Origin of the sequence: Streptomyces herbicida (genome assembly GCF_032656585.1) — a bacterium.
In the GTDB taxonomy this organism is placed as follows: Bacteria; Actinomycetota; Actinomycetes; order Streptomycetales; family Streptomycetaceae; genus Streptomyces; species Streptomyces herbicida.
On the sequence record NZ_JAUYWJ010000009.1, the window covers coordinates 114,933 to 169,429 of the forward strand.

Consider the following 54,497-nt stretch of genomic DNA (forward strand, 5'->3'; position numbering starts at 1 on the left):
GCAGCAGGAGCAGCGCGGCCGTGGAGGCGCCCTGGGCGAGGGTCTCCTCGGCGTCGGGCGCGAGCGTGCCGCCGTCGACCACCCAGACCGAGCCGAGCGTCTCGCCGCCCGCCCGGACGGGCATCGCCAGCCGGGGCAGGTCCGCGTCCCGCAGCGCGGGCAGCCGCACCGGCCGGTCGGCCGCGAACAGCACCCGGTACTGCTCGGTGTTCTCCGAGCTGGGCGGCACCTGGAGGCCCAGGATGCCCTGCCGGCGGTCCTCGTCGACGGGCTGATCGGGGACGGTCGAGTAGGCCAGGATCCGCTGCCGGGTGTCCTCGATGGCGGTGGCCCCGCCGGCCGCCGCGGCGATCGCGTCGGCCAGCGCGAACAGATCACCGAGGCCGCTGCCGGAAGCGGCGGGGCGGGTGCCGATCGCGGACGCCAGCAGCAGATGGACGTGGTGCCAGGCCGCGTCCTCGTCTACCGACAGCAGCGCCACGCCCCGCGCCTCCGCCTCGCCGACCGGCCCGTCCGCCCCCCGCACCACCACCCCGGTCATCCCCGCCTCGGCGGCGGCCCGCACCAGCGGCCCGGCCGCCGCCGCGTGCACCCCGACCGCGAGGAGCAGCGCGCCGGGCAGCTGGGGGACCGGGGCGTGGGCGTCGTACAGCACCGCCTCGGTGACCGGCACGGTCAGTCCGGCGGGGGCGGTGTGCAGTCGTACGGAGGGACCGCCGATGACGTCCAGGAGGTCGCCGAGCGTGCAGGCGTCCATGGGGTCCTCACCTTCCGGTGTCGGTCCACGGTATGGACCGACGGTATGGGCCGCGGCATGGCCGACGTATTGGCCGATCTCCAAACGAACGTACGCGTGTGTTGTCCACTCGCACAACACGCGCCCGCCCTCCGCCTCCGAGACTCGGACCATGACAGGAGTCACCATCCGTACCGTCCGCGACGTCACCGGGCTCGCGGCCGTGAGCGCCTACTTCAGCGACGTCTGGCAGACACCCCGCTCCGCGCCCCCCTATCCGGCCGAGGTGCTGCACAGCCTCGTCCACGCGGGCGGCGCCGTGCACGCCGCCTACGACGGGGAGCGGCTGGCGGGGGCGTCCGTGGCCGTGTTCGGCCCGGGCCAGGAGACCTACTCGCTGGTGGCGGCCGCCGACCGGGGCCTCGGACACGCGGTGAAGCAGGCCCAGCGCGCCTGGGCGCTGGGCCTCGGTGCCCGCACCATGCGCTGGACCTTCGACCCGCTGGTCGGCCGCAACGCCCGCTTCAACCTGGCCAAGCTGGGCGCGGTCGGCACCGCGTACCTCGTCGACTTCTACGGCCCGATGGCGGACGGCGTGAACGACGGCGACGAGAGCGACCGGCTGACGGTGACCTGGGACCTGACCGCGCCGAACCCGTCGTACGACACGGCGGACGACCGCGCAGGGGCGCCGGCGACTCACATCGCCCCCGACGGCGACACCCTCGCCCGCCGCGACCTCGCCGACCGGCAGGTGCACTGCCGGGTCCCGGACGACATCGTGAAGCTGCGCGCCGCCGACCCCGTGCTGGCGCTGCGCTGGCGGTACGCCGTGCGCGAGGTCTTCACCGAGGCCTTCGCCGAGGGATTCACGGCCACCGGAATGTCCCGTGACGGCTGGTACACGCTCACCCGGACGGAGGAAGCGGCATGAAGCTCGAGCGCGTAGAGATCGTCCACGTCGCGATCCCGCTCGTCACCCCCTTCCGCACCTCCTTCGGGACCATGACGACGAAGGACACCTTCCTCCTGCACGTCGTCACCGACGAGGCCGAGGGCTGGTCGGAGTTCGCCGCCGACCCCGAGCCGCTGTACTGCTCCGAGTTCACCGCCGGCGCCGAGATCGTGCTGCGCGACTTCCTGCTGCCGCGCGTCGCCGCCCTCCCGCATCCCACCACGGCAGCGCTGGCCCCCGCGATGGCGAAGATCAAGGGACACGAGCTGGCGAAGGCCGCCCTGGAGACGGCGGTCCTGGACGCGGAGCTGCGCGCGCACGGCATGCCGCTGGCGACCTACCTGGGTGCGGTGCGGGACCGGGTTCCCGCCGGTGTCTCGGTCGGCATCAAGAACTCCGTCCCCGAGCTGCTGGACGACGTCGAGCGCTATCTCGCCGAGGGGTACGTCCGTATCAAGCTGAAGATCGAGCCCGGCTGGGACGTCGAGCCGCTGCGGGCGGTGCGTGAGCGCTTCGGCGCGGCGCTGCCCCTCCAGGTCGACGCCAACACGGCGTACACCCTCGCCGACGCCGAGCATCTGCGGCGCCTCGACGACTTCGGGCTGCTGCTCATCGAGGAGCCGCTGGAGGAGAACAACCTCTACGCCCACGCGCGCCTCCAGCAGCGCATCACCACCCCCGTCTGCCTGGACGAGTCCCTGCACAACGCCGCCGACACCGCCTCCGCGATCTCCCTGGACGCGTGCCGGGTCGTGAACGTCAAGCCCGCCCGGGTGGGCGGCTACCTGGAGGCCCGCCGCATCCACGACGTGGCCCATGCGCACGGCGTGCCGGTGTGGTGCGGCGGCATGCTGGAGACGGGCGTCGGCCGTGCCCCGAACCTGGCCCTGGCAGCCCTGCCCGGCTTCACCCTCCCCGGTGACACCTCGGCGTCCTCCCGCTACTTCGCCGAGGACATCACCGAGCCCTTCGTGCTCCGGGACGGCCATCTGCCCGTCCCGACCACGCCGGGCATCGGCATCGAGCCGCTCCCGGAGGCCCTGCGCCGCTTCACCCGGGAGCGCCGGGACCTGTACCGGGCCGGCCAGGGCTGACCCGCCGCCCCGTGCCGGTGGCCGGAAGTGCTCGCCACGTTAGATTGACCTCGTGCTCTCTCGCCTCACGCGCCTCCAGGCCGTCGCCGTCTGCGCCCTGCCCGTCGGGGCCCTGCTCGCCGCGGCGGCGTTCGCGCCGCTGCCGTTCTCGGTGGCGCAGCCCGGGATGACGGCGAACGTGCTGGGCAAGAACCGGGGCACCGAGGTGATCACGATCTCCGGGGCGCCGACCCGGGACACGAACGGGCAGCTGCGGATGACGACCATCGAGGCGACCGGCCCGGACACGGAGGTCTCGCTCGGTGACGTGGTCGACAGCTGGTTCCGCACGGACCGGGCGGTGATGCCGCGCGACGCGGTCTACCCGACCGGCAACAGCGTCAAGGAGATCGAGCAGCACAACGCCGAGCAGATGCGGCAGTCCCAGGACTCGGCGACCCAGGCGGCGCTCAAGTACCTGAAGCTGAGCGACAAGGACGTCAAGGTCTCGCTGAAGCTGGCCGACGTCGGCGGGCCCAGCGCGGGACTGCTGTTCTCGCTCGGGATCATCGACAAGCTGGACGGGAACGGCAGCGGCGGCGACCTCACGGGCGGCCACACCGTCGCCGGCACCGGGACCATCGACACGAACGGCACCGTCGGCGCGGTCGGGGGCGTGGCCCTGAAGACACAGGCCGCACGGCGGGACGGGGCGACCGTCTTCCTGGTGCCGAAGGATGAGTGCCGCGAGGCCAAGTCGGAGCTCCCGAAGGGACTGCGACTGGTTCCGGTGACCACCCTGAAGGGGGCGGTGGACTCCCTGGTGGCGCTGGAGAAGGGGAAGGGCTCGGTACCGAGCTGCTAGGCGAGGGCCGGCCGCGGGGCCGAGGCGAGCCGCAGGCCGACCTCGACCAGGGTCCAGCCGAGCCGGACGCGCAGCTCGTTCGGGCGGTGGGCCTCGGTGGCGAGGCGATGGGCGTCGGCCTGGGCGTGGAACTCGGCGATGCGGTGCCGGGCGAGCTGGTCGCTGTCGTGCATGGCGGGGCCTCTCAATCCGTCTTGATCGGGAACAGGTGCGTGTGGATGCGTACTTGCTCGGCCTCGGGGGTGTCCGCGTCCGGTACGCGGTCCCGGTAGCCGTCGATCAGGTCGTGCATCTTGTCGATCAGCTCCAGGGCGAGGCCGGGCGTCAGCCGTAGCGTCATGTCGCTCATGTCGCTGGAGCGCGACCATGCCCTGGACCATTCGTCGCGCGTACCGAGCCAGGCGGACAGTTCACGGGCGTGGGTTCCGGCCATCTCGTGCAGGAACACCTCCGTCAGTCCCCGCACTTCCGGGCTCGCGTCCTCGAACTGCGCGCTGTCGAAGACCAGGCCCTGGTCCACCGCCTTCCACCAGCGCTCCCGCCCCTTGCCGTGCTCCGGGGCGTCCTCGACGAAGCCGTGCGCGGCGAGTTGCCGCAGGTGGTAGCTCGTCGCGCCGCTGGACTCGCCCAGCCGCGCGGCCAGTTGGGAGGCGGTGGCCGGACCGTTGTGCCGCAGGGCGTCCAGCAGCTGCATCCGCAGGGGATGCGCGAGGCCGCGCAGCGAGCGGGCGTCCAGGAGGCGCTGTTTCCGGTCTTCGTGCTCCGTCATGCGTACAAAGGTAGCGTTGCAAAGAATCCGTTGCAAGGACTTCTTTGCAAGCATCTCTTTGTAACTCCCCCGGTACGCCTCCTACTTCACGAACCCCTGCGCCTTCATCCAGTTCAGAGCCACCTGATGCGGATCCTCCCCGTCGACGTCCACCTTCGCGTTCAGCGTCTGTGCCACGGCGTTGTCGAGCTTCGCCGTGACGGGGTCGAGTACGGTGGCGATCGCCGGCCACTTCTCGAGGGTGCGGGAGTTGATCTCGGGGGCCGCGTTGTAGTTGGGGAAGAACTTCCGGTCGTCCGCCATCACCGCCAGGTCCATGGCCCTGATCCGGCCGTCGGTCGTGTAGACCTCCCCGTAGGTGCAACTCCCCTTCGCCGTCTCGGTGTAGATGATCCCGGTGTCCATCTGCGTGATGTCCGACGCCGGAACCTTCATCCCGTACGCCTTCTGCATCCCCCGCAGCCCGTCCGCCCGGTTGGCGAACTCGCCCTCCACGCACAGCGTCACGGCCCCGGGACGCGAGCTGGTCAGCGCGGCCACGTCCGACAGGGTCCGGGTGCCGTACCTCCTGGCACCGGCCCGGTTCACGGCGAGGGCGTAGGTGTTGTCCAGCCGCGACGGCGTAAGCCAGGTCAGCCCGTTGGCGAGGTCCGCGTCGCGCACGGCCTGCCACTGCCGGTGCGGGTCGGGGATCGGCTCGCTGTTGCCCTGGTACGTGATCCAGGCGGTGCCCGTGTAGTCGTACATGGCGTCCGCGTCCCCGCTCCTGACCGCCTCCCGCGCCCCGATCGAGCCCTGGATGCCGGTCCGGTCGAGGACGTCCGCGCCCGCCGCCTGGAAGGCGATGCCCATCATCGCGCCGAGGATGAGGCTCTCCGTGTCCGCCTTCGACGTCACCGTCAGATGGGCGCCCTTGAGCGGCTCGCCCTGCCCGATGGTGCCCGGCCGGACGTCGTCGACCATCGGGGACCCGCTGCTCAGCCCACAGCCGGACACCGCCACCAGCACCCCGGCCAGCAGCAGGCGGGTGCCGCGGCTCATGTCTCCACCGCCAGTCCGCGTGGGCGGAGGACCAGTTCGGCCAGGGAGGCCAGCCAGTCGACGAGCAGGGCGAGGGTGACCGTGAGGACGGAGCCCAGGACCAGTACCGGCATGCGGCGGGTGGTGATCCCGGCGGTGATCAGCACGCCGAGTCCGCCGCCTCCGCCGAAGGCCGCGAGGGTGGCGGTACCGACGTTGAGCACCAGCGCCGTGCGCACGCCGGCGAGGATCAGCGGGACGGCGAGGGGGAGTTCCACGCGGGCCAGCACGCCCGGCGAGGACATGCCGATGCCGCGGGCGGCTTCGAGCAGGGTCGGGTCGTTCGCCTTGAGTCCCGTGACCGTGTTCGCGAGCACCGGCAGCAGGGCGTAGGCGGTGATGCCGATCAGGGCTGCCTTCATTCCGGTGCCGAGCCAGATCACCAGCAGGGCGAGCAGTCCGATCGCCGGTGTCGCCTGGCCCGTGTTGGCCATCGCCATGACGACCGGGGTGGCCCTCCGGAACGCCGCGCGGGTCAGCAGGATGCCCAGCGGGATCGCGATCACCAGCACGAAGAAGGTCGAGATCACGGTGAGCTCGATGTGCTGCCACAGGGCCTTGGACACCTGGCCGTCGGACAGCGCGTTCCGGGAGACCTCGTCCAGGCCGGCCCGCCGGAACCACAGCAGGGTCGCCAGCAGGACCGCCGCCAGCACCGCCGGCAGGACGGTCAGCTTCTGCCAGGTGAGCCGGCGGCGCGGCCGGGGCGGCGGGGTCCGGGGTCCCTCCGGCCCGGTGGCATCCGCGGACCCGGCCCCGGCCGCCGGTTCCTCCGGCCCGGCCGGGCCCTTCAGCTCATCCGGGCGGTCCGGGGTCGTCACGCCGTGCTCCTCCCTCCGCCGTCCGCCGGCCGGTCGGCCGCCAGCAGTTCGTGCACGGAGTGCATCAGTGTCCCCACGTCGACGACACCCACGTACTCGCCGTCGGCCCCGGTCACCGCGACCCGGCCCGCGCTGTCCGTGAGCAGCGCCTCCAGCGCGTCCCGCAGCGTCGCGTCCCGGGTCACGGTGCGACGCACCGGTGCGCCCGTGCGGGGCGCAGAGCTGCCGGTCCGCACGAGGTCGCCACGCCGGAGCCAGCTGCCGGGGCGGTGCTGCCGGTCGAGGAGGAGGATCTCGTCCGTACCGCTTCCGCGCAGCCGGTCGAGGATCTCGTGCAGCGGGGTGTCCTCGGTGGCCGTGGGACAGCCGGCGATCCCCACATCTCGTACGCGGGTCAGATTGAGCCGCTTGAGCGCCGCCCCCGCGCCCACGAACCCGGCCACGAACTCGTCCGCCGGGCTGGTGAGGATCGCCTCCGGGGTGTCGAACTGGGCGATGTGCGAGCGCTCGCGCAGCACCGCGATCCGGTCGCCCAGTTTGATCGCCTCGTCGAAGTCGTGGGTGACGAAGACGATCGTCTTGTGCAGCTCGCGCTGGAGCCGGAGCAACTCGTCCTGGAGGCGGTCGCGGGTGACCGGGTCCAGCGCGCCGAACGGCTCGTCCATCAGCAGGACCGGCGGATCGGCGGCAAGCGCCCGGGCCACCCCGACGCGCTGCTGCTGGCCACCGGAGAGCCCGCGCGGATAGCGGTCGTGGAACTCGCCGGGGTCGAGACCGACCAGGGCGAGCATCTCCTCCACCCGCCGCTTGATCCGTGCCTTCGGCCAGCCGAGCATCCTCGGTACGAGCGCGATGTTCTGGGCTGCGGTCATGTGCGGGAACAGCCCGGACGACTGGATCGCGTACCCGACGTTCCGGCGCAGCCGCACCGGGTCCATGCCGGTGACGTCCTCGCCGTCGATCCGGATCCGGCCCGCGGTCGGCTCGATCAGCCGGTTGATCATCTTCAGGGTGGTCGACTTGCCGCAGCCGGACGGGCCGACGAGCACGACGGTCTCGCCCGCCCCGATCCCCATGGTCACGCCGTCCACGGAGGGGCCCGCACTGCCCGGATAGCGCTTGGTGAGGTTCTCCAGCCCGATCGCGGCGCCGTGGGTGCCGGTGTTGCCGCCGGGCTCGGCCACGGATCCCCCTGGAAGCTCAGCCACGGATCCCCCCGGAAATCGTCAGCCGTCCGACCAGCACGTACGCGGCGTCGAACAGCAACGCGAGGACGACGATCCCGAGCGTGCCCGCGAGCACCTGGTTGAGCGCGTTCCTGCTGCCCAGGGAGGCGATCCCGCGGAAGATCTCGTTGCCCAGACCGGGCCCGGAGGCATAGGCGGCGATGGCCGCGATGCCCATCAGCATCTGGGTGGAGATCCGGATGCCGGTCAGGATCGGCGGCCAGGCGAGCGGCAGCTCCACCCGCAGCAACCGGGCGCGGCGGGACATGCCGATGCCCCGCGCCGCGTCCAGCAGCACGGGATCGACTCCGCGCAGGCCCACGACCGAGTTGCGCACGATCGGCAGCAGCCCGTACAGCGTCAGCGCGATCACCGTCGGCGGCACGCCCAGCCCCACGGCCGGGATCAGCAGGCCGATCATGGCGAGCGACGGGATGGTCAGGATGGTGGCGGTGGCCGTGGTGGCGAGGTTCCCGGCCCATTCGCTGCGGTGGGTGACGACCCCGATCAGCACCCCGAGCAGGGTCGCCACGACCATGCACTGGAAGACGACACTGGCGTGCTGGTAGGCGTCCGTGAGCAGTTGCCGGTGCCGATCGCCCAGGTACTCCCAGAAGCCCACGCCCTGCTCACCCCCGGGTCGGTCGGGTCAGGTTCCGTCCCGGTCCTCCGCCGCCTGCTCCACCAGCGGGATGATCCGCAGCGGGACGGGGTTCTCCATGACGATCGCCGTGGAGGCCCGGACGATGCCATCAAAACCGACAACCCGGTCGATCACCCGCTGGAGATCGGCGTTCGAGCGGGCCACCAGCCGGCACAGCATGTCCCCGGTGCCCGTGGTGGTGTGCAGCTCCAGCACCTCCGGCACGGTCGCCAAGTGGGCCCGCACATCGGGCCCTTGACCCTGCCGGATCTGGAGCGTGGCGAACGCGGTGACCGGGTAGCCGAGCGCCGCCGGATCGACCTGCGGTCCGAATCCGCGGATGACTCCGTTCGACTGAAGCCGGTCGAGGCGCGCCTGCACGGTCCCCCGGGCGACCCCCAGCCGCCGGGACATTTCCAGGACCCCGAGCCGCGGCTCGCGGGCCAGCAGCAGGATGATGCGCCCGTCCAGATGATCGATCGCCACGTCGCCTCCCGGGTTGGTCATCCTGTACAGAAAGTCCGCCGATACGGCCGTAGTACTGAACATATTGCTCAGTCGATACGGAAACTATTGCGCACCTTGCAGAGCGGAGCCAGTCTTCCGCCATGACGCAGACCACACACCACACTCCCGACACCGCCCGGCAGGCCGACCCCTTCCCGGTCAAGGGAATGGACGCGGTCGTCTTCGCCGTGGGCAACGCCAAGCAGGCGGCGCACTACTACTCCACCGCCTTCGGCATGAAGCTGGTCGCCTACTCGGGACCGGAGACCGGCAGCCGCGAGACCGCGAGCTATGTCCTGGAGAACGGCTCCGCCCGCTTCGTGTTCACCTCGGTCGTGAAGGCGAGCAGCGACTGGGGCGCCTTCCTCACCCGGCATGTGGCCGAGCACGGCGACGGCGTCATCGACCTGGCCATCGAGGTCCCGGACGCGCGCCGCGCGTACGCCTACGCGATCGAGCACGGCGCCCGCCCGGTGGCCGAGCCGTACGAGCTGAAGGACGAGAACGGCACGGTCGTCCTCGCCGCGATCGCCACCTACGGCGAGACCCGGCACACCCTCGTCGACCGCTCCGGCTACGACGGCCCGTACCTCCCCGGCTACGTCGCGGCCGCCCCGATGGTCGAGCCGCCCGCCCGCCGCACCTTCCAGGCCATCGACCACTGCGTCGGCAACGTGGAACTCGGGCGGATGAACGAGTGGGTCGGCTTCTACAACAAGGTCATGGGCTTCACGAACATGAAGGAGTTCGTGGGCGACGACATCGCGACCGAGTACAGCGCGCTGATGTCGAAGGTCGTCGCGGACGGGACCCTGAAGGTCAAGTTCCCGATCAACGAGCCGGCCATCGCCAAAAAGAAGTCCCAGATCGACGAGTACCTGGAGTTCTACGGCGGCGCGGGCGTCCAGCACATCGCGCTCAACACGAACGACATCGTCGAGACCGTACGGACCATGCGGGCGGCCGGAGTCGAGTTCCTGAACACCCCCGACGCCTACTACGACACCCTCGGCGAGTGGGTCGGCGACACCCGTGTCCCGGTCGACACCCTGCGCGAGCTGAAGATCCTCGCCGACCGCGACGAGGACGGCTACCTCCTGCAGATCTTCACCAAGCCGGTCCAGGACCGCCCGACCGTCTTCTTCGAGATCATCGAACGTCATGGCTCGATGGGCTTCGGCAAGGGCAACTTCAAGGCCCTGTTCGAGGCGATCGAGCGCGAGCAGGAGCGGCGCGGAAACCTGTGACACGCCCGGGTCCTGCGAGTGCCTAGGCCCTGTCGTCAGATCCCCGCCTGCCCTGCGACGCCATGCACGCGCTCTCGCCGCACCGGGCTCCGACCCAAGTACATCCAGTACGAGGGCCGGGGCCCGGCACGCCGAGAGCACGCACCTGACGCCGCAGGGCCCGCCCTTCGGGCGGACGACGGGGATCTGACGACAGGACCTAGGGGGCACCCGCAGGACCCGGCGGCCAACTCACCGTCCCGGTGCCTTCGCGTCGTCGAACACGGGCTCCTCGGCCGAGGGCTCGCCCAGCTCCCGCAGCGCCGTCCTGGCCGCGGGCGCCTGCAGGGGCGAGAAGTACGGACTGATCCGCAGAGCCTCCTCCAGGTGCCGCCGGGCGGGCCCGTCCAGCTCCAGCTCCCGCTCGATCATGCCCCGGTGATACGCGTACAGGGCGCTGCGCACTCCGCCGCCGTTGACCTTGTCGGTGGCGATCTCGGCGTACTGCAGCGCCTTCTCGGCGTCCCCCGCCCGGTTCAGCGCCCACCCCAGCGCGTCCGCCACCTCGATCCCGGGCTGCCGCTCCCATTCGGCCTCCAGCCGCTGCACGGCCTCCTGCGGGTTCCCGTGGTCCGCCTCGAACTGCCCGAGCACCAGCTCGTCGTCGACCCCGCCCGCCGTGTCCTGCGCCACCCGGACCCGCAGCAGGTCGTACTGCACCCGGGCCTCCGGCCGCTGCCCCAGCGACTCGTACAACTCGCCCAGTTCCAGGGCGTACTGGGGAGTGGGCTGGTTGGCGAGCGCCTCCTGGTAGGCGTTGAGGGCCTCCTGGGTGCGGCCCAGCGCGGCGAGCGCCCGCCCCCGCCCGGCCAGGGCGGCCGCCTGACCGGGGTCGAGACGCAGGGCCGCCTCGAAGTGCCGCAGCGCGTCCTCCCGCTCCCCGCGCTCCCAGGCCAGCTGTCCCGCCTGCTCCAGATAGACCGCCTGCTCGGTGGGCGTCCGCGCGGCCGCCGAGGCGTCCGCCAGCTGCGCCGCCGCGTCCTCGCGCCAGCCCCGGTCGCGGTAGACGGCGGCCGCCTGTGCCATCACAGCCGGCCGACGGGAGGCATCGACCTTCAGCCCCATCAGCTTCTCCAGCGTCTGCCGGGCCGCCTTGTAGTCTCCGAGGCCGGTGTACGCGTCGATCAGCAGCGGATACGTCGTCCACCGCTTCGGCTCCGCCTCCAGCGCCTGCTCGCCCCAGCGCTTGGCCTCCGCGAAGTCCCGGCGCGCGTTCGCCAGCGCGGCCATCCCGCCCAGCGCCGGCGCGCTCTGCGGGCTGTTCTCGCCCGCCACCCGCAGCGAGGTCCGCAGCGCCCGCTCGGCCCTCGGGAAGTCAGCGGCGTCGGCGGTCCGCCGCCCCTGTTCCACATAGGACGTGCCCAGCACGGCCCAGGCCGGCGCGTCCTGCGGATGCGTCCGCACATGCTTCTCCTGCTGCCCGATCAGCGCGGCCAGGTCGGGCAGCGCGGCCGGCGCCCCGGCGTTGACCGCCGTCAGCGCCTGCGGCCCGGACCCCGGCACCGGCGGCTTGGCCCCGGGCGACGACGGGAGCAGCATCAGGACTCCGCCGACCGCGGCACCGGCCGCGACGCCCGCCGCGACCGAGACGATCAGTGCGCGCCGCAGCCTCCGGGAGCGGCGGGGCGGCTGCTCCGCCAGCAGGGACGTACCCGGGCGGGACTGTTCGTTCTCCATGGCGCCCACTGTGCGCTAATACGACAACCCATACGGTCAGCTCAAGGCGCGTCCCGTACGGGGTTCACACCGATGGCCGCGGGTGCGACGCTGTGATCATGAGCCGTATCCAAGCCGCACCCGACGAAGCCCAGGGAAACCTCGGCGACCGGCTCCTCGCGGGCCTGCCGGCCGAGGCGGTCCTCACCGATCCCGACATCACCGCCTCGTACGCCAATGACATGGCGAGCTTCTGCCCGGCGGGCACACCGGCCGTGGTCGTCCTGCCGCGCACGGTCGAACAGGTCCAGCACGTCATGCGGATCGCCGCCGAACTGCGCGTCCCGGTCGTCCCGCAGGGCGCCCGCTCCGGTCTGTCCGGCGGCGCGAACGCCTCCGAGGGCTGCATCGTGCTGTCCCTCACCAAGATGGACCGCATTCTGGAGATCAGTCCGGTCGACCGGATCGCCGTGGTCGAACCGGGCGTCATCAACGCCACCCTCTCCCGCGCGGTCGAGGAGCACGGTCTGTACTACCCGCCGGACCCCTCCAGCTGGGAGATGTGCACCATCGGCGGCAACATCGGGACGGGTTCCGGCGGCCTGTGCTGTGTGAAGTACGGGGTGACGGCCGAGTACGTGCTCGGTCTGGACGTCGTGCTGGCCGACGGCCGTCTGATGTCCACGGGCCGCCGCACGGCGAAGGGCGTCGCCGGCTACGACCTGACCCGTCTGTTCGTCGGCTCCGAGGGCTCGCTCGGCATCGTCGTGCGGGCCGTCCTGGCGCTGAAGCCGAAGCCGCCGCAGCAGCTGGTGCTCGCCGCCGAGTTCGCCTCCGCGGCCGCGGCGTGCGACGCCGTGTGCCGGATCATGGCGGGCGGCCATGTGCCCTCCCTGCTCGAACTCATGGACCGTACGACGGTGAAGGCAGTCAACGACCTCGCCCACATGGGCCTGCCCGAGTCGACCGAGGCCCTGCTCCTCGCCGCCTTCGACACCCCCGACCCGTCCGCCGACCTCGGCGCCGTCGGCGCGCTGTGCGAGGCCGCCGGCGCCACTCAGGTGGTCCCGGCCGAGGACGCCGCCGAGTCCGAACTCCTCCTCCAGGGACGCCGGCTGTCCCTCACCGCCCTGGAGGCGGTCAAGGGCACGACGATGATCGACGACGTGTGCGTGCCCCGTTCGCGGCTGGGCGAGATGCTCGAGGGCGTCGAGCGGATCGCCGGGAAGTTCGGGCTGACCATCGGCGTCTGTGCCCACGCCGGGGACGGCAACACGCACCCCACCGTGTGCTTCGACGCGCAGGACCCCGACGAGTCCCGGCGGGCCCGGGAGTCCTTCGACGAGATCATGGCCCTCGGCCTGGAACTCGGCGGGACCATCACCGGCGAGCACGGCGTGGGCGTCCTGAAGAAGGAGTGGCTGGCACGGGAGATCGGGCCGGTCGGGGTGGAGATGCAGCGGGCGGTGAAGCAGGTCTTCGACCCGCTGGGCATCCTCAACCCGGGCAAGCTGTTCTGAGCGCGCCCTCCCGCCGTCACCGGGCGAGCAGCTGGTCGAGCGCGTCGTCGATCCCGAGTTGCCCGCCCTCGGTCCCCGGGGGCACCACGCGCAGCGTCCGCTCCAGCCAGGCGGACACCTGGGCGGCGGGCGCCTCGAGGAGGGCGTCGCCGTCGGGCGAGCTGAGCGCGACGAGGACGACGCCGCGGCCTTCCAGCTTCGTCGGCCACACCCGTACGTCCCCCTGCCCGCACGCCCGGAACACCCCCTCCACCAGGAGCTCGCGGGCGAACGTCCAGTACACCGGGTGCTCGGAGTTGATGTGGAAGGTGATGTGGACGGCGTACGGGTCGGCGGTGCGGTAGGTGAGCCGGGCCGGGACCGGGATGCTGCGCTCCGGCGACAGGACGAGCCTGAGCTCCAGTTCGCGTTCCACCACTGTGGAGTGCATGGCGTCGGTTTCCTCTCTCGGTCGGGTGTGCGGGGCTCTGCGGCCGGCCTCGCACGACGGGAGAGGACGTAAGGGCACGATCATTACGCGGGTTCGGAGAATTTGTTTCCGACTCTGTGAAGCGGGTGCACGTCGTTGCCCGGAAAGGGGCGGGTCCGGCGGGACTGGCGGTGGTGGTTGCGCACGTCTGATAGATGTGGAGCCCCTATACGACCCCCGAGCAGATACGGGACGACGGACATGAGCGCCCCAACCCCGGCCCCCGGCGACGACAGGCCCCGCGAAGGGTATTACCCGGACCCGTCCATTCCTGGATATGTCCGGTACTGGAACGGCGCCGCCTGGGTGCCGGGCACCAGCCGGCCGGCGCCGCGGGACGGCGAACCGCTCATCGCACCGCCCGGCGGGCGCCCGGCTGCTCCCGCCGTGGAGGCGACCGGCCCGCACTTCTTCGACGAGGATCCGCAGCCGGAGCCCGGCTGGGGAGCCGACCGGGCCCAGCAGTCCGGGTTCGGCGGCGACCAGGACCGACGCGTGTCCTGGGGTGCCGATCCCAGGGTCCCCGCGGACCCCCCGTCCCAGCCGGACGGCGCCTCCGTGCGCACCGACGGGACGGCGACGATCCCTCCGGCGGACTCATCCGATGTGCCGTCCGACGGCACCTTCGTCTTCCGCAGGCCGACCGCTTCCTCCGACGCCAACCCCCCTTTCCGCGCGCCCTCCCCGCGCACGGGTCAGCAGGACGGGGCGCCGGGGGCGCAGGGCGGAGGCACGCCGGGCTTCGCCGCCCAGGGGCCGGTGGGCGTGGGCGACTCCGGTTCTTCCGGTGCCTCCGGTTCTTCGAGCGGCTCCGCTCGGCCCGGGTTCGGTGCAGGCAAGGCCGCCGCGGCCCGTGCTGCCGCGGCGCAGGCCGAGGCGTCCCAGGCTGCGGAGCCGGTCGCGCAGGCGTCCACTCCCGCTCCCTCGGTACCCCAGCAGTCGGGCGCCGCAACTCCCATGGCCACCGGCGCCGGTGGCGGGCAGTCCTCCTGGGCCCAGCAGGTGCACCGGCTCGCCGGGGCCGGGGACGACCAGCCCGTGGCGCCGTGGAAGCCGCCGGTGGACGACCCGTTCCAGGCGGCCGTCCGGCGGCAGGCGGCGGCGCGGCCCGCGGGACTGGGCAGACGGCTGGCCGCCCGGCTCATCGACAGCCTGGTCGTCGGTACCCTGACCGCCGCGGCCGCCGTGCCGTTCGGCGCCAAGGCGATCGACCACATCCAGGGGAAGATCGACGCGGCCGAGCTCTCCGGCCGCACCGTCACCGTCTGGCTGCTCGACGGCACGACGGGGACGTATCTCGGCATCGTCCTCGCCGCCCTCCTCGTCTCCGGCCTCCTCTACGAGGTGCTGCCCACCGCCAAATGGGGCCGCACCCTGGGCAAGAAGGTGTGCGGCCTGGAGGTCCGGGACATCGAGGCGCACGAGCCGCCCACCTTCGGCCTCGCCCTGCGCCGCTGGTTGGTCTGCACCGTCCCCAGCCTCCTCGTCATCGGAGTCGTCGGCCTCGCCTGGTGCCTGTTCGACCGCCCGTGGCGCCAGTGCTGGCACGACAAGGCGGCACACACCTTCGTCGCGAGCTGAGCCGGTCCCCCGTACGGCGGCCCGCCGGATGCGGAGCCGGGTGCTTCGCGGTCCACTCGGGCCATGAGCACCGAACCGCCCCCCGGCTCAGGACAGCAGCCACCGGAAGAAGACCCGTTCAGGAAGCAGCCCCCACCGGGCGAGGGGGCGGGTTCGCCGTACGACACCCCATCGGGCCAGGGGCCGGGTACGGGTTCGGGTTCGCCGTCTGACACCCCGCCAGGTCAGGGACCGCCGGGTCCGGGTTCCCCGTACGACGTCCCACCCGGCGGCCAGCCCCCGCCCTACGGCGGCGGCCCCTACGGAGGCGGCGGCGCCCCCGCCGACCCGCTGGCCGGCATGCCCCCGCTCGCGGACAGCGGCAAGCGCACGCTCGCCCGCATCATCGACATGGTCCTGGTGGGCATCGTCGTCTGGCTGGTCACCCTGATCTTCAGGGTGAACGAGCTCCAGATGAGCAGCGACAGGATCGAGGTGGGCAAGGGGTTCGCGCAGTCGGTCATCGTCGCGGTGCTCTATGTGACCTACGACACGATCCTGATCGCCAGGACGGGACAGACCCTCGGCAAGAAATGGCTGGGCATGCGGGTGGCCAACCTCGAGGACGGCTCCACGCCCTCCACCCAGACATCGCTGACCCGCGCGCTGGTCCTGTGGATCCCGTTCGCCTTCTGCTGCGCGTGCATCTGGACCGCGATCGCCGGCGGCTGGAGCTTCTTCGACAAGCCCTACAAACAGGGCCTGCACGACAAGGCGGCCAAGACGGTGGTGGTCAGCACCGGTTGAGAAGGCACCGCACAGCAGGCGGCGGGTCCGTAAGTTTCACGGACCCGCCGTCTCCGGCTGTCAGGGAGTGCTCGGCTCCCGTATCGGCTCGACCGCGGCGGCCACGGGCTCCCGCGGTGCGGGCACCCGCTCCTGGACGACCGCGGCGGGCTCCGCCGACGCGACCGTACGAGTCCTGGGCAGTGGCACCGTCATGGCGACCAGCAGCCCGAGGGCGAGAGCCGAGAACGCGATGACCGCGATCCCCAGACCCGAACTCGTCTGTGACAGCAGCAGCATGGCGAGGGTCGAGAAGATCACGGTGCATGAACCGTAGACGAGCTGTGCGGCAGTCGGACGAGGCATGGCAATCGTGTCCTCGGAAGATATTGGGGGTGAGACGGGTAACCGGCCTGGCTTTCCGCCGACTTCCGGGCGTTCCACCATTCGACTCTAATCGCGTGCATGCCCGAGTGGAACGGCCGGTAAGCGTGACCTAACCCACGGTACCGGTGCACAGGGGGCGCACGGAGTCATGCGTCCGCCAAGTGGACGGACTCGCGCGCCCGTCAAGTCGTATGCGAGGCGTTCGCAAAGCGAACTTCCGCTCCGCATAGTGCACTTGTCCTGTCCAAGTCAAGGTCTGTCTTTTCTTTTAAACCTCTAGTCAAATGTCGTCACTTGACTACACGCGTTGATCAGGCGCGCACGGACCTCCATGACCAGGACCCCCTTCCGTGTGCCCGGACGCGGGGGAGGAAGCAAGTGATCAGCAGACCCTGGACGTTCAGAGCGGCCGCGATCGGCGTTGCACTCGCGGCGGCCACCGCCACGTTCTCGACGTTCGCCGTGGCGGAGGCCGGCACGACGGCCAAGTCCGCTGCCGCGAACCGGCACGACCCGGCGCCGGTGAAGCAGCAGAAGCACAACCTCGACGGTCCGCTCAGCAAGACCCAGGAGGCCCAGCGTCAGGAGGCGCTGAACCAGGTCATATCCGGCGAGGCCAAGGTCAGGAACCGAGGCGGTTCGCAGGTCGTCCAGCTCAAGAGCAAGAAGGGCGACAGCAAGTACGTCGAGCTCGGCCGCGAGAAGACCGACAAGATCTTCACGATCCTGGTGGAGTTCGGCGACAGGACCGACCCGAAGTACGGCGGCACGGCAGGCCCGCTGCACAACCGGATAGCCGAGCCGGACCGGGCCAAGGACAACTCGACGGCCTGGCAGAAGGACTACAACAAGAAGCACTTCCAGGACCTCTACTTCGGCACCGGCAAGAACGTCGAGTCGATGAAGAAGTTCTACGAGAAGGAGTCCTCGGGTCGCTACTCGGTCGACGGCGAGGTCGCCGACTGGGTCAAGGTCCCGTACAACGAGGCCCGTTACGGCAACAACGCCTGCGGCTCCACCAACTGCCCGAGCGTGTGGAACGTCGTCAGCGACGGCCTGAACTCCTGGGTCGCCCAGCAGAAGGCGGCCGGCCGCACCGACGCCCAGATCAAGACGGACGTGGCGAAGTTCGACCAGTGGGACCGCTACGACTACGACGGCGACGGCAACTTCAACGAGCCCGACGGCTACATCGACCACTTCCAGATCGTGCACGCCGGTGAGGACGAGTCCGCGGGCGGCGGTGCCCAGGGCAAGGACGCGATCTGGGCCCACCGCTGGTACGCCTTCGGCACCGACGCCGGCGCCACCGGCCCCACGGGCAACAAGCTGGGCGGCGCGCAGATCGGCGACACCGGCACCTGGGTCGGCGACTACACCATCCAGCCGGAGAACGGCGGACTCGGCGTCTTCGCCCACGAGTACGGCCACGACCTCGGTCTGCCGGACCACTACGACACCACCGGCAACGGGGACAACTCCACCGGCTTCTGGACGCTGATGTCCTCCGGCTCCTGGCTCGGCCGGGGCAAGGACTCCATCGGTGACCTGCCGGGCGACTTCAGCGCCTGGGACAAGCTGCAGCTCGGCTGGCTGAACTACGACACGGCCAAGGCCGGCAAGCAGTCCACGCACAAGCTGGGCGTCGCCGAGTACAACACCTGGGACAAGCAGGCCCTCGTGGTCAACCTGCCGGACAAGGCGGTCACCACCACCATCGTGAACCCGGCCCAGGGCTCGACGCAGTGGTGGAGCGGCAGCGGTGACAACCTCAAGAACACGCTGTCCCGTTCCGTCGACCTCACCGGCAAGTCCTCGGCCACGCTGTCCCTGGACGGCTGGTACGACATCGAGGCCAACTACGACTACCTCTACGCCGAGGCGTCGACCGACGGCGGCGCCAACTGGACCGCGCTCGACGGCACGGTGGACGGCCAGGCCATCCCGCGCGACGCCAGCGGCGCCCCGGCGCTGACCGGCACGGTCGACGGCTACAAGAAGCTGTCGTACTCGCTGGACGCCTACGCGGGCAAGAAGATCGACGTCCGCTTCCGCTACGCGACCGACGGTGGCGTGGCCCAGAAGGGCTTCGCGGCCGACGAGATCACGCTGACCGCCGACGGCGCGACCGTGTTCTCCGACAACGCCGAGTCCGCGGACGCCGCTTGGACCGCGAACGGCTTCTCCCGCATCGGCTCGTCCTTCACCAAGGACTACGCGCAGTACTACATCGCGGAGAACCGCCAGTACGTGTCGTACGACAAGACCCTCAAGGTCGGCCCGTACAACTTCGGCTTCTCGACGACCCGTCCGGACTGGGTGGAGCACTACCCGTACCAGAACGGTCTGCTGATCTGGAAGTGGGACACCTCCCAGGCGGACAACAACACCAGCGTCCACCCGGGCGTCGGCCTGGTCCTCCCGGTCGACTCGCACCCGACGGCGCTGAAGTGGGCCGACGGCACGCCGATGCGCACCCGCATCCAGGCCTACGACTCGCCGTTCAGCATGTACCGCACCGACGGCCTCACGCTGCACAACGCGGACGTGCAGACCAAGATCAAGTCGTCGAAGGGTGTGCCGGTCTTCAACGACCACACGAACACCTACTACGACCCGTCGACCCCGACCGCGGGCGTCAAGATCACTGACACCAACACCAAGATCAAGATCGTCAAGGAGGCCAAGAACGGCTCCGTGATCTTCCTCCAGGTCGGACCCGCAGTGAAGTAGTTCGCATTTTCGCAGGTCAGAAGCGTATCGGCGGTGACCCCCTGGCGGGTCGCCGCCGATCGTGTTTAGGTGCGTCCTGTGGCCCTCTTATTGACACTGACGCACACGGGGGTGTGACCGCATGGCCGCAGGAGGTTTCTGCAAGCTGCCGAACGGCACGGTGGTGGTGGCACTGAACCTGCCCCGTCCCACCGCCGACGGCTCCGGCAGCGTGCGCGTTCTCGTCCATGCCCAGAACCGCGCCCGCGCCCTGACGCGGCTGCGCAACCTGGGCATGCGCGCGGTCTACCTGCGGGGCAACGCGGCCCCGCCGACCCCGGACGAGATCACCGCGGTCCTGCACCACCCGGACGGCCTGATATGGCGCACGGCTCCCGGCAGCGGTGTCCCGGCACTCGAGCCGGTGACCGAGCTGTGGCGCCCGATAAGGGCCCTGCTGAGACGGCAGCCGACGGCCCCCTAGGCTTCGGGGGCCTCAGACGACGGGCTTGCCCGACAGTTCCACGCCCGCTTCCCGCAGCTCCTCCAGGGCCCGCTCGGTCGTGTCCTCGGCCACTCCCGCGGTCAGGTCGAGCAGGACGTTCGTGCGGAACCCCTCACGTACGGCGTCCAGCGCGGTGGCGCGTACGCAGTGGTCCGTGGCGATGCCGACCACGTCGACCTCGTCGATCTCCCGGGCCCGCAGCCAGTCGCCCAGCGGGACGCCGTTCTCGTCCATGCCCTCGAAACCGCTGTACGCGGCCGCGTACGCCCCCTTGTCGAAGACGGCCTCGACCGCGCCGGAGGCGACCGCCGGGGCGAAGTTCGGATGGAAGCCCACCCCCTCCGTCCCCGCGACGCAGTGCGCCGGCCAGGAGCGGACGTAGTCGGGGTTGTCGGCGAAGTGGCCGCCGGGCGCGATGTGGTGGTCGCGGGTGGCCACGACATGCCGGTACCCGGCGGGGGCCTGCCCGATCAGCTCGGTGATCGCGGCGGCCACATCGGCACCCCCGGGCACCGCGAGGCTGCCCCCCTCACAGAAGTCGTTCTGCACGTCAACGACGATCAAGGCGCGGCGCATGGTCGGTGTCCTTCGACTGGGGTCCCCCGCTCCGTGGAGCGCGGGGGAGGGTGAAATTACGAGCCTAGAGACTTCGGCGGCGGTGCGGGAGGGGGCACCTGCTCTAGCTACCCGAGTCCCCGTGGACGTACTCCGTCGGAAGGACGGGTTCCCCTCGGGACAGCTGGGTCGCGGACAGCGGCAGGTTGGCTCGGGCCGCCGTGTGCCGGTCGCGGACCGCGTCGAGCGGCTCGCGGGCGACGACCTCGCCCCCCTTGACCAGCTCGGCGAGCAGCTGTTGCTCCACCAGCTCGGCGGGCATCGGCCCGGTGCCGACGACCTCGGCCTCCGCCACCCCGTCCGCGTCCAGTCGCCGTGCGGCCCACTTGCGGCCGCCGATGGAGGTCTTGCCGCCGGTGGACTTCTTCGCGACCGCCACCAGCGGCGCCCCGGGGTCGGTGGACTCGGCGCGGGCGACCAGCTTGTAGACCATCGAGCAGGTCGGATGCCCGGAACCGGTCACCAACTGCGTCCCGACGCCGTACGCGTCCACGGGCGCGGCGGCGAGCGAGGCGATGGCGTACTCGTCGAGGTCCGAGGTCACGATGATCTTCGTACGGGTGGCGCCCAGCGCGTCGAGCTGCTGCCGCACCCGGTGCGCGACGAGGAGCAGATCGCCGGAGTCGATGCGCACCGCGCCCAGCTCGGGTCCGGCCACCTCCACGGCCGTACGGACGGCTTCTGCCACGTCGTACGTGTCCACCAGGAGCGTGGTGCCCCGGCCCAGGGAGTCGACCTGGGCCCGGAAGGCGTCCCGCTCGCGGTCGTGCAGCAGGGTGAAGGCGTGCGCGGAGGTGCCGACGGTCGGAATGCCGTAGCGGAAACCGGCCGCCAGGTCCGAGGTGCTCGCGAAGCCGCCTAGGTAGGCGGCCCGTGAGGCGGCGACGGCGGCCAGCTCGTGGGTGCGGCGGGCGCCCATCTCGATCAGCGGCCGGTCCCCGGCGGCCGAGGACATACGGGAGGCGGCGGCCGCGATCGCGGAGTCGTGGTTGAGGATGGACAGGATCACGGTCTCCAGCAGCACGCACTCGGCGAAGGTGCCCTCCACCCGCATGATCGGCGAGCCCGGGAAGTACACCTCGCCCTCGCGGTAGCCCCAGATGTCGCCGCTGAACCGGTAGCCGGCCAGCCACTCCAGGGTCTCCTCGTCGACGATCTGCCGCTCGCGCAGGAAGCCGAGGACGCCCGCGTCGAAGCGGAAGTTCTCGACCGCGTCCAGGACGCGCCCGGTGCCCGCCACGACCCCGTAGCGGCGGCCCTCGGGCAGCCGCCGGGTGAAGACCTCGAACACGCTGCGCCGTTCGGCGGTACCCGCCTTCAGAGCGGCCCGCAGCATCGTCAGCTCGTACTGGTCCGTAAAGAGTGCCGTCGAAGGAACGCCCACCCGTCGCCCGCCACCGCCCTTCTGAGGAAGCGCTTCGCGCCCTTCTTCTGGCAACCCGAGGTCCGCTGTGTTCATGGCAGCCGATGCTACCCCCATTTCGTCAGTGTGACGATTTTTGCGGAGCGTGGCAGCATGGGCCATGTGACGTCACCCGCTCCCGTAGAGATCGAACGCATCGAATCGGCGGAAGAGGCCTTCGCCGTACCCGAGCCCGACGTCCCCTGGGTCACGATCGTCCACAACGACCCGGTCAACCTCATGAGCTACGTGACCTATGTCTTCCAGACGTATTTCGGGTACACGAAGGACAAGGCAACCAAGCTCATGCTCGACGTTCACCACAAGGGCCGGGCGGTCGTCTCCAGCGGCAGTCGCGAGGAGATGGAACGCGACGTGCAGGCGATGCACGGTTACGGCCTGTGGGCCACCCTCCAGCAGGACCGGAAGTAGCGAATCTCCTCCATGCCCGGAACCTTCGAACCGCTCCCCGGCGGCGGCGCGGCCGTCGCGCTCGACGACGTCGAGATCTCCATCATCCGGTCGCTGGCCATCCAGCTCCTGGAGCTCATCGGCCCCGGCCCCGGCGGGGACGCCCCCGAGGACCCGCTCGCCGAACTGTTCGCCGAGGGCCCGAGCGAGCCGCCCGCCGACCCGGTGCTGCGCAGGCTCTTCCCGGACGCCTACTGCGATCCCGAGCAGGCCCCGGACTCGCCGGAGGATGCCGAGGAGCAACGGGCCCACTCCGCGGAGTTCCGCCGCTACACCGAGAACGACCTGCGGGCCGGCAAGCGGGAGAGCGCGCTCGCGGTGATCGGCTCGCTGGACGCGCTCGCCCCGGTGGGGGAGGAGGGGGCGGTCCTCAAGCTCTCCCCGGCGGAGTCCCGGCAGTGGCTGGGCGCCCTCAATGACCTGCGTCTGGCGATCGGCTCCCGGCTGGAGATCACGGACGAGGACGACACCGATCTGCTCTACCGGCTCCCCGACGAGGACCCGCGCAAGCCGATGGTGATGGCGTATCTGTGGCTGGGCGGACTCCAGGAGACTCTGGTCGCCACCCTTATGGCCTGATTCACACCGGTTTCGCGTTCGCTCAGAGGACGCTCAAATCCGGATAACGATCCCGTTACCACTCCGGCCTGATATGCGCCCTCTGGGTGCTCTTTGTCCGGTTCTTCCTGTGTCGTGCGCCACAGCGGGTGCAGTCGATCATTGTTGCGGCCGTGATAAATCTTCACGACCGCCCGGCGAACACCACCCATGTTCGGCCGGGTGCGCCACCGAGCCGGCGACCGCCGGCCAGGCACGGGCAGGCCCGCGAAGTCGGCCCAGCTCCATCAATCCGGGGGGATCGAAACCCGATCCGAGGCCGACAAGAGGCCCGGGTCGGCATGGAGAAAGGCGCACACGACACATGACCTCCGCTCAGGTCGACACGGAGAAGAGCTCCGAAGAGGGATACGAGCGCGGACTCGGCAGCCGTCAGGTCCAGATGATCGCCATCGGCGGCGCCATCGGCGTCGGCCTGTTCCTGGGAGCCGGGGCGAACATCGCCAAGGCCGGTCCCAGCCTCATCCTGATGTACGCCCTCGCGGGCGCCATCGTCTTCTTCATCATGCGGGCGCTCGGCGAGCTCCTGCTGTACCGCCCGGTCTCGGGCTCCTTCGCGGAGTACTCCCGCGAGTTCCTCGGCCCCTTCTTCGGCTACTTCACCGGCTGGACGTACTGGCTGATGTGGGTCGTGACCGGCATGGCCGAGCTGACCGCCGCCGCGATCTACGTCAACTACTGGTTCCCGGCCGTCCCGCAGTGGGTGACCGCCCTGGTCTTCCTGGTGGTCCTCTTCGGGGTCAATCTGATCTCCGTGAAGCTCTTCGGCGAGCTGGAGTTCTGGTTCTCGATGGTCAAGGTCACCGCCCTCATCGGCATGATCGTGATCGGCCTGGGCGTGCTGACCTTCGGCTTCAGCTCCGCCGGTGACACCGCCGCGGTCTCCAACCTCTGGCAGTTCGACGGCTTCTTCCCCAAGGGCATCGGCTCGTCCCTGATGACCCTGCAGGGCGTCATGTTCGCCTACCTCGCCGTCGAGCTGGTCGGCGTCACGGCCGGCGAGTCCGAGGACCCGGAGAAGACCCTCCCCAAGGCGATCAACACCCTGCCCTGGCGAATCGCGCTGTTCTACGTGGGTGCCCTCACGGTCATCCTGTGCGTGGTCAAGTGGACCGAGTTCGCTCCCGGCGTGAGCCCCTTCGTCGCCGCCTTCGCCAAGATCGGCATCCCGGCCGGCGCCGGCATCGTCAACTTCGTGGTGCTGACCGCGGCCCTTTCGTCCTGCAACTCCGGCATGTACTCCACGGGCCGCATGCTGCGCACCCTGGCCGACAACGGCGAGGCCCCGAAGGGCTTCAGCAAGCTGTCGTCCACCAAGACGCCCGCCTTCGGCATCACCGTCTCGGTGCTCTTCATGGGCATCGGTGTGGTCCTCAACTACATCGTCCCGGAGAAGGCGTTCGGCTACGTCACCTCCGTCGCCACCGCGGCCGGCATCTGGACCTGGCTGATGATCCTGATCAGCCACGTCATCTACCGCCGCGCGGTCGTCGCGGGCCGGCTGCCCGCCTCCGCCTTCCCGGCGCCGGGCGGCGCGGTGTGCAGCTGGATCGCCATCGTGTTCCTGCTCTTCGTCACGGGCCTGATCGCGTACGACGCCGACTCCCGCGTCTGCCTGTACGTGATGGCCGGCTGGGCCGCCGCCCTCGGTGTCGGCTGGGCCGTGCTCAAGGCCCGCAACCCGCAGGTCACCGAGCGCCGCGAGCCGGAGCTCGAGAAGGTCGGCTGACCTCACCCGAGGACGTCCGGTCGCGGGGAGTACTCGTGGCACCCCCTGCGGCCGCCGCTCAGGGCGTCCGGCATATGGGCCGTCCTGTACCAGTCTTCGGTACGGGACGGCCCTCTGCTTATCCTGACCGACATGCTGACCATCACCCAGGCCCTCTACGACCGGATCGTCGCCCACGCCCGCAAGGACCACCCCGACGAGGCGTGCGGCGTCGTCGCGGGCCCGGCGGGCTCGGACCGCCCCGAGCGCTTCATTCCGATGCTGAACGCGGCCATGTCGCCCACCTTCTACGAGTTCGATTCGGGCGACCTGCTCAAGCTCTACCGAGAGCTGGACGACCGGGACGAGGAGCCGGTGGTCATCTACCACTCCCACACCGCGACCGAGGCGTACCCGTCCCGCACCGACATCTCCTACGCCAACGAGCCCGGTGCCCACTACGTCCTGGTCTCCACGGCGGACACCGACGGCCTCGGCGAGTTCCAGTTCCGCTCCTTCCGCATCCAGGACGGCGAGGTGACGGAGGAGGAGGTCAAGGTCGTGGAGGCGTACTGACGGGGCCATCCCGCAGTTCGGTCAGAATTCATCCACGATGCGAGATCACACTCCGGGATCCGGACCGGGAATCGATACGATGAGCCCATGGTTCTCCACGACGTGAGCGACAAGACGCCGGGCATGCTGCTCGTGGCGCGGCTGCACGTCGACCTGTGCAGGCTCGCCAGCGCCATCTGTTGACGCCGAACCCTGCCGTCGTACGGCCGTGAGCCGCGGCGTGTCTGCTCGCGTACGCATACGCCCCCGCACCGCCGCCCGCCCTCCCCCAAGCTCTCGGCTTCGCTCGAGCAGGGGGTGCCCCCACCCCGACTACTTCCGACAGGAGCCCGCAACCATGGCCATCGAGGTCCGCATCCCCACCATCCTCCGCCAGTACACCGACGGTCAGAAGGCGGTGGAGGGCAGCGGTGAGACCCTCGCCGAGCTGTTCACCGACCTCGAGACCCGGCACACGGGCATCCAGGCCCGCATCGTCGACGAAGGCAAGCTGCGCCGCTTCGTCAACGTCTACCTGAACGACGAGGACGTCCGCTTCCTCGACAACATCAACACCAAGCTGTCCGACGGCGACACGGTGACGATCCTCCCCGCCGTCGCCGGCGGCATGGTCTGATCGGCCGCTGATCAGCGATGCGCTATGACTCCCCGCTGGCCGCGGTGGGCAACACACCTCTGGTGCGCCTTCCGCGGCTGTCGCCGTCCCCCGAGGTCCGGATCTGGGCCAAGCTGGAGGACCGCAACCCCACGGGCTCGGTCAAGGACCGCCCCGCGCTGCACATGGTCGAGCAGGCGGAAAAGGACGGCCGGCTGACTCCCGGGTGCACCATCCTGGAGCCCACCTCCGGCAACACCGGTATCTCGCTGGCCATGGCGGCCAAGCTCAAGGGCTACCGCATGGTGTGCGTGATGCCGGAGAACACCTCGCAGGAGCGCCGGGACCTGCTCGGCATGTGGGGCGCCGAGATCATCTCCTCGCCGGCCGCGGGCGGCTCCAACACCGCCGTGCGTGTGGCCAAGGAGCTGGCAGCCGAGCACCCCGACTGGGTGATGCTCTACCAGTACGGCAACCCGGACAACGCCGGCGCCCACTACGCGACGACCGGCCCGGAGATCCTCGCCGACCTGCCGTCGATCACCCACTTCGTGGCCGGCCTCGGCACCACCGGCACCCTGATGGGCGTCGGCCGGTATCTGCGCGAGCACAGGCCCGGCGTGAAGATCGTCGCCGCCGAGCCGCGCTACGACGACCTGGTCTACGGCCTGCGCAACCTCGACGAGGGCTTCGTACCGGAGCTGTACGACGCCTCCGTCCTCACCACCCGCTTCTCGGTCGGCTCGGCCGACGCGGTCACCCGTACCCGTGAACTCCTCCAGCAGGAAGGCATCTTCGCGGGCGTCTCGACGGGCGCCGCGCTGCACGCCGCGATCGGCGTCGGCAAGAAGGCCGTCAAGGCGGGCGAAAGCGCCGACATCGTCTTCATCGTGGCCGACGGTGGCTGGAAGTACCTCTCGACGGGCGTCTACACGGCCGCCACGACGGAGGAGGCCATCGAGACGCTCCACGGTCAGCTCTGGGCATAGGGCTCATCAAGCAGCCGCCAGCCCCCTCTCATGAGGGGGCTAAACGCTGCCTATGGAGCGGCAAAGATCTCTCTGCGGTACTGCCCGGGCCCTCGCGCCGGAGCTACGGTCCTCGCGCACTCCCCTGAGTGTCATGCTCATGGCTGCGCGATCCCCGCCGCTACGCGCGTCACGGGCCTGCCCATCCAGTTCGACCCCACCGATGGAGGCAGTACCCCATGCGTGATTCACGCCCGAGCAGGCGCCGCCGGAGTCTGCGAAGACTCCTGGCCGTCGCCGTTCCAGCCCTCGCCCTCACCGTCGCCGGATTCGTCGCGGCACCGACGGCCGGGGCACAGGCCCCCACCCACACCCCTCGGGCCACCCAGAACGCGAAGGCCCTGAACGACCCGAAGCGCCAGACCTTCCACTCCACCGGCAAGGCCGGTCAGAAGGTGCCGACCAAGCACCTGTGCCCCACCGCGAAGCCGGGCCACGCTTCCTGCTTCGCCCAGCGCCGCACCGACATCAAGCAGAGTCTGGCCGCGGCTCTCGCCGCCGCACCCTCCGGCCTCAGCCCGGCCAACCTGCACAGCGCCTACAACCTGCCCTCGACCGGCGGCTCCGGCCTGACCGTCGCCGTCGTCGACGCCTACAACGACCCCAACGCCGAGTCGGACCTGGCCACTTACCGCTCGACGTACGGCCTGTCCGCCTGCACCAAGGCCAACGGCTGCTTCAAGCAGGTCAGCCAGACCGGTTCGACCACCTCGCTGCCCACGAACGACACCGGCTGGGCCGGCGAAGAGGCGCTGGACATCGACATGGTCAGCGCGGTATGCCCCAACTGCAACATCATCCTGGTCGAGGCCAACTCCGCGAACGACACGGACCTCGGCATCGCCGAGAACGAGGCCGTCTCGCTCGGCGCCAAGTTCGTCTCCAACAGCTGGGGCGGTGACGAGTCCTCCACCCAGACCAGCGAGGACACCCAGTACTTCAAGCACCCCGGTGTCGCGATCACCGTCTCCTCGGGCGACTCCGCCTACGGTGCCGAGTACCCGGCGACCTCCCAGTACGTGACCGCCGTCGGCGGCACCGCGCTGTCCACGTCGTCGAACTCGCGCGGCTGGACCGAGTCGGTCTGGAAGACCAGCTCCACCGAGGGCACCGGCTCCGGCTGCTCCGCCTACGACCCGAAGCCGAGCTGGCAGACCGACAGCGGCTGCTCCAAGCGCATGGAGGCCGACGTCTCCGCGGTCGCCGACCCGGCCACCGGCGTGGCGGTCTACGACACCTATGGCGGCTCCGGCTGGGCGGTCTACGGCGGCACCAGCGCCTCCGCCCCGATCATCGCCGGCGTCTACGCCCTAGCGGGCACCCCGGGCTCCGCCGACTACCCGGCGAAGTACCCCTACTCCCACACCGCCAACCTGTACGACGTGACCAGCGGCAACAACGGCTCCTGCTCGACCTCGTACTTCTGCACCGCGGGCACCGGCTACGACGGCCCGACCGGCTGGGGCACCCCGAACGGCACCGCCGCCTTCTCCTCCGGCAGCAGCAGCGGCAACACGGTGACCGTCACCAACCCCGGCAGCCAGTCGACCACCACTGGCAGCTCGGTCAGCCTGCAGATATCGGCGAGCGACAGCGCGGGCGCGACCCTCACCTACAGCGCGTCCGGGCTGCCCACCGGCCTGTCCGTCAACAGCTCGACGGGCCTGATCTCCGGTACGGCGTCCACCGCGGGGACGTACAACGTGACCGTCACCGCGTCCGACTCCACCGGCGCCTCCGGCTCGGCGTCCTTCACCTGGACGGTCGGCTCCTCCGGCGGCACCTGCTCGTCCGCGCAACTGCTCGGCAACCCGGGCTTCGAGTCGGGCAACACCACCTGGACCGCGACCAGCGGTGTCATCACCAACGACAGTGGTGAGGCCGCGCACGCCGGCTCCTACAAGGCCTGGCTGGACGGCTACGGCTCCTCGCACACCGACACGCTGTCCCAGTCGGTGGCCATCCCGGCGGGCTGCAAGGCGTCCTTCACCTTCTACCTGCACATCGACACGGCGGAGACCACCAGCAGCACCCAGTACGACAAGCTGACGGTGACCGCCGGTACGAAGACCCTGGCGACGTACTCGAACCTCAACGCCGCCTCCGGCTACTCCCAGAAGACCTTCGACCTGTCCTCGTTCGCGGGCTCGTCGGTCACGATCAAGTTCAGCGGGGTCGAGGACTCCTCGCTGCAGACCAGCTTCGTCGTGGACGACACCGCCGTGACGACCAGCTGATCACGTTCCGCTGAGCGGGGGACCCCGGCCGTCCGACTCGGCCGGGGTCCTTCCGGGATCCGCGGGCGCAGGTGGAACGTCACATCTGCACCAGGTCCGGTCCCGGCGGAAAGGCGGTCCCCCCCATGCGCCGTACGACGCTCCACCGCACGACGGTCGCCGCCCTCGCGGCAGCGACCCTTCTTCTCATGGGCTGCGGCTCGCAGAGCGGGGGGACGACCGCGGGCAGTGGCGGCACGGTCTCACCATCCCCGAGCACGACTGCGCCCCCGAGCGGTTCGCCGTCCCCCAGCGGTTCGCCGTCCCCGACCGCCACCGCCGTGGACTGTGCCCGCCACTTCGAGCTCACCGCCGCCGACAACGGCCGCACCATCTGTGTGCCGGCGGGCGGTCAGGTCCGGCTCACCCTGGACGGAACCAAGGAGCGGCCCTGGAAGCCGGTCACCGTGACCGGCGACGTGCTGAAGGCCGCCAACCCGGGCATCGTGATCCTGCCGGGCGACGCCGTCGCCGCCTACGACGCGGTGGCCCCCGGAACCGCGAAGCTCTCCTCGTCCCGCCCGCTTTGCGCCGAGAGCGCGAGCCCCGGTCGGGTGTCCTGCAAGGGCATCGAGGAGTGGACGGTCACCGTCCAGGTGCGCTGAGGCCGGCCTCAGCCCGCCAGGTGCCGCACCTGGTCCCACAGGACCGGGTCGACCACGCCCACCCGGCGGCGGAAGTCCCACACCGGGACCTGGCGCAGTTCGTCGGTCTCCAGGAAGCTCGGGCGGCCGTGGGCGTCGCCGACGGAACCGGGCGGGAGCGGAATGACCCCGGAGCGTTCGTCGTGGTACTTGCTGGTGATCTTCGCGACCGTCGCCCGCTTGCCGCGCACGGCGAGAACCAGACATGGCCGGTCCTTGGTGCCCGGACCGTTCTCGAACGGAACGTTCGCCCACCAGATGTCCCCGGGCCGCGGCCGCTCCGCGCGGCCCCGGGGCCCTTCCGGGCGGCCCGGCGGCCGCTTTCTGCGTCCCTCCGGACGGTGCCCCCGCCCCCAGCCGTCGACGAGCGTGGCGACCAGCGCGAGCAGCACCACTGCCACCAGCGCAAGCCACCACGACGTGTCCATACGAACGACGTTACCGGCGTGCGATCCCCATTGCGCGCCCTCTCTCAAGCCCATTGCCCCCCTGGTCCAGCCGAACCGGTGACAGCACAGGTGAGTTCGCCCACAACGGCCCCTGGCGGAGGAGCGACCGGCCCTTTTGCGCCTTACGCTCGACGAACCGCACGACCCCCGTCTGCCCCTTTCCCGACTTCCTTCCTCTCCTTCCGGTCCACCGGACTTCCGGATTTCCCGCCAACGGAGGTTTCTGCTTCATGAAGCTCACCGTCGTCGGCTGCTCGGGGTCGTTCCCGTCCGCGGAATCGGCCTGTTCGAGCTACCTCGTCGAGGCCGACGGCTTCCGGCTGCTCCTCGACATGGGCAACGGCGCCCTGGGCGAGCTGCAGCGCCACTGCGGTCTTTACGACCTCGACGCGATCTTCCTGAGCCATCTGCACGCCGATCACTGCATCGACATGCTCGCGTACTTCGTGGCCCGTTACTACCGCCACGAAGGCGGCCGTTGCGACCCGATCCCCGTCTACGGACCCGAGGGCACGGAGCACCGGCTGACCACCGCCTACGCCGACACCCCCACCGCTTCGTCGATGAGCGAGGTCTTCGACTTCCACACGGTCAAGCCGTCGACGTTCGACATCGGTCCGTTCACGGTGCACACCGAGCGGGTCCGCCACCCCGTGGAGGCGTACGCCATCCGTATCGAGCACGGCGGGACGTCGCTGACGTACTCCGGCGACACGGGCGTCACCGAGGCGCTCGACGCGCTCGCCCGGGACACCGACCTGTTCCTGTGCGAGGCCGCGTTCACGTACGGCAAGGAGAACATCCCCGACCTGCACCTCAACGGCCGCGAGGCGGGTGAGACGGCGGCCCGGGCGGGCGCCCGCCGCCTGGTCCTCACCCACATCCCCCCGTGGACCGACCCCATGGTCAACCTCGCCGACGCCCGCGAGGTCTTCGACGGTCCGGTGGAGCTGGCGGTGCCGAGGGTGACGTACCGGATCTGAACCCCCCATACCTGCACGAAGGCCCCGGAACCTGCTCGGTTCCGGGGCCTTCGTCATGCCGTGCGGGATCTCACGCCTTCGTGAGGTCCTCGAGTTCCTCCTCGGGTTCGCGGCCCGGGGTGGGGAGGTTCCACTTGGTGATGGCGAAGCGGAAGACCGTGTAGTAGATGGCGGCGAAGACCAGGCCGATCGGGATGATCATCCAGGGCTTGGTGGCCATGCCCCAGTTGAGGAAGTAGTCGATCGCGCCGGCCGAGAAGCTGAAGCCGTGGTGCACGCCCAGCGACCAGGTGACCGCCATCGAGAGGGCGGTGAGCAGCGCGTGGATGACGTAGAGCACCGGGGCGATGAACATGAACGCGAACTCGATCGGCTCGGTGATGCCGGTGACGAACGAGGTCAGCGCGAGCGACAGCATCATGCCGCCGACGGCCTTGCGGCGCTCGGGGCGGGCGCAGTGGGTGATCGCCAGCGCGGCGGCCGGGAGGGCGAACATCATGATCGGGAAGAAGCCCGTCATGAACTGGCCGGCGGTCGGGTCGCCGTGGAAGAAGCGCGGCAGGTCACCGTGCCAGACGGTGCCGGAGGAGTCCTTGAACGAGCCGATCTCCTGCCAGGCCACCGTGTTGACGAACTGGTGCATACCGACCGGCAGCAGCGCACGGTTGATGGCGCCGAAGATGCCCGCGCCGACGGCGCCGAGGCCGGTCATCCACTGGCCGAAGTCGGTGATGACGTTGCCGATGGGCTCCCAGACCAGGCCGAAGACCACGCCGACGCCGGTGCCGATGAAGGCCATCAGGATCGGGACCAGCCGGCGGCCGTTGAAGAAGCCCAGCCAGTCGGGGAGCTTGGTGCGGTGGAAGCGCTGCCAGGTGACCGCGGCTATCAGGCCCATCACGATGCCGCCGAGGACCTTGGGGTCGTTGTAGGTGGCGGCGACGTCCGCACCCTTGGTGATCTTCGCTTCGGTGATCGGGAACGCGGTCAGCACGTTCTTGTAGACCAGGAAGCCGACCAGCGCCGCCAGCGCCGTGGAGCCGTCGGCCTTCTTCGCGAAGCCGATGGCGATGCCCACGCAGAACAGCAGGGGCAGGTTGCTGAAGACGGCGTCGCCGGCGGTGGCGAACACCGCCGCGACCTTGTTCCAGCCGAGGCCGTCCTTGCCGAACACGTCGGGCTGGCCCAGCCGAAGCAGGATGCCCGCCGCCGGAAGCACGGCGATCGGAAGCTGCAGACTGCGGCCGACCTTCTGCAGGCCCTGGAACAGACCTGATCCCCGCTTCTTTGCGGGAGCCGCCGAGGACGCGGTGGCGGTGCTCATGGTTCCTCCATCGGGTGGTGGTCTACACCACTCAGTGGTGTAGACCTGTTGTAGCACGATGAAGGCGGCATAAGGAACCCGCGATTCCCGTAACGATTTGGGTACCGGCCGGGCTAGAGCTTGGTGACGTCCTCGAGTTCCTCCTCCGGCTCGCGACCTGGTGTCTTCAGATCGAACTTCGTGATCGCGAAGCGGAACACGGCGTAGTAGACGGCGGCGAAGCACAGGCCGATCGGGATGATCGCCCACGGCTTGGTCGCGAGGTGCCAGTTGATGACGTAGTCGATGAGGCCCGCCGAAAACGCGAAGCCGTCGTGCACCCCGAGCCCCCAGGTGACCGCCATCGAGACACCGGTGAGCAGTGCGTGCGCCGCGTAGAGAAGGGGAGCGACGAACAGGAAGGAGTACTCGATGGGCTCCGTGATGCCGGTGACGAACGAGGTCAGCGCCACCGAGAGCATCAGGCCGCCGACCTCCTTGCGGCGGTGCGGCTTGGCGCAGTGGGTGATGGCCAGTGCGGCGGCGGGGAGCGCGAACATCATGATGGGGAAGAACCCCGAGGTGAACTGGCCCGCGTTCGGGTCGCCCGCCAGGAACATGTTGATGTCGCCGTGCACGACCGTGCCGTCGGGCCTGGTGTAGCTGCCGAACTGGAACCAGATGGGCACGTTGAGGAACTGGTGGAGTCCGAACACCAGCAGCCCGCGGTTGGCGACCCCGAAGATGCCCGACCCCCACGCGCCCAGACCGCTCAGCCAGTTGCTGAAGCTCTCCAGCCCGTTGCCGACCGGCGGCCAGATCCACAGGCACAGCACCGCGAAGACGACGGCGGCGAACGCCATGATGATCGGGACGAGCCGGCGGCCGTTGAAGAAGCCGAGCCAGTCCACGAGCCGGGTGCGGTGGAAGCGGGCCCAGAGGAACGCCGCCGTCAGGCCGAGGACGATGCCGCCGAAGACCCCCGGGTTCTGGTACGTGAAGGCGGTCACTGTTCCGTCCTTCACCAGACAGCCGGTCGCCACCGGCCTCGAACCCTCGGCGCAGTCCTCCGGGAACTGGTGCAGCACGCCGTAGTAGACGAGGAAGCCCGCCACCGCCGCGAGCGCCGTCGAGCCGTCCGCCTTCTTGGCCATGCCGATCGCCACGCCCACGCAGAACAGCAGCGGAAGACCGAGGGACCCGTCCAGCAGCGCGCCGCCCGCGCCGGCCATCACCTTCGAGACCTGTGTCCAGCCGAGCCCGTCCTTGCCCAGCAGTCCGGGCTGGCTCAGCGCGATGAGGAGGCCCGCGGCCGGCAGCACGGCGATCGGCAGTTGCAGACTGCGGCCCATCTTCTGCAGGCCCTGGAACAGGGTGTTCCAGCGGGCGCGGCCGGGGCTGACCGTGCCTTCGGCGCTGCTGTCGGCGCTCATGCGCGTCCTCCGGGCCGCTCGGCGATCAGGCGGGTTTGGCGACCGTCCCCGGGGTGGTGTAGACCAGTTGGCGGACGGTTCCGCTGTCGTGAACGCCATCATTCGGTACGTACGACATGACCGCTCGCGAAGATGGGCCAACTGTGGGTTACTGCGACAAAGCGGTTCGGATCAGGGAGAAGGATCATGGCCACCAAGGCTGAGAAGATCGTCGCCGGGCTCGGCGGCATCGACAACATCGAGGAGATCGAGGGCTGCATCACCCGCCTGCGGACCGAGGTCTCCGACCCCTCGCTGGTCGACGAGGCCGCTCTGAAGGCCGCCGGCGCCCACGGCGTCGTGAAGATGGGCACGGCCATCCAGGTCGTCATCGGCACCGACGCCGACCCGATCGCCGCGGAGATCGAAGACATGATGTGAGCCTCCCCGCTCACCCCGGCAGGGGCTCTTCCCGACGTGGGAGGGGCCCCTTCCTCATGTGCGGCTAGGCTCGTCGCCATGTCTCGAATCGACGGCCGCACTCCCGATCAGCTCCGCCCGGTCACCATCGAACGTGGCTGGAGCAAGCACGCCGAGGGCTCCGTCCTCGTCTCCTTCGGCGACACCAAGGTCTTCTGCACCGCCTCGGTCACCGAAGGCGTCCCCCGCTGGCGCAAGGGCAGTGGCGAGGGCTGGGTCACCGCGGAGTACGCCATGCTGCCCCGCGCCACCAACACCCGCGGCGACCGCGAGTCCGTCAAGGGCAGGATCGGCGGCCGTACGCATGAGATCTCCCGTCTCATCGGCCGCTCCCTGAGGGCGGTCATCGACTACAAGGCCCTCGGCGAGAACACCATCGTCCTGGACTGCGACGTCCTCCAGGCCGACGGCGGCACGCGCACGGCGGCCATCACCGGCGCCTATGTGGCACTGGCCGACGCGGTCGGCTGGGCCCAGGGCAAGAAGCTGATCAAGGCCGGCCGCCAGCCGCTGACCGGCACCGTCTCCGCGGTCTCGGTCGGCATCGTCGGTGGGGTCCCCCTCCTCGACCTCTGCTACGACGAGGACGTGAAGGCCGAGACCGACATGAACGTCGTCTGCACCGGCGACGGCCGCTTCGTCGAGGTCCAGGGCACGGCCGAGGCCGAGCCCTTCGCCCGCGAGGAGCTCGACGCCCTGCTCGACCTGGCCGTGACCGGCTGCGCGGAACTCGCGGCCATCCAGCGCTCGGCACTGGAAGCGACCCTGGAGAAGAAGTAAAGGGATCCCCAAAAGACGAGGGGGCGGACGGCAACCCGGTCGGCCTCCCCGGCGTCCCTATGGGTACGGGCGCACGGCACACCGCCGTGCGCTCGGCCATCGAGGGAGAGGGACCAACACCATGGGCGCGAGCCGACACCGACGTCGAGGCCGTATCACCGCCATCGCCGCCACCGTGGCCGCCGTAGCGCTCACCGCGGGCCTCGCCACCGGCTGCGACGCCGTCAACAAGGCCCTGGACTGCGTCCAGACCGCCGACTCCATCGCGGACAGCGTGACCGACCTCCAGCAGGCGGTGGAGAACGCGGCCAACGACCCGACGCAGACCGACGAGTCCCTCAACTCGATCCAGCGGAACCTCGACAAGATCGGCGACAGGACGGACAACGCCGACGTCAACAAGGCGGTCGACGACCTCCGCAAGGCGGTCGACAACGTCCGTCAGGCGATCAAGAACGGCGACGAGACCCCGGACATCGGCCCGGTCACGGACGCGGCGGGCGAACTGACCAAGGTCTGCACCCCGTAGCACCGGAGGTCCGCACCCCGTACCGCCAGGGGACTGCACCGGTGGGGCAGGTCGTGGAGCCAGGGATACTGAACCCCATGACCCGCCTGATCCTCGCCACCCGCAACGCCGGAAAGATCACCGAACTCCGCTCGATCCTCGCCGAAGCAGGCCTGCCGCACGAGCTGGTCGGAGCCGACGCGTTCCCCGACGTCCCCGACGTCAGGGAAACGGGAGTGACGTTCGCCGAGAACGCCCTCCTCAAGGCCCATGCCCTGGCCCGGGCCACCGGTCTTCCGGCGGTGGCCGACGACTCCGGCCTCTGCGTGGACGTCCTGGGCGGCGCCCCCGGCATCTTCTCCGCCCGCTGGGCGGGCAGCCACGGCGACGACAAGGCCAATCTGGACCTTCTGCTGGCCCAGCTCTCGGACATCGCCGACGAACACCGGGGTGCCCACTTCGCCTGCGCCGCCGCTCTCGCACTGCCGGACGGGACGGAGCGGGTGGTCGAGGGCCGGTTGACGGGAACCCTGCGCCACACTCCCACCGGTACCAACGGCTTCGGGTACGACCCGATCCTCCAGCCGGAGGGGGAGTCGCGGACGTGCGCCGAGCTGAGCCCCGAGGAGAAGAACGCCATCAGCCACCGGGGCAGGGCGTTCCGCGCTCTGGTGCCCGTGGTACGGGAGTTGCTCGGTCGGTAAGGAGTTGGTGCGGCCGGAGGGACTCGAACCCTCACGGGAGTTACCCCACTGGGACCTAAACCCAGCGTGACTGCCAGTTCCACCACGGCCGCCTGGTGCTGCCCGGCCATGCTAGCGGCCGGGCAGCGCAGTCAGATGCCCAGATCCTTGATGATCTTTGCCACGTGGCCTGTCGCCTTCACGTTGTAGAGGGCGCGTTCGACCTTGCCCTCCTCGTCGACGACGACCGTGGAGCGGATGACACCGACGACCGTCTTGCCGTACAGCTTCTTCTCGCCGAACGCGCCGTAGGTCTCCAGGACCTGCTTGTCGGGGTCGGCGAGGAGGGTCACCTTCAGGGACTCCTTCTCGCGGAACTTGGCCAGCTTCTCCGGCTTGTCGGGGGAGATGCCGATCACGTCGTAGCCCGCGCCGGCCAGGACCTCCAGGTTGTCCGTGAAGTCGCAGGCCTGCTTGGTGCAGCCGGGCGTGAGGGCCGCGGGGTAGAAGTACACGATGACCTTGCGGCCCTTGTGGTCGGCCAGGGACACCTCGTTGCCGTCGGCGTCGGGCAGGGTGAAGTCGGGGGCCACGTCCCCGGGCTGGAGTCGCTCGCTCATCGGTCCAGAGTAACGGGGGGTCCTGACAGTGCGGCGGCGTGCGAAGCTGACAGACTGTCCGGAACAGCATCGAAGACTTCGGAGGCCGTACGGTGGCGGAGACGTCGGACACCAGAACCCCGGCGCAGATCGAGGCGGACATCAAGCGCCGTCGCGAGGTGCTGGCCGAGACGCTGGACGAGATCGGGGTGCGGGTGCATCCGAAGACGATCGTCGGCGATGCCAAGGCGAAGGTCGTCGCCAACGTCGATCACACCCTCGGCCGCGCCTACATCCAGGTCAACCGCGTGGTGAGCGATGTGCGGGCGCAGTTCGTGGACGAGGAGGGCGCACCCCGGATCGAGCGCATCGTGCCGGTCGCGCTCCTCGCCGTCGGGGTCGTGGGGCTGCTCGCGCTCGGCACCCGGCGCCGCAAGAGCTGACCCGGTCGCGTACGCAGGCGTAAAAGGCAGGTAGGTTCGAAGGCGTGAGCGCCAACAGAAATGACCCCAGCACCCATCACGACAAGCTGCCCATCCGCATGCTGCACGACCGGGTGCTCGTGCGGCAGGACACCAGTGAGGGCGAGCGGCGGTCGGGCGGCGGCATCCTGATCCCCGCCACGGCGGCGGTCGGGCGGCGGCTGGCCTGGGCCGAGGTGGTAGCGGTCGGGCAGAACGTACGGACGGTGGAGCCGGGCGACCGCGTCCTGTACGACCCGGAGGACCGGGCCGAGGTCGAGGTACGCGGCATCGCGTACGTGCTCATGCGTGAACGCGATCTGCACGCCGTGGCGGCGGACCGGTTCGAGGGGTCGGAGGACTCCACCGGTCTGTACCTCTGACGGGCGTGCACCTCTGAATCAACGGCGAAGAGGGCTGGTGACCATGGTCACCAGCCCTCTTCGTATTCCCTTGCTATCGTCGAAGGAAACCCGACGAGACGCGCCGTACCGGGATGGATGTACGCAAAGACGACGCACCCCTGTCCGTCATCACGTACGCCCCGGAGGTGCCCCCATGGCCTGGGTCCTGCTCGTCGTCGCCGGTCTGCTCGAGGTCGGCTGGTCGATCGGAATGAAGTACACCGACGGCTTCACCCGGCCCGTCCCCAGCGTCCTCACCGGAGCCGGCATCGTCGCCAGCATGCTGCTGCTGTCCTACGCCGCCCGGTCCCTGCCCATCGGTACCGCCTACGGCGTGTGGGTGGGCACAGGGGCCGCCGGAGCGGCGGTGCTCGGCATGGTGGTGCTGGGGGAGCCGGCGACCGCCGCCCGGATCTTCTTCGTGTGTCTGCTGCTGGTCGCCGTCGTGGGGCTGAAGGCGACCTCCGGTCACTGACGGGTCAGCGACCGGTCACTGCCTCCTCGTCGCGCCCTGCGGGCCCGCAACGGTGCCCGTCGTGCCGCCCGGGGTTCCGCCGTTCGTGCCGCCGTTCGTGCCCCCGTTCGTGCCGCCGTTCGTACCGCCGGTGGTGGTGCCGCCGTCCGTGGTGGTTCCGGTCGTGCCGCCGTCGGTGGTCGTCCCGCCGTCGGTCGTGCCTCCCGTCGTCCCGCCGTCGGTCGTGGTGCCGCCGCCGGTGGTCGTTCCGCCGTCCGTGGGGGTCCCGGTCGGGCCGCCGTTGTCCTGGCCCTGCGTCTGGCCCTGGGTCTGCCCCTGGTCCTGGCCGCCGTCGGTGGTGCCGCCGTTGTCCTGGCTGCCGGTGGTGCCGGGCTGGGTCGGAGCCTGCGAGCTCGGCGCCTGGACCTCGGCGCCCTGCTGCAGCTCGAGGTCGAACTCGCGCGCGGGCTTCCCCTTCAGGGCGGTCTTCGTGTACTGGGACCAGATGTCGGTGGGCGCCCCGCCGCCGTTGATGCGCGGCAGGCCCATCACGCCGTACAGCGACTTGTGCGCGGCCGTCACCGGGTCCTGGCCCATCACGGAGACGACCGTGGCCAGATCGGGCGTGTAGCCCGCGAACCAGGCCGCCGTGTCCTCCTCCGCGGTGCCGGTCTTGCCCGCCGCGGGGCGGCCGGCGTTCTGCGCGGCGGTCGCGGTGCCCGTCTGGACCACGCTCTGCAGGATCGACGTCGTGGTGTCGGCGGCCTCACGGCTGACGGCCTGCCTGGTCTGCTCCCCGGGCAGCTTGACCTCGTCCTTGCCGTCCTTGGTGATCTTCTCGATCATCGTGTACGTGCCGTGCTTGCCGTGGTTGGCGAGCGTGGCGTACGCCTCCGCCATGTCCAGCACGCTGGCGGTGGCCGTGCCGAGGGCGATGGACGGGTAGGGGTTCAGGTCCTTGGTGTCGGACGGGATGCCGAGGTCGACCGCGGTCTTCTTGACCTTGGCGGGGCCCACGTCGACGGCCATCTGCGCGTACACCGAGTTGACCGACAGGTTGGTGGCCTGCCGCACCGTGATCTGGCCGTACGACTTGGAGTCCTCGTTCTCGGGGGCGTACGCGCCACCGCTCCAGCCCTGTACGGGCCGCTGGTTGGTGCCGTCGTAGTACGTGTTCGGCGTGATCGTCTGGCCGTCCTGGGTCGTTGAGCCGTTCTGCACCGCCGAGGTGAACACGAAGGGCTTGAACGTGGAGCCGACCTGGAAGTCGCCGCGGGTCGCGCCGTTGGTGTACTGCTTCACGTAGTCCACGCCGCCGTACATCGCGACGACCTTGCCGGTCTTCGGGTCGACGGACGCGCCGCCCGCGCGGACGTAGTTGTCGACCTTGCGGTTCTTCTTGTCCAGCTTGTCCATCAGCTGGTCGTTGACCGCCTTGACGAAGGCGTTCTGCTTGTTCTTCTGCAGGGTCGTGGTGATGCGGTAGCCGCCGGCCTCCAGGGCGTCCGGGTCGACGATCTTGTTGGTGGTGAGGTAGTGCTTGATCGCGTCCACGATGTAGCCGCGCTGCCCGGACAGGCCGGTGGAGACGGTCTGTTCCTTCGGCATCGGGAAGTTCATGCGGGCCCGCTTGGACTCGCTGATCCAGCCCTTCGTGACCATGCCGTCCAGGACGTAGTTCCAGCGGGCCACGGCCGCGGACTTGTTCTCCGGGTGCGCGACGACGTCGTACTCGCTGGGCGCGTTGACCAGCGCGGCGAGGTAGGCGGCGCGGGCCGGGTCCAGGTCGGTGGCGTCCATGCCGTAGTAGGCCTGGGCGGCGGCCTGGATGCCGTAGGCGTTGCGGCCGAAGTAGCTGGTGTTGAGGTAGCCCTCGAGGATGTCGTCCTTCGACTTGTTGCGGTCCAGCTTGATCGAGATGAAGAACTCCTTGGCCTTACGGGTGACCGTCTGTTCCTGGGCCAGGTAGTAGTTCTTCACGTACTGCTGGGTGATCGTCGAGCCGGACTGCTTGCCCTTGCCGGTCGCGGTGTTCCAGGCCGCGCGGATCATCGCCTTGGGGTCGATGGCCGACTCGGTGTAGAAGTCCCGGTCCTCGGCGGCCAGTACGGCGTGCTGGGCGTCCTTGGAGATCTGCGCGAGGGTGACGTTCTCCCGGTTGATCTCGCCGTCACGGGCCAGTTGGGAGCCGTCCGCGTACAGGTAGACATTGCTCTGCTTGGTGGCGAGCGCGTTGGCCGGCGGGATCTTCACCATCGAATAGCCGAGGAAGAACAGGCCGATGATCAGCAGCACCCCGATGAGGAAGGTACCGAGCACCATGCGCCAGGTCGGGATGATCCGCCGCCACCCGGTGCGCTTGGGACGCTTGGGCTTCTTGCCCTTGCCGGCGGTCTCCGGGTTCACCGGGCCGACGGGGGTGCCGGCGTCCGCCGGGCGGGAGGGGGCGGCGGTCCGTGCGTTCGCCGCGTTCGCCGCGTTCGCGGGGTTGGCGGCGGTGCGTGCGGTGGCCGCTCCTGCCGCGCCCGCGCCGCGCGCCATGCCTGGGGCGCCGCCCGCGCCTGCCGCGCCCGCGACGCGCGCGGTGCCGGCTGCGCCTGCCGCGCCGCCTGCGCGCGCTGCGGTCACTGCGTTGCCGACGTTGCCTGCGGACCCGGGCGCCTTGGCGGTCGGCGGGTTGTCCTTGATCGGCGTGAGCCGCGTGGTCTCGTCCGTTGCCGCGGGCTGGGCGGTCGGGGCGCTCTCCTTGATCCGGGTGAGCCGGGTGGTGTCGGCGATGCCGGGGCTTGCCGCGTTCGCCGCGCCTGCGCCGCCCGCCGCGGCTCCTGCGTTGCCCGCGGTTCCGGGGGCCTTGGCGGTCGGCGGGTTGTCCTTGATCGGCGTGAGCCGGGTGGTCTCGTCCGTTGCCGCGGGCTGGGCGGTCGGGGCGTTCTCCTTGATCCGGGTGAGCCGGGTGGTGTCCGCGATTCCGGCGCTCGCCGACCCCACCCCACCTTCGGCGCCTCCCGTATCGCCCGCGTGGTCGTCACCCGCAGCCCCGGAGGGCTTCGCGGCTTCGGGGGCCTTGGCCGCCGGGGCGTTCTCCTTGATCCTTGCGAGGCGGCTCGTGTCGACGTTTCCCGGCCCGGAGGGCTCCGCGGGCCGCGCCTTCGGGACCGTACCGGCCTTCTCGGCCGGCGTGCCCCCCTGCTCGGCGGGCTCTCCGGCCGTCGTCGGCTTCGTCGTCGCACCGCCTTCGTTCGGCTGCTGCGGCTGCGGCTCGTCGCTCATGTCGTGCACGGACTCCTGTTTCGCCTCGTACGTTTCCGTACGCCCTCATACGCCATCTGCGCCCCCGGATGAAGACTCTCGCACCAAGCGTTCCGTTCCCGGATTCCGGCACGCGTCCGGGACGGAAAATGCGTGGCACGCCGCGTCGGACCCGGACTAGGCTCCTGCGCTTCGGTGTCGGGCGGTCCGGGAGGTTGACTGGCGTGGGCGCGGGACGGTTGTACGGGGCCGTCGCTGCAGGGGGTTTCAGACGGTACGCGACGTATCGGGCGGCCACTGCGGCAGGGGTGTTCACCAACACCGTCTTCGGCCTGATCCTCGTCTACACCTATCTCGCCCTGTGGGACCAGAAACCCCACCTGGGAGGGTATGACCAGGCGCAGGCGGTCACCTATGTGTGGTTGGGGCAGGCGCTGCTGTCGACGCTGGCGATCGGGGGTGGCGGCGTCGAGGACGAACTCATGGAACGCATTCGTACGGGTGACATCGCGATCGACCTGTACCGCCCCGCCGACCTGCAACTGTGGTGGTTGTCCGCAGACTTGGGCAGGGCCTTGTTCCAACTCCTGGGGCGGGGAGTGATCCCCTTCGTCTTCGGTGCGCTGTTCTTCCCGGTGGCGCTGCCCTCGGACGCGGGAACCTGGGCCGCCTTCCTCGTCGCCGTCCTGCTGGCGATGGTGGTCGGCTTCGGGATCCGCTTCCTGGTGGGGCTGAGCGCGTTCTGGCTGCTGGACGGCACCGGGGTGGCGCAGGCGGCCTGGATCACGGGCTTCTTCTGTTCCGGGTTGGTGCTGCCGCTGAACGTCTTCCCGGGCGTGATCGGCGAGGTCGTACGGACCCTGCCCTGGTCCTCGCTGCTGCAGGCCCCGGCCGACGTACTGCTCGGGAAGGCCGATCCATGGGGCGTCTTCCTCTTCCAGGCGGTGTGGGCGGCTGCGCTGCTCGCGCTCGGGCGGCTGCTGCAGTCGATGGCGACGCGGCGGGTGGTGGTTCAGGGTGGCTGAGCTCAACCGGGTCGCCAACGGGATGCGCGCCTACCGGATGATCGCCGCGATGTGGATCCGCTCCACGATGGCGTACCGGGCCTCCTTCGTGATGACGACGGTCGCCAACTTCACCGCGACCGCCCTCGACTTCGTGGCGATCCTGCTGATGTTCTCCCGCGTGGACGCGCTCGGCGGCTACTCGCTGCCCGAAGTCGCCTTCCTGTACGGCCTGTCCAGCACGGCCTTCGGGCTGGCCGACCTGGTGATCGGCTCGATGGAACGGCTGGGGCGCCGGGTGCGCGACGGCACCTTCGACACCCTCCTGGTCCGTCCGGCGCCGGTGCTGGCGCAGCTGGCCGCGGACCGGTTCGCGCTGCGCCGCCTGGGCCGGGTGACCCAGGGCTCGTTGGTGCTCGGCTACGCCCTGACGACCGTCGACATCGAGTGGACCCCGCTGAAGCTGCTGCTGATGCCGGTGATGGTGATCAGCGGCGCCGCGATCTTCAGCGCGGTGTTCGTGGCCGGCGCGGCCTTCCAGTTCGCGGCACAGGACGCGTCCGAGGTGCAGAACGCGTTCACCTACGGCGGCACCACGCTGCTGCAGTACCCGCCCACCGTCTTCGCGAAGGACCTGGTGCGCGGGGTGACCTTCGTGCTGCCGCTGGCCTTCGTCAACTGGCTGCCCGCGACCTACGTCCTGGGCCTGCCGTATCCGCTGCACCTGCCGCAGTGGACGGCCTTCGCGCCGCCGCTCGTCGCGGTGGGGTGCTGCGCGCTGGCCGGAGCGGCATGGCGGGCGGGGCTTCGGTCGTATCGGAGTACGGGGAGCTGAGGAACCCATGGACAGTGACTTCATCGAGGACTTCATCGCGCTCGACCGCGTCGAGAAGGTCTTCGACGTACGAAAGAAGACCGGCTTCCTCAAGCGGGAGCGCCGGGAGGTGCGGGCGGTCGACTCGATCTCCTTCACCGTGGCGCGCGGTGAGATGGTCGGCTACATCGGCCCCAACGGCGCGGGCAAGTCGACCACGATCAAGATGCTCACGGGCATCCTGACCCCGAGCGGCGGCCGTCTGCGCGTGGCAGGCATCGACCCCTCCCGCGAACGCACCCGCCTGGCACACCGCATCGGCGTGGTGTTCGGGCAGCGGACGACGCTGTGGTGGGACCTGCCGCTGATCGACTCCTACCGGCTGGTGCACCGCATGTACCGGATCCCGGACCGGCGTTACCGCGAGAACCTCGACCGCTGTGTCGAACTCCTCGAGCTCGCGGACCTGTTGGACGTCCCCGTCCGCCAGCTCTCCCTCGGCCAGCGCATGCGCGGCGACATCGCGGCGGCGCTGCTGCACGACCCCGAGGTGCTCTACCTCGACGAGCCGACGATCGGCCTGGACGTCATCTCCAAGGCCAAGGTCCGCGGATTCCTGCGGGAGTTGAACACCGAGCGCGGCACCACCGTGCTGCTGACCACGCACGACCTCCAGGACATCGAGCAGCTCTGCTCCCGGGTGATGGTCATCGACCACGGGAAGCTGATGTACGACGGTCCGCTCGCCGGGCTGCACGAGGTGGGGGCGAGCGAGCGGACGCTGGTGGTGGACCTGGAGCGGGAGCTGCCGCCCGTCGAGGTGCCGCCGGCGCGCGTGGTGAAGGTGGAGGGCCCGCGGCAGTGGCTGGCCTTCCCGGCGTCCGAGTCGGCGGCGCCGTTGGTGGCGCGGGTGGCGGCGGAGTATCCGCTGGTGGACCTGTCGGTGCGGGAGCCGGACATCGAGGCGGTCATCGCGAAGATGTACGCCGGCAAGGCCACCGCATAGTGCCCGGCGCGGGGAACTCGTAGGCTGCTCTCCATGACCGACGATGCCCCGGAACTGCGTGCCTCCGACGCCGATCGTGAACGAGTCGCCGAGGTCCTGCGGGACGCCCTCGCGGAGGGGCGGCTCGACATGGAGGAGTTCGAGGAGCGGCTGGAGGCGACGTACAGCGCGCGGACCTACCGCGAACTGGCGCCCATCACCCGGGACCTGCCGGGCCCGGAGGTGGCGGCGCCTCCCGTGGTGTCCCTGCACAAGGACTCCGGGGCGAGCGGGAGTTGGGCCGGCCGGATCACCGGCGGCGAGGGCTCGTCCGCCGGGGCGGTCGCCATCATGTCCGGCTTCCAGCGCAAGGGACGCTGGACCATGCCGAAGCGGTTCAACTGCTTCGCCTTCTGGGGTGGCGGCGAGATCGATCTGCGGGAGGCGGACTTCGCGGACCGCGAGGTGGAGATCAACTGCGTCGCGATCATGGGCGGAGTGCAGGTCATCGTCCCGCCGGGGGTCGAGGTCGTCGTGCGGGGCATCGGCATCATGGGCGGCTTCGACCACCGCGAGGAGGGCGAGCCGGGCGAGCCGGGTGCCCCGCGGGTGATCGTGAGCGGCTTCGCCTTCTGGGGCGGGGTCGGGGTGGAGCGCAAGGTGACGCGGGCCGAGCGGCAGCGGCTGAAGGAGGAGCGCCGCCAGGAGAAGCTGGACCGCAAGTCGGCGCGCAGGGAGCTGGAGGGCTCCTTCCGGGACGACATCCACGAAGCCCACCGCCGGATGATCGATGGTCACCGCGACCTGCTGCGGGAGCGCCACGAGGAGCGCCGGGAGCGGCACGAGGAGCGCCGCGAGCGCCACCGGGAGCGCCGTGAGGAGCGGCGGCGCAGGCACGGGGACTACTGAGCGGGGCCGCCGTACCGGCTACAGCTCCGCCTGACCCGCACCCTTCAGCTCCCGCAGGTCGAAGACCTCCGCCATCTTCCGGAAGCCCTCGTCGCTGGGGTGGAGATGGTCGCCCGAGTCGTAGTCGGGTCGGAGCCTGCGCGGGTTGTACGGGTCACGCAGGGCCTGGTCGAAGTCGACCACCGCGTCGTAGACCTGCCCGGCCCGGATCCGGGCGTTGACCTGCTGCCGTACCGCCTCCCGGGCCGCCGAGTACCCGTGGTGGCCCTCGAAGGGCATCAGGGTGGCGCCGATGACCTTGAGGCCGCGGGCGTGGGCCTGGCGGACGAGGGTGCGCAGGCCGTCGGTGATCCGGTCGGGGTCGGCGAGCTGCGGGTTCCTGATGATGTCGTTGATGCCGAGCTCGATGACGACGACCTTGACGTTCGTACGGGAGAGCGCGTCCCGGCCGAAGCGGCCCAGGCCGCTCTGGTTGTCGGCGGGCCGCCCGAGTCCGTTCGCGAGCACCTGGTTGCCGCTGATGCCCTGGTTGACGACGCTGTAACGGGGCACGTCCCGGCGGCCGCCCGCGAGCGCCGCGCGCAGCCGCTGCGAAAGGACGTCCGTCCAGCGGTGGTTGGCGCCCTCGGTGGAGGTGATCCCGTCGGTGATCGAGTCGCCGAGCACGACGACCGTGCCGTCGGACTCGTTGCTCAGCACGTCGAGGGCCGTCAGATAGCGCCAGTACGGCGTCTGTTCGGTGTACGGGGCGCCGTCCGGGTCCTCCGTGTGGTCGCCCTGTGCGAGGAACGACACCTGCCGGGCGTGCGGGTGGTAGGTGACCGGCCCGGACGGGGTGGGGGAGTACGTGGTGACCAGGACGTCCGTCTCGTGCGGTATCGCGATGCGCACGGCGTCGCTCAGCACCTGCCCGCCCGCCGGTATGACCACGTCGGGACTGCCGCCGAAGGTGAGCCGGCGCATCGTCTGTGCCGTGGCCGCCGCGGTGTTGTCGCCGGCCGCGACCGCGATCGAGGCGTGGCCGATGGTCAGCGGCGACTGGCCGTAGAGATTGGACAGTGTGATCCGGGCACTCGTACCCCCGGTGCTCGCGTGCACGACGTTGCGCACCGAACGCCCCGCCAGTCCGTCGGTCTCGGTGCCCGGTTCGGCGCCGACCGGGGAGGTGGACCAGGAGCCGACCCAGGTGCCGGTGGAGGCGGGAGCGGCCGAGGAGTCGTGGTGCGGGCGGCTCGCGCCGGTGCCGTGGCGCGGCATGCCGTCGTCGGCCGCGACCGTCACGAAGATGGCGGCGCACAGGGCCAGGACCAGCGCGACGACGGCACTGAGCAGGGCATAGCCATGACGCCTGGTCATGCTTGTGTTGTTCTCCTCGGACGGTGGGAGCCCGAGGCTCCGATCTGTTGTGTCCATGATGCGACATGGGTCCGGGAGAACTGACAGGACCCTGCCCAAACCCCCTTTCCGACAGACGCCGGGAACTCCTGTTCCGTTCCAGGAGTCGGTCAGGAAGGGACAATGTGTGCGGGATCACCGAACGGGTGGAGCAAATGGAACGTACGGAAGCGGAAGCGGCAACGGCACCACAGACCAGTGCCCCGTCCTACAAATCCATGAGCGCCTTCACCCCCGCCGACGAGGAGCGGCAGCGCGGGGTACGGCGCATGAAACTCACGGCGACCGGGATGCTGCTGTTCGTGGCCGTCGTGTACGTCCTCGCCAAATGGGCTTCCGGCCAGGGCGCCGGCCCTTGGGCGGACTACGTGGCCGCGGCCGCCGAGGCCGGCATGGTCGGCGCCCTGGCCGACTGGTTCGCGGTCACCGCCCTGTTCCGCCACCCCCTCGGCCTGCCCATTCCGCACACCGCGATCATCCCCAACAAGAAGGACCAGCTGGGTGTCTCCCTGGGCGAATTCGTCGGCGAGAACTTCCTCTCCCAGGACGTCGTACGGCAGCGGCTGCGCACCGTCGGCATCGGCAGCCGGCTCGGCGCCTGGCTGGCGGAGCCGGAGCACGCCGACCGGGTGACCGCGGAGCTGGCCACGGCCCTGCGCGGCGCCCTCACGGTCATGCGCGACTCCGACGTCCAGGCGGTGGTCGGCGAGGCGATCACCCGTCGCGCCGACGCCCAGGAGATCGCGCCCGGCATAGGGAAGATGCTGGAGAAGGTCGTCGCCGACGGCGGCCACAAACGGGTCGTCGATCTCGTCGTCACCCGGGCCCACGACTGGCTCGTCCTGCACGACGACCAGGTCATGGACGCCGTCCAGGGCGGCGCCCCGGGCTGGACCCCGCGCTTCGTCGACAAAAAGGTCGGCGAACGCGTCTACAAGGAGCTGCTCCGCTTCTGCGCCGAGATGCGCGACATGCCCTCCCACCCCGCCCGCGGCGCCCTCGACCGCTTCCTCACCGACTTCGCCTCCGACCTCCAGTCCGACACCGACACCCGCGCGCGGGTCGAGCGGCTGAAGGGCGAGGTGCTCGGCCGTGGCGAGGTCCAGGACCTGATCGCGTCCGCCTGGACGGCCGTGCGATCCATGATCGTCTCCGCGGCCGAGGACGAGCGCAGCGAGCTGCGCCTGCGCGTCCGCGCCTCCCTGCTCTCCCTCGGCGCCCGCATGGCCACCGAACCCAAGGTCCAGAACAAGGTCGACAGCTGGGTCGAGGGCGCCGCGGTGCACGTCGTGACGACCTACCGCAAGGAGATCACCTCCCTGATCACCGACACGGTGGCGAGCTGGGACGCCGAGCACACGACCCGCAAGATCGAGGCCCACATCGGCCGCGACCTGCAGTTCATCCGGATCAACGGCACCGTGGTGGGCTCCCTGGCCGGCCTGCTGATCTACACCGTCTCGCGGGGGCTCGGGGCATAGACCCCGCCCCTCAGGGCACTCGACGGGCGTTCCTCGACGAGGAGGAGGCCCATGACCACCGTCGACGCCGCGACCGGCCGGACCATCACCACCCGCATCCCCGCCCGGCTCGACCGCCTGCCCTGGTCGCACTGGCACTGGACGATCGTGATCGGCCTGGGCACCGTGTGGATCCTCGACGGCCTCGAGGTCACGGTCGTCGGCAACATCGCGAGCCGCCTGTCCGAGCCTGGCAGCGGACTCGCGATCTCATCGGGCCAGATCACCGGCGTCGCGGCCGCGCTGTATGTGGCGGGTGCCTGCTCCGGCGCCCTCTTCTGGGGCCGCCTCACCGATCGCTACGGCCGTAAAAGGCTCTTCATGATCACCCTCGCGGTCTATCTGGGCGCCACCGCCCTGACCGCGGTCTCCTTCTCGACGTGGTGGTTCTTCCTCTTCCGCTTCCTGACCGGCTTCGGCATCGGCGGCGAGTACGCGGCCATCAACTCCGCGATCGACGAGCTGATCCCCGCCTACTGCCGCGGCCGCGTCGACCTGATCATCAACGGCAGCTTCTGGGTGGGCGCGGTCGCCGGATCGCTGCTGTCCATCGTCGCGCTGAACACCGCCCTCCTGCCCGCCGACCTCGGCTGGCGTCTGACCTTCGCCCTGGGTGCCGTCCTCGCCCTGGTGATCCTGCTCGTACGACGCCACGTCCCCGAGAGCCCGCGCTGGCTGCTGATCCACGGCAGGGAGAAGGAGGCCGAGCAGATCGTCTCCTCGATCGAAAAGCAGGTCGAGGCCGAGAAGGGCGAGCCGCTCGCCGAGCCCGAGGGCGAGCTGGTGATCCACCAGCGCAAGAGCATCGGCTTCCTGGAGATCGCCCGCACGGTGTTCTCCGACTACCGCCGCCGGGCCGTGCTCGGCTTCTCGCTCTTCATCGGCCAGGCCTTCCTCTACAACGCGATCACCTTCGGCTTCGGCGCCATCCTGACCAAGTTCTTCGACGTCCCCGCGGACCACACCGGCTACTACTTCGCCGTCATCGCGATCGGCAACTTCATGGGCCCGCTGCTGCTCGGCAGGCTCTTCGACACGGTCGGCCGCCGGGTCATGATCTCCTCGACCTACCTGCTCTCCGGCCTGCTCCTGTTCGGCACGGCCTGGCTGTTCGGCCAGGGCTCCCTGAACGCGGCCACGCTGACGGCATGCTGGTGCGCGGTCCTGTTCTTCGCCTCGGCGGGCGCCTCCAGCGCCTACCTCACGGTGTCCGAGGTCTTCCCGATGGAGACCCGGGCCATGTCCATTGCCTTCTTCTACGCCCTCGGCACCGCGGCCGGCGGCATCAGCGGCCCCCTCCTGTTCGCCGACCTCACCGGCACGGGCAAGGTCGCCGACACGGTCCTGGCCTTCCAGATCGGCGCGTCGCTGATGTGCGCGGCGGGGTTGGTGGCAGCGGTCCTGGCGGTCCGCGCGGAACGCCGCTCCCTGGAGGACATCGCGCGTCCGCTGACGGTGGCGCCGGCGAAGGCCGCATGATCACTTGAGGAAGGGTGGGCGCAGCGGGACCCCGCAGCGCCGGGCTGCGCGACCCGCACCCGCCCGCCACCAGCGAGCGGCACCTGTTCAGCCGCGCGCCCACCGCGATCCCGGCGCAGAAGCCGGGGGCTCACGCGCCTGTGGTCGACCCCGGCCGCACGATCATCAGGATCGTGACCGTGGCCCACAACAGGTTGAACAGCCCCGTGAACATGGCGAGCCGCACAGTCGCCTCCCGCGTGCCGCCGCCCTCGACCAGCGCACTCTGCCGGGGCAGCACCAGCGCAACCAGCACGAGCGTGGCGAGAGCCGTCAGCGCGATCGACACGATCAGCCAGGCGTCGCCGAGCACACCCATGTTGCTCGCGGTGGCGAACCCGAAGACGGGAACGACGACACCGACGACCCCGTACACCCGGCATATCCGGTGCAGCAGCCCGACGGTCTCCGTCGCCCGGAGGTCGTCCGGCGAGTCCAGGACGCGGCGGGCGGCGGGCGGGAACATGCTGGCCGCGACGGTGACGGGGCCGACGGCGACGATGGCCGCGAGCACATGCACGGCGAGGAGGAACTTGGTCACGGGGCGACGCTAGGCGGGCCGTGGATCTTGCAGAAGTGGCAGTACTGCCATGAGCCAACGGATTCTCGCCACCGTAGCGGACGCCGACCGAGGCAGATGCCCTACCGGTTGGCGACAATCCGTCGCACGGCTACCTTCTTGCCATGCACACCGTGGCCGTACTCGCGCTGGACGAGGTCGTCCCGTTCGACCTCACCGCCCCGATCGACACCTTCGGCTGGGCCCGGCTGCCGGACGGCCGGGCAGCCTACCGGGTGCGGGTGTGCTCGCCCGCGGAGGAGGTGAGCGCGGCGGCGGGGGCGTTCACGGTCCGGGCGCCGTACGGGCTGGAGGAGCTGGCCGAGGCCGACACGATCATCCTGCCCGGCGTCGCCGACCCCACGGTCCCGCTGCCGCCGGAGGTCGCGGAGGCGGTGCGCACCGCGGCGGCGAACGGCACGCGCGTCGCCTCGATCTGCGTGGGTGCGTTCGTCTTCGCGGCGACGGGCCTGCTGAACGGGCTGCGCGCGACGACCCACTGGGCCGCGGCCCGGGACCTGGCCGCGATGTACCCGGAGGTGACCGTCGACCCGAACGTCCTGTACGTCGACAACGGACAGTTCCTCACCTCGGCGGGCGCGGCCGCCGCGATGGACATGTGCCTGCACATGATCCGCAGGGACCACGGCTCGGCGGTCGCCGCGCACGCCGCCCGTCTGTGCGTCATGCCCCTCGAACGGGAGGGCGGACAGGCCCAGTTCATCGTCCACGACCAGCCCCCGGCCCCGGCCGGCGCGACCCTGGAGCCGCTGCTGAGCTGGCTGGAGGACAACTGCGACCGGGACTTCAGCCTTGACGAGATCGCCGCTCAGGCGGGCATGAGCACCCGTACCCTCAACCGCCGCTTCCGCGAACAGACCGGCACGACGCCCTTGCAGTGGCTGCACCGGGCGCGGGTGCGGCGTGCGCAGTACCTGCTGGAGAACACCGCGCACCCCGTCGAACGCATCGCCACCCAGGCCGGCTTCGGCTCGCCGACGGCCTTCCGGGAACGGTTCCGGCGGGTGGTGGGGACGAGCCCGCAGGCGTACCGGCGGGCGTTCAAGCGGACGGAGGGGGAGCCGGTACCGACCGCCTGAGAACTCCTGAAAGGTCCTGCCGTCAGGCCCTGCGGTCGGCGACGGCCCAGGAGGCCAGGGCCACGGCGCCGGCGGCGCCGAGGACGGACGGCCAGGCGCCGACCCTCTTGGCCAGCGGGTGGGACCCGGCGAAGGCGGCGACATACGCGGCGGTCAGCGCCCCCGCGGCCTTCGCACCGGCCTGCGCGCGCCACTGCTGAGCGGCGGCCGCGCCGGCGACGGCCAGTACAGCCCCGCCCAGCGGCCTCTTCTTGGTCCAGCGGGCGACACCGTACCCGCCGACGAGCCCGCCCGCGGCGATCACCGAGCTGGGAACCTTCGCCATGCCTGCCTCCGTTTGTCTGTGTTCCGCGGCCGAGGCTAACGGACCGGCCGAAGGCCCTGTGCACGAGGATCGCCGCGTTCCTCAGACCGTGAGCGTGGCCTCAAGGCCGAACGCAGGCACGAGACTTGGCTCGTTGAAGGCCGTGATACGAGCGATCCGAGCCCCGATCAGCGTCAGAACCTGGACACCGTAGGCCTCGTACAGAGCGCCACCCGCATGCTTGTGGACGACGAGGGCGGGCTGGCCGTTGGCCCGGGTGGGCACCATCCGCCACAGGTCGCTGCGCAGGACCCGACCGCTCAGGAAGCCGATGACGGCCTGCCGACCGGTGAACCAGGTCGGGATCGGCGGCATCTCCATCTCGACGTCGGCCCGCAACAGCTCCACCAGCGCGCCGGCGTCGGCCCGGGTGAACGCGTCGACATAACGGTCGAGCAGCTCCCGGAGCGCCCCCTCGTCCGGCTCGGCCACATCATCCTCGACCGGCCCGGCCTCGGCCAGGCGGGCCCGCGCCCGACGCAACGCACTGTCAACAGCTGCAGCCGTCGTATCGAGAATCTCGGCGACCTCGGTCGTGCGGAACGCCAGCACGTCGCGCAGGGTCAGCACGGCCCGCTGCCGCGCGCTCAGGAGCTGAAGCGCGGCGATGAAGGCCAGCCGCACTCCGGTCCGCCCGGCCACGACCGTCGCCGGGTCTCCGGTCCCGAACAGCGAGTCGGGTGCCGGCTGGAGCCACGGCACCGACGGATCACGGTCGGCCACAGCAACCCGGTGATCGTCCGAGGGCGCGCCCAGCCCTGACGGGAGCGGCCGCCGGGACCGCGTTTCCAGGGCCGTGAGGCAGGCCATCGTCGCGATCTTGTAAAGCCACCGCCGCACCGAGGAGCGCCCCTCGAACCGCCCATACCCGCGCCAGGCCCGCAGATAGGTCTCCTGCACCAGGTCCTCGGCGTCATGAATCGACCCCAGGAGCCGGTAGCAGTGCGCGAGCAACTCGGGACGGTAGGGCTCGGCCAGGGTGGCGAAGTCGCTGTCGGACGTCATCACGGCGGCTCCCCGTGGTACGGCCATTTCCATTGTCACGCGGTTCAGCCGAGCGGACGCAGCCCGGCACCGCTGACCCGGTACTCCGAAGCGCTGGAGGAGTCCCCGGCGACGTGGACGACGGCCTTGGCGACCTGCTCCGGACTGAGAATGGGCTCGAGCCCTTCAACGAAGGTGTCCGGGTCGACCCCCTGCCGGGCGGCGTACCCCGCGACCCCGACGGAGCCGAGCCCGGTGGCCGGCGTCAGCTGCGGAAGCAACGCAACGAACCGAATACCGAGCCCACCCCTCTCCGACTCCTCCGCCGCGTACCCCCGGATGTACCGGATGGCCTGCTTGGCACTGGCGTACCCACCACTGAGCGGAGACCCGGCCAGAGCGGCCCCACTGGACATCGCGACCACGACACTCCCCGGCGCCAGCGGTTCCACGAGCGCCGCCCGGCTCCAGAGGAACACGTGCCGGGTGTCGACGTGCCAGTTCCGACTGAACGTCTCCCAGGTGTGCTCCTGCAGGGGAGCCATGTGCGGGGTGGCCCCGGCGTTGAGCACGAGCAGCCCCGGCCGGTACTCACGGATCACGTCCCGCACGAGACCCTCGTCGGTGGCATCGCCGACGACGGCAGTGAACCCCTCACCGAGCAGGTCCCGCACGGCGCGCAGCTCCCCTTCCTCACGGGCGACACCGACAACACGGGTTCCTCCGGCGACGAGCGCGGCGGCAATGGCGCGCCCGAAGCCACGGCCGGCTCCGGTGACGACGGCGGCCTCAAAGGTTGTCTCGGACATCAGGCACTCCCAGCGGTGGTGGCTTGCGTTCCACATCAAGACCAGCCACGACCGGAAAATCCGTCGCCGAACGCCGAAAAAGATTTCAGCCACCCACCCGCAAGCTGCCAATCAATCCCGGCGCGCATGCGACCCGGCACCCGGCAGTCCACGTCTGGACAGCAGACGTACCTCTACAAGACCGTGACACCGTGAACGACAGCGACTTGGATGATCCCGCACAGCACCCGGCCGAAGCCCTGGACCTCGACCGAGCCCTGACGATCGCGACCGACCTCGCCGCCTGGGCGTCGGAGGCGATCCGCCGCCCGCGTGACGGCGGGGTACGAGAGAAGGCGAGCCCGGCGGACATCGTCACGCAGACGGACGAGACGATCGAGACCCACGTCCGCTCGGTCCTACGATCGGCCTTCCCGACCCACGGCATCGAGGGCGAGGAGTACGGCACCCACGAGCCGGCCACCCCGAACGCCCCGTACTGGGTGGTGGACCCGGTGGACGGCACCACGAACTACGCCCACGGCATCGGCTGGTGCTCCTTCTCCCTGGGCCTGGCAGCCCCCGACGGCACACCCTTGCTCGGCCTGGTGGCCGACCCTTGGCGAGGCGAGACGTTCACGGCAATCCGAGGCAGGGGCGCCCACCTGAACGGCACCCCTATCCAGGCAGCCACCCACACCACCCTCACGGGCCACATCTTCCTCACGGAATGGGCAGCCCACGCCCACTGGCCGGGCCTGGACACCCTCCTTGCCGCCCTCTCCGCCCGCCACTGCACGACCAGGGTGATGGGCTCGACGGCACTCTCCCTGTCCCAGGTAGCCGCGGGCCGCGCCACGGCGGCAGCGATCGGCGAGTTCCACGCGGTGGACGGCCTGCCGGCGTACCTGATCGCGACGGAGGCGGGAGCGATCGCCTTCCCGCCCGTACCTGAGTACGACGAGCCGTTGCTGTTGTCGGCTTCTGAGGTGGGGGAGGAGATGGCGGAGCTGTGGAGCGCGATCCGCGGCGCGGGGGCGTGATCACGAGCGCCCTTTGCGGCCACTTCAGCGCTCCGCGGATCCGCCACCACAGCTTGCGTGCCTCAGGTGTCTCCGTGGAGTAGGTGACCGGTGTCTTCGACGCGTAGTCGGGGCCGTGGCCCAGGGACTTGCCGTCGGGCGGGTATTTTTCTTGAGGGTTTTGCCCCTGAACTCAGCATCGCAGCAGAGGAGTTGACCAGCAACGGTGGCCTCATCCCACGTGCCACGAACCATGGAACGCGGCTTCACGAGCCAGTACG

General features: G+C 70.3%; 57 protein-coding genes, 1 tRNA gene, 1 pseudogene and 1 riboswitch (2 of these 60 cut by a window edge). Of the genes and pseudogenes, 34 read left to right on the forward strand and 25 right to left on the reverse strand.

Features of this window, described 5'->3' with window-relative positions; translation table 11 throughout:
• On the reverse strand, nt 1-757 hold the start of the coding sequence (locus tag Q8A52_RS20040; RefSeq protein ID WP_316754031.1) for a PucR family transcriptional regulator. Its footprint begins 788 nt before the window's first position; only the first 757 of its 1,545 coding nucleotides appear in the window; it begins with the start codon at nt 755-757; its stop codon lies beyond the left edge, outside the window.
• Between the two features lie 151 nt (nt 758-908).
• On the opposite strand from Q8A52_RS20040, the gene Q8A52_RS20045 reads away from it, so the two are divergent.
• Genes Q8A52_RS20045 through Q8A52_RS20055 form a run of 3 tightly spaced genes read left to right on the forward strand, consistent with a single transcriptional unit; the run spans nt 909 to nt 3,629 of the window.
• Entirely contained in the window at nt 909-1,670 is a 762-nt protein-coding gene (locus Q8A52_RS20045; protein WP_316754032.1) for a chorismate synthase, read from the forward strand.
• Nucleotides 1,667-2,785, forward strand: a complete 1,119-nt coding sequence (gene menC / locus Q8A52_RS20050) for an o-succinylbenzoate synthase (protein ID WP_316754033.1) — start codon at nt 1,667-1,669, stop codon at nt 2,783-2,785. Before Q8A52_RS20045 ends, menC begins: the two co-directional genes overlap by 4 nt.
• A 52-nt stretch (nt 2,786-2,837) precedes the next feature.
• Nucleotides 2,838-3,629 (forward strand): S16 family serine protease, encoded by a 792-nt coding sequence (locus Q8A52_RS20055; protein ID WP_316754034.1) that lies wholly within the window; start codon nt 2,838-2,840, stop codon nt 3,627-3,629.
• Here the strand turns inward: Q8A52_RS20055 and Q8A52_RS20060 are convergent.
• The 7 genes from Q8A52_RS20060 to Q8A52_RS20090 form a co-directional block, all read right to left on the reverse strand.
• Nucleotides 3,626-3,802: a hypothetical protein gene (locus tag Q8A52_RS20060; protein WP_316754035.1), complete on the reverse strand. Its 177-nt coding sequence runs from the start codon at nt 3,800-3,802 to the stop codon at nt 3,626-3,628. The genes Q8A52_RS20055 and Q8A52_RS20060 overlap by 4 nt on opposite strands.
• A gap of 11 nt (nt 3,803-3,813) precedes the next feature.
• Nucleotides 3,814-4,398, reverse strand: coding sequence for an ArsR/SmtB family transcription factor (locus Q8A52_RS20065; protein WP_316754036.1), 585 nt, complete (start codon nt 4,396-4,398; stop codon nt 3,814-3,816).
• A gap of 81 nt (nt 4,399-4,479) precedes the next feature.
• Nucleotides 4,480-5,439 carry a glycine betaine ABC transporter substrate-binding protein gene (locus Q8A52_RS20070; protein WP_316754037.1) on the reverse strand — a complete coding sequence of 320 codons (960 nt, stop codon included), beginning with the start codon at nt 5,437-5,439 and terminating at the stop codon, nt 4,480-4,482.
• Entirely contained in the window at nt 5,436-6,299 is an 864-nt protein-coding gene (locus Q8A52_RS20075; protein ID WP_316754038.1) for an ABC transporter permease, read from the reverse strand. The genes Q8A52_RS20070 and Q8A52_RS20075 overlap by 4 nt, the downstream gene beginning before the upstream one ends.
• A complete protein-coding gene (locus Q8A52_RS20080; protein WP_316754039.1) occupies nt 6,296-7,483 on the reverse strand; it encodes an ABC transporter ATP-binding protein in 1,188 nt (395 codons plus the stop codon). The genes Q8A52_RS20075 and Q8A52_RS20080 overlap by 4 nt, the downstream gene beginning before the upstream one ends.
• 16 nt (nt 7,484-7,499) lie before the next feature.
• Entirely contained in the window at nt 7,500-8,147 is a 648-nt protein-coding gene (locus Q8A52_RS20085) for an ABC transporter permease (protein ID WP_316754040.1), read from the reverse strand.
• A 27-nt stretch (nt 8,148-8,174) separates the two neighbouring features.
• Nucleotides 8,175-8,654, reverse strand: a complete 480-nt coding sequence (locus Q8A52_RS20090) for an Lrp/AsnC family transcriptional regulator (protein ID WP_316754041.1) — start codon at nt 8,652-8,654, stop codon at nt 8,175-8,177.
• A 122-nt stretch (nt 8,655-8,776) separates the two neighbouring features.
• Between Q8A52_RS20090 and hppD the strand changes: the two genes are divergently transcribed.
• On the forward strand, nt 8,777-9,922 hold the full coding sequence (gene hppD / locus Q8A52_RS20095; RefSeq protein WP_316754042.1) for a 4-hydroxyphenylpyruvate dioxygenase: 1,146 nt from the start codon (nt 8,777-8,779) through the stop codon (nt 9,920-9,922).
• A 231-nt stretch (nt 9,923-10,153) separates the two neighbouring features.
• Here the strand turns inward: hppD and Q8A52_RS20100 are convergent, their stop codons facing one another.
• Nucleotides 10,154-11,638: a tetratricopeptide repeat protein gene (locus Q8A52_RS20100; protein ID WP_316754043.1), complete on the reverse strand. Its 1,485-nt coding sequence runs from the start codon at nt 11,636-11,638 to the stop codon at nt 10,154-10,156.
• Nucleotides 11,639-11,730: 92 nt separating this feature from the next.
• On the opposite strand from Q8A52_RS20100, the gene Q8A52_RS20105 reads away from it, so the two are divergent.
• Complete coding sequence (locus Q8A52_RS20105; RefSeq protein ID WP_316754044.1) at nt 11,731-13,137, forward strand: FAD-binding oxidoreductase; 1,407 nt, start codon at nt 11,731-11,733, stop codon at nt 13,135-13,137.
• A gap of 16 nt (nt 13,138-13,153) precedes the next feature.
• On the opposite strand, the gene Q8A52_RS20110 is transcribed toward Q8A52_RS20105, so the two are convergent.
• Complete coding sequence (locus Q8A52_RS20110) at nt 13,154-13,567, reverse strand: SsgA family sporulation/cell division regulator (RefSeq protein ID WP_316754045.1); 414 nt, start codon at nt 13,565-13,567, stop codon at nt 13,154-13,156.
• A gap of 240 nt (nt 13,568-13,807) precedes the next feature.
• On the opposite strand from Q8A52_RS20110, the gene Q8A52_RS20115 reads away from it, so the two are divergent.
• Nucleotides 13,808-15,187, forward strand: a complete 1,380-nt coding sequence (locus tag Q8A52_RS20115; protein ID WP_316754046.1) for an RDD family protein — start codon at nt 13,808-13,810, stop codon at nt 15,185-15,187.
• A gap of 63 nt (nt 15,188-15,250) precedes the next feature.
• On the forward strand, nt 15,251-15,973 hold the full coding sequence (locus Q8A52_RS20120) for an RDD family protein (protein WP_316754047.1): 723 nt from the start codon (nt 15,251-15,253) through the stop codon (nt 15,971-15,973).
• Between the two features lie 60 nt (nt 15,974-16,033).
• Here Q8A52_RS20120 and Q8A52_RS20125 read toward each other — a convergent pair whose 3' ends face one another.
• Nucleotides 16,034-16,318 (reverse strand): hypothetical protein, encoded by a 285-nt coding sequence (locus Q8A52_RS20125; protein WP_316754048.1) that lies wholly within the window; start codon nt 16,316-16,318, stop codon nt 16,034-16,036.
• 399 nt (nt 16,319-16,717) lie between these two features.
• Here Q8A52_RS20125 and Q8A52_RS20130 point away from each other — a divergent pair, with 399 nt between their 5' ends.
• Together Q8A52_RS20130 and Q8A52_RS20135 are read left to right on the forward strand one after the other, a co-directional pair.
• A complete protein-coding gene (locus tag Q8A52_RS20130; protein WP_316754049.1) occupies nt 16,718-19,072 on the forward strand; it encodes an immune inhibitor A domain-containing protein in 2,355 nt (784 codons plus the stop codon).
• 121 nt (nt 19,073-19,193) lie between these two features.
• Nucleotides 19,194-19,535: a hypothetical protein gene (locus Q8A52_RS20135; RefSeq protein ID WP_316754050.1), complete on the forward strand. Its 342-nt coding sequence runs from the start codon at nt 19,194-19,196 to the stop codon at nt 19,533-19,535.
• A gap of 12 nt (nt 19,536-19,547) precedes the next feature.
• Here the strand turns inward: Q8A52_RS20135 and Q8A52_RS20140 are convergent, their stop codons facing one another.
• Complete coding sequence (locus Q8A52_RS20140; protein WP_316754051.1) at nt 19,548-20,132, reverse strand: nicotinamidase; 585 nt, start codon at nt 20,130-20,132, stop codon at nt 19,548-19,550.
• Nucleotides 20,133-20,235: 103 nt separating this feature from the next.
• On the reverse strand, nt 20,236-21,630 hold the full coding sequence (locus Q8A52_RS20145; protein ID WP_316754052.1) for a nicotinate phosphoribosyltransferase: 1,395 nt from the start codon (nt 21,628-21,630) through the stop codon (nt 20,236-20,238).
• Nucleotides 21,631-21,687: 57 nt separating this feature from the next.
• On the opposite strand from Q8A52_RS20145, the gene clpS reads away from it, so the two are divergent.
• The 9 genes from clpS to Q8A52_RS20190 all read left to right on the forward strand — a co-directional run bounded on the left by clpS (nt 21,688) and on the right by Q8A52_RS20190 (nt 29,450).
• Nucleotides 21,688-22,005, forward strand: coding sequence for an ATP-dependent Clp protease adapter ClpS (gene clpS / locus Q8A52_RS20150; RefSeq protein ID WP_316754053.1), 318 nt, complete (start codon nt 21,688-21,690; stop codon nt 22,003-22,005).
• 12 nt (nt 22,006-22,017) lie between these two features.
• Nucleotides 22,018-22,623 (forward strand): DUF2017 domain-containing protein, encoded by a 606-nt coding sequence (locus Q8A52_RS20155; RefSeq protein WP_316754054.1) that lies wholly within the window; start codon nt 22,018-22,020, stop codon nt 22,621-22,623.
• 343 nt (nt 22,624-22,966) lie between these two features.
• The gene (locus Q8A52_RS20160) at nt 22,967-24,391 is read left to right on the forward strand and encodes an amino acid permease (protein WP_316754055.1); all 1,425 of its coding nucleotides are present in this window, start codon (nt 22,967-22,969) and stop codon (nt 24,389-24,391) included.
• Between the two features lie 132 nt (nt 24,392-24,523).
• Nucleotides 24,524-24,946, forward strand: a complete 423-nt coding sequence (locus Q8A52_RS20165) for a M67 family metallopeptidase (RefSeq protein ID WP_316754056.1) — start codon at nt 24,524-24,526, stop codon at nt 24,944-24,946.
• Between the two features lie 87 nt (nt 24,947-25,033).
• Complete coding sequence (locus Q8A52_RS20170; protein ID WP_316754057.1) at nt 25,034-25,129, forward strand: putative leader peptide; 96 nt, start codon at nt 25,034-25,036, stop codon at nt 25,127-25,129.
• Nucleotides 25,130-25,283: 154 nt separating this feature from the next.
• On the forward strand, nt 25,284-25,562 hold the full coding sequence (locus Q8A52_RS20175; RefSeq protein ID WP_316754058.1) for a MoaD/ThiS family protein: 279 nt from the start codon (nt 25,284-25,286) through the stop codon (nt 25,560-25,562).
• Between the two features lie 17 nt (nt 25,563-25,579).
• Nucleotides 25,580-26,530 carry a PLP-dependent cysteine synthase family protein gene (locus tag Q8A52_RS20180; RefSeq protein ID WP_316754059.1) on the forward strand — a complete coding sequence of 317 codons (951 nt, stop codon included), beginning with the start codon at nt 25,580-25,582 and terminating at the stop codon, nt 26,528-26,530.
• Between the two features lie 218 nt (nt 26,531-26,748).
• Nucleotides 26,749-28,806, forward strand: coding sequence for a putative Ig domain-containing protein (locus tag Q8A52_RS20185; protein ID WP_316754060.1), 2,058 nt, complete (start codon nt 26,749-26,751; stop codon nt 28,804-28,806).
• A gap of 125 nt (nt 28,807-28,931) precedes the next feature.
• Nucleotides 28,932-29,450, forward strand: a complete 519-nt coding sequence (locus Q8A52_RS20190; RefSeq protein WP_316754061.1) for a hypothetical protein — start codon at nt 28,932-28,934, stop codon at nt 29,448-29,450.
• Nucleotides 29,451-29,458: 8 nt separating this feature from the next.
• Here Q8A52_RS20190 and Q8A52_RS20195 read toward each other — a convergent pair whose 3' ends face one another.
• Nucleotides 29,459-29,917, reverse strand: coding sequence for a type II toxin-antitoxin system PemK/MazF family toxin (locus tag Q8A52_RS20195; protein WP_316754062.1), 459 nt, complete (start codon nt 29,915-29,917; stop codon nt 29,459-29,461).
• A 251-nt stretch (nt 29,918-30,168) separates the two neighbouring features.
• Between Q8A52_RS20195 and Q8A52_RS20200 the strand changes: the two genes are divergently transcribed.
• The gene (locus Q8A52_RS20200) at nt 30,169-30,921 is read left to right on the forward strand and encodes an MBL fold metallo-hydrolase (protein WP_316754063.1); all 753 of its coding nucleotides are present in this window, start codon (nt 30,169-30,171) and stop codon (nt 30,919-30,921) included.
• A 70-nt stretch (nt 30,922-30,991) separates the two neighbouring features.
• On the opposite strand, the gene Q8A52_RS20205 is transcribed toward Q8A52_RS20200, so the two are convergent.
• Together Q8A52_RS20205 and Q8A52_RS20210 are read right to left on the reverse strand one after the other, a co-directional pair.
• On the reverse strand, nt 30,992-32,245 hold the full coding sequence (locus tag Q8A52_RS20205) for a PTS transporter subunit EIIC (protein WP_316754064.1): 1,254 nt from the start codon (nt 32,243-32,245) through the stop codon (nt 30,992-30,994).
• Between the two features lie 113 nt (nt 32,246-32,358).
• Nucleotides 32,359-33,657 (reverse strand): PTS transporter subunit EIIC, encoded by a 1,299-nt coding sequence (locus tag Q8A52_RS20210; RefSeq protein WP_316754065.1) that lies wholly within the window; start codon nt 33,655-33,657, stop codon nt 32,359-32,361.
• Nucleotides 33,658-33,843: 186 nt separating this feature from the next.
• On the opposite strand from Q8A52_RS20210, the gene Q8A52_RS20215 reads away from it, so the two are divergent.
• The 4 genes from Q8A52_RS20215 (at nt 33,844) to rdgB (ending at nt 36,108) form a co-directional block, all read left to right on the forward strand.
• The gene (locus Q8A52_RS20215) at nt 33,844-34,077 is read left to right on the forward strand and encodes a PTS glucose/sucrose transporter subunit IIB (RefSeq protein ID WP_263209201.1); all 234 of its coding nucleotides are present in this window, start codon (nt 33,844-33,846) and stop codon (nt 34,075-34,077) included.
• 78 nt (nt 34,078-34,155) lie between these two features.
• A complete protein-coding gene (gene rph, locus Q8A52_RS20220; protein ID WP_316754066.1) occupies nt 34,156-34,896 on the forward strand; it encodes a ribonuclease PH in 741 nt (246 codons plus the stop codon).
• Between the two features lie 121 nt (nt 34,897-35,017).
• On the forward strand, nt 35,018-35,425 hold the full coding sequence (locus tag Q8A52_RS20225) for a hypothetical protein (protein WP_316754067.1): 408 nt from the start codon (nt 35,018-35,020) through the stop codon (nt 35,423-35,425).
• A 77-nt stretch (nt 35,426-35,502) separates the two neighbouring features.
• The gene (rdgB, locus tag Q8A52_RS20230; protein ID WP_316754068.1) at nt 35,503-36,108 is read left to right on the forward strand and encodes an RdgB/HAM1 family non-canonical purine NTP pyrophosphatase; all 606 of its coding nucleotides are present in this window, start codon (nt 35,503-35,505) and stop codon (nt 36,106-36,108) included.
• 5 nt (nt 36,109-36,113) lie between these two features.
• Here the strand turns inward: rdgB and Q8A52_RS20235 are convergent.
• Nucleotides 36,114-36,200, reverse strand: a tRNA-Leu gene (locus tag Q8A52_RS20235).
• A gap of 39 nt (nt 36,201-36,239) precedes the next feature.
• Nucleotides 36,240-36,707 (reverse strand): thioredoxin-dependent thiol peroxidase, encoded by a 468-nt coding sequence (gene bcp / locus Q8A52_RS20240; RefSeq protein WP_316754069.1) that lies wholly within the window; start codon nt 36,705-36,707, stop codon nt 36,240-36,242.
• Between the two features lie 92 nt (nt 36,708-36,799).
• Here bcp and Q8A52_RS20245 point away from each other — a divergent pair, with 92 nt between their 5' ends.
• The 3 genes from Q8A52_RS20245 (at nt 36,800) to Q8A52_RS20255 (ending at nt 38,026) form a co-directional block, all read left to right on the forward strand.
• A complete protein-coding gene (locus Q8A52_RS20245; RefSeq protein WP_316754070.1) occupies nt 36,800-37,129 on the forward strand; it encodes a DUF3618 domain-containing protein in 330 nt (109 codons plus the stop codon).
• A gap of 98 nt (nt 37,130-37,227) precedes the next feature.
• The gene (locus tag Q8A52_RS20250) at nt 37,228-37,530 is read left to right on the forward strand and encodes a GroES family chaperonin (RefSeq protein WP_202425017.1); all 303 of its coding nucleotides are present in this window, start codon (nt 37,228-37,230) and stop codon (nt 37,528-37,530) included.
• 62 nt (nt 37,531-37,592) lie between these two features.
• A riboswitch (guanidine-III (ykkC-III) riboswitch) is annotated at nt 37,593-37,669 on the forward strand.
• A 36-nt stretch (nt 37,670-37,705) separates the two neighbouring features.
• Nucleotides 37,706-38,026, forward strand: coding sequence for a DMT family transporter (locus Q8A52_RS20255; RefSeq protein WP_316754072.1), 321 nt, complete (start codon nt 37,706-37,708; stop codon nt 38,024-38,026).
• Nucleotides 38,027-38,041: 15 nt separating this feature from the next.
• Here the strand turns inward: Q8A52_RS20255 and Q8A52_RS20260 are convergent, their stop codons facing one another.
• A complete protein-coding gene (locus tag Q8A52_RS20260) occupies nt 38,042-40,693 on the reverse strand; it encodes a transglycosylase domain-containing protein (RefSeq protein WP_408649227.1) in 2,652 nt (883 codons plus the stop codon).
• Nucleotides 40,694-41,478: 785 nt separating this feature from the next.
• Here Q8A52_RS20260 and Q8A52_RS20265 point away from each other — a divergent pair.
• The 4 genes from Q8A52_RS20265 to Q8A52_RS20280 are packed head-to-tail and all read left to right on the forward strand — an operon-like array spanning nt 41,479 to nt 44,966.
• On the forward strand, nt 41,479-42,279 hold the full coding sequence (locus Q8A52_RS20265) for an ABC transporter permease (RefSeq protein ID WP_316754073.1): 801 nt from the start codon (nt 41,479-41,481) through the stop codon (nt 42,277-42,279).
• Complete coding sequence (locus Q8A52_RS20270) at nt 42,272-43,093, forward strand: ABC transporter permease (RefSeq protein WP_408649220.1); 822 nt, start codon at nt 42,272-42,274, stop codon at nt 43,091-43,093. Before Q8A52_RS20265 ends, Q8A52_RS20270 begins: the two co-directional genes overlap by 8 nt.
• A gap of 7 nt (nt 43,094-43,100) precedes the next feature.
• A complete protein-coding gene (locus Q8A52_RS20275) occupies nt 43,101-44,078 on the forward strand; it encodes an ABC transporter ATP-binding protein (RefSeq protein WP_316754074.1) in 978 nt (325 codons plus the stop codon).
• A gap of 33 nt (nt 44,079-44,111) precedes the next feature.
• Complete coding sequence (locus tag Q8A52_RS20280; RefSeq protein WP_316754075.1) at nt 44,112-44,966, forward strand: DUF1707 SHOCT-like domain-containing protein; 855 nt, start codon at nt 44,112-44,114, stop codon at nt 44,964-44,966.
• An 18-nt stretch (nt 44,967-44,984) separates the two neighbouring features.
• Here the strand turns inward: Q8A52_RS20280 and Q8A52_RS20285 are convergent, their stop codons facing one another.
• A complete protein-coding gene (locus Q8A52_RS20285) occupies nt 44,985-46,322 on the reverse strand; it encodes an SGNH/GDSL hydrolase family protein (protein WP_316754076.1) in 1,338 nt (445 codons plus the stop codon).
• A 164-nt stretch (nt 46,323-46,486) separates the two neighbouring features.
• Between Q8A52_RS20285 and Q8A52_RS20290 the strand changes: the two genes are divergently transcribed.
• Complete coding sequence (locus Q8A52_RS20290; RefSeq protein ID WP_316754077.1) at nt 46,487-47,842, forward strand: DUF445 domain-containing protein; 1,356 nt, start codon at nt 46,487-46,489, stop codon at nt 47,840-47,842.
• Between the two features lie 51 nt (nt 47,843-47,893).
• Nucleotides 47,894-49,360 (forward strand): MFS transporter, encoded by a 1,467-nt coding sequence (locus tag Q8A52_RS20295; protein WP_316754078.1) that lies wholly within the window; start codon nt 47,894-47,896, stop codon nt 49,358-49,360.
• A 130-nt stretch (nt 49,361-49,490) separates the two neighbouring features.
• Here the strand turns inward: Q8A52_RS20295 and Q8A52_RS20300 are convergent, their stop codons facing one another.
• Nucleotides 49,491-49,940: a hypothetical protein gene (locus Q8A52_RS20300; protein WP_316754079.1), complete on the reverse strand. Its 450-nt coding sequence runs from the start codon at nt 49,938-49,940 to the stop codon at nt 49,491-49,493.
• 143 nt (nt 49,941-50,083) lie between these two features.
• On the opposite strand from Q8A52_RS20300, the gene Q8A52_RS20305 reads away from it, so the two are divergent.
• On the forward strand, nt 50,084-51,058 hold the full coding sequence (locus tag Q8A52_RS20305; RefSeq protein ID WP_316754080.1) for a GlxA family transcriptional regulator: 975 nt from the start codon (nt 50,084-50,086) through the stop codon (nt 51,056-51,058).
• A 22-nt stretch (nt 51,059-51,080) separates the two neighbouring features.
• Here Q8A52_RS20305 and Q8A52_RS20310 read toward each other — a convergent pair whose 3' ends face one another.
• The 3 genes from Q8A52_RS20310 to Q8A52_RS20320 form a co-directional block, all read right to left on the reverse strand.
• Complete coding sequence (locus Q8A52_RS20310; protein ID WP_316754081.1) at nt 51,081-51,383, reverse strand: hypothetical protein; 303 nt, start codon at nt 51,381-51,383, stop codon at nt 51,081-51,083.
• 81 nt (nt 51,384-51,464) lie between these two features.
• The gene (locus Q8A52_RS20315; RefSeq protein WP_316754260.1) at nt 51,465-52,460 is read right to left on the reverse strand and encodes an RNA polymerase subunit sigma-70; all 996 of its coding nucleotides are present in this window, start codon (nt 52,458-52,460) and stop codon (nt 51,465-51,467) included.
• A gap of 11 nt (nt 52,461-52,471) precedes the next feature.
• Nucleotides 52,472-53,215, reverse strand: coding sequence for an SDR family NAD(P)-dependent oxidoreductase (locus tag Q8A52_RS20320; RefSeq protein ID WP_316754082.1), 744 nt, complete (start codon nt 53,213-53,215; stop codon nt 52,472-52,474).
• Between the two features lie 191 nt (nt 53,216-53,406).
• Between Q8A52_RS20320 and Q8A52_RS20325 the strand changes: the two genes are divergently transcribed.
• Nucleotides 53,407-54,237: an inositol monophosphatase family protein gene (locus tag Q8A52_RS20325; RefSeq protein WP_316754083.1), complete on the forward strand. Its 831-nt coding sequence runs from the start codon at nt 53,407-53,409 to the stop codon at nt 54,235-54,237.
• A 186-nt stretch (nt 54,238-54,423) separates the two neighbouring features.
• On the opposite strand, the pseudogene Q8A52_RS20330 reads toward Q8A52_RS20325, so the two are convergent.
• Nucleotides 54,424-54,497 (reverse strand): annotated as a pseudogene (locus Q8A52_RS20330) (hypothetical protein); its annotated part runs 176 nt beyond the window's last position; the annotation flags it as partial.

Excerpts from the sequence above, each read along its gene's own strand:
- Q8A52_RS20045 (WP_316754032.1), top strand. The coding sequence starts at position 909 with ATGACAGGAGTCACCATCCGTACCGTCCGCGACGTCACCGGGCTCGCG.
- menC (WP_316754033.1), top strand. The coding sequence starts at position 1,667 with ATGAAGCTCGAGCGCGTAGAGATCGTCCACGTCGCGATCCCGCTCGTC.
- Q8A52_RS20060 (WP_316754035.1), bottom strand. The coding sequence starts at position 3,802 with ATGCACGACAGCGACCAGCTCGCCCGGCACCGCATCGCCGAGTTCCAC.
- Q8A52_RS20065 (WP_316754036.1), bottom strand. The coding sequence starts at position 4,398 with ATGACGGAGCACGAAGACCGGAAACAGCGCCTCCTGGACGCCCGCTCG.
- Q8A52_RS20070 (WP_316754037.1), bottom strand. The coding sequence starts at position 5,439 with ATGAGCCGCGGCACCCGCCTGCTGCTGGCCGGGGTGCTGGTGGCGGTG.
- hppD (WP_316754042.1), top strand. The coding sequence starts at position 8,777 with ATGACGCAGACCACACACCACACTCCCGACACCGCCCGGCAGGCCGAC.
- Q8A52_RS20100 (WP_316754043.1), bottom strand. The coding sequence starts at position 11,638 with ATGGAGAACGAACAGTCCCGCCCGGGTACGTCCCTGCTGGCGGAGCAG.
- Q8A52_RS20110 (WP_316754045.1), bottom strand. The coding sequence starts at position 13,567 with ATGCACTCCACAGTGGTGGAACGCGAACTGGAGCTCAGGCTCGTCCTG.
- Q8A52_RS20115 (WP_316754046.1), top strand. The coding sequence starts at position 13,808 with ATGAGCGCCCCAACCCCGGCCCCCGGCGACGACAGGCCCCGCGAAGGG.
- Q8A52_RS20120 (WP_316754047.1), top strand. The coding sequence starts at position 15,251 with ATGAGCACCGAACCGCCCCCCGGCTCAGGACAGCAGCCACCGGAAGAA.
- Q8A52_RS20125 (WP_316754048.1), bottom strand. The coding sequence starts at position 16,318 with ATGCCTCGTCCGACTGCCGCACAGCTCGTCTACGGTTCATGCACCGTG.
- Q8A52_RS20135 (WP_316754050.1), top strand. The coding sequence starts at position 19,194 with ATGGCCGCAGGAGGTTTCTGCAAGCTGCCGAACGGCACGGTGGTGGTG.
- Q8A52_RS20140 (WP_316754051.1), bottom strand. The coding sequence starts at position 20,132 with ATGCGCCGCGCCTTGATCGTCGTTGACGTGCAGAACGACTTCTGTGAG.
- Q8A52_RS20145 (WP_316754052.1), bottom strand. The coding sequence starts at position 21,630 with ATGAACACAGCGGACCTCGGGTTGCCAGAAGAAGGGCGCGAAGCGCTT.
- clpS (WP_316754053.1), top strand. The coding sequence starts at position 21,688 with ATGGGCCATGTGACGTCACCCGCTCCCGTAGAGATCGAACGCATCGAA.
- Q8A52_RS20155 (WP_316754054.1), top strand. The coding sequence starts at position 22,018 with ATGCCCGGAACCTTCGAACCGCTCCCCGGCGGCGGCGCGGCCGTCGCG.
- Q8A52_RS20160 (WP_316754055.1), top strand. The coding sequence starts at position 22,967 with ATGACCTCCGCTCAGGTCGACACGGAGAAGAGCTCCGAAGAGGGATAC.
- Q8A52_RS20165 (WP_316754056.1), top strand. The coding sequence starts at position 24,524 with ATGCTGACCATCACCCAGGCCCTCTACGACCGGATCGTCGCCCACGCC.
- Q8A52_RS20170 (WP_316754057.1), top strand. The coding sequence starts at position 25,034 with ATGGTTCTCCACGACGTGAGCGACAAGACGCCGGGCATGCTGCTCGTG.
- Q8A52_RS20175 (WP_316754058.1), top strand. The coding sequence starts at position 25,284 with ATGGCCATCGAGGTCCGCATCCCCACCATCCTCCGCCAGTACACCGAC.
- Q8A52_RS20180 (WP_316754059.1), top strand. The coding sequence starts at position 25,580 with ATGCGCTATGACTCCCCGCTGGCCGCGGTGGGCAACACACCTCTGGTG.
- Q8A52_RS20185 (WP_316754060.1), top strand. The coding sequence starts at position 26,749 with ATGCGTGATTCACGCCCGAGCAGGCGCCGCCGGAGTCTGCGAAGACTC.
- Q8A52_RS20190 (WP_316754061.1), top strand. The coding sequence starts at position 28,932 with ATGCGCCGTACGACGCTCCACCGCACGACGGTCGCCGCCCTCGCGGCA.
- Q8A52_RS20195 (WP_316754062.1), bottom strand. The coding sequence starts at position 29,917 with ATGGACACGTCGTGGTGGCTTGCGCTGGTGGCAGTGGTGCTGCTCGCG.
- Q8A52_RS20200 (WP_316754063.1), top strand. The coding sequence starts at position 30,169 with ATGAAGCTCACCGTCGTCGGCTGCTCGGGGTCGTTCCCGTCCGCGGAA.
- Q8A52_RS20205 (WP_316754064.1), bottom strand. The coding sequence starts at position 32,245 with ATGAGCACCGCCACCGCGTCCTCGGCGGCTCCCGCAAAGAAGCGGGGA.
- Q8A52_RS20210 (WP_316754065.1), bottom strand. The coding sequence starts at position 33,657 with ATGAGCGCCGACAGCAGCGCCGAAGGCACGGTCAGCCCCGGCCGCGCC.
- Q8A52_RS20215 (WP_263209201.1), top strand. The coding sequence starts at position 33,844 with ATGGCCACCAAGGCTGAGAAGATCGTCGCCGGGCTCGGCGGCATCGAC.
- rph (WP_316754066.1), top strand. The coding sequence starts at position 34,156 with ATGTCTCGAATCGACGGCCGCACTCCCGATCAGCTCCGCCCGGTCACC.
- Q8A52_RS20225 (WP_316754067.1), top strand. The coding sequence starts at position 35,018 with ATGGGCGCGAGCCGACACCGACGTCGAGGCCGTATCACCGCCATCGCC.
- rdgB (WP_316754068.1), top strand. The coding sequence starts at position 35,503 with ATGACCCGCCTGATCCTCGCCACCCGCAACGCCGGAAAGATCACCGAA.
- bcp (WP_316754069.1), bottom strand. The coding sequence starts at position 36,707 with ATGAGCGAGCGACTCCAGCCCGGGGACGTGGCCCCCGACTTCACCCTG.
- Q8A52_RS20250 (WP_202425017.1), top strand. The coding sequence starts at position 37,228 with ATGCTGCACGACCGGGTGCTCGTGCGGCAGGACACCAGTGAGGGCGAG.
- Q8A52_RS20255 (WP_316754072.1), top strand. The coding sequence starts at position 37,706 with ATGGCCTGGGTCCTGCTCGTCGTCGCCGGTCTGCTCGAGGTCGGCTGG.
- Q8A52_RS20275 (WP_316754074.1), top strand. The coding sequence starts at position 43,101 with ATGGACAGTGACTTCATCGAGGACTTCATCGCGCTCGACCGCGTCGAG.
- Q8A52_RS20280 (WP_316754075.1), top strand. The coding sequence starts at position 44,112 with ATGACCGACGATGCCCCGGAACTGCGTGCCTCCGACGCCGATCGTGAA.
- Q8A52_RS20285 (WP_316754076.1), bottom strand. The coding sequence starts at position 46,322 with ATGACCAGGCGTCATGGCTATGCCCTGCTCAGTGCCGTCGTCGCGCTG.
- Q8A52_RS20295 (WP_316754078.1), top strand. The coding sequence starts at position 47,894 with ATGACCACCGTCGACGCCGCGACCGGCCGGACCATCACCACCCGCATC.
- Q8A52_RS20305 (WP_316754080.1), top strand. The coding sequence starts at position 50,084 with ATGCACACCGTGGCCGTACTCGCGCTGGACGAGGTCGTCCCGTTCGAC.
- Q8A52_RS20310 (WP_316754081.1), bottom strand. The coding sequence starts at position 51,383 with ATGGCGAAGGTTCCCAGCTCGGTGATCGCCGCGGGCGGGCTCGTCGGC.
- Q8A52_RS20315 (WP_316754260.1), bottom strand. The coding sequence starts at position 52,460 with ATGGAAATGGCCGTACCACGGGGAGCCGCCGTGATGACGTCCGACAGC.
- Q8A52_RS20320 (WP_316754082.1), bottom strand. The coding sequence starts at position 53,215 with ATGTCCGAGACAACCTTTGAGGCCGCCGTCGTCACCGGAGCCGGCCGT.